Annotated in this window: 48 protein-coding genes and 1 pseudogene (1 of these 49 running past the window's edge); 29 read left to right on the top strand and 20 right to left on the bottom strand. The window is 64.9% G+C overall.

Annotated features, from left to right (window positions below):
- Together adh and NOV72_RS13810 are read left to right on the top strand one after the other, a co-directional pair.
- Positions 1-1,490, top strand: partial view of an aldehyde dehydrogenase gene (gene adh, locus NOV72_RS13815; protein WP_106855167.1) — the 3' portion only. It extends 31 nt beyond the left edge of the window; 1,490 of the gene's 1,521 nt are visible here — the last part of the coding sequence; its start codon lies beyond the left edge, outside the window; its stop codon occupies positions 1,488-1,490.
- 56 nt (positions 1,491-1,546) lie between these two features.
- Positions 1,547-1,936 carry a DUF779 domain-containing protein gene (locus NOV72_RS13810; RefSeq protein WP_106855166.1) on the top strand — a complete coding sequence of 130 codons (390 nt, stop codon included), beginning with the start codon at positions 1,547-1,549 and terminating at the stop codon, positions 1,934-1,936.
- On the opposite strand, the gene NOV72_RS13805 is transcribed toward NOV72_RS13810, so the two are convergent.
- The 5 genes from NOV72_RS13805 to NOV72_RS13780 form a co-directional block, all read right to left on the bottom strand.
- Entirely contained in the window at positions 1,933-2,721 is a 789-nt protein-coding gene (locus NOV72_RS13805) for an enoyl-CoA hydratase (protein WP_106855165.1), read from the bottom strand. The two genes, NOV72_RS13810 and NOV72_RS13805, sit on opposite strands and share 4 nt — an antisense overlap.
- A gap of 13 nt (positions 2,722-2,734) precedes the next feature.
- Positions 2,735-4,378 carry an acyl-CoA synthetase gene (locus NOV72_RS13800; RefSeq protein ID WP_106855333.1) on the bottom strand — a complete coding sequence of 548 codons (1,644 nt, stop codon included), beginning with the start codon at positions 4,376-4,378 and terminating at the stop codon, positions 2,735-2,737.
- A gap of 120 nt (positions 4,379-4,498) precedes the next feature.
- Positions 4,499-5,134 carry a glutathione S-transferase family protein gene (locus tag NOV72_RS13795; RefSeq protein WP_106855164.1) on the bottom strand — a complete coding sequence of 212 codons (636 nt, stop codon included), beginning with the start codon at positions 5,132-5,134 and terminating at the stop codon, positions 4,499-4,501.
- A 16-nt stretch (positions 5,135-5,150) separates the two neighbouring features.
- Entirely contained in the window at positions 5,151-5,777 is a 627-nt protein-coding gene (locus NOV72_RS13790; protein WP_106855163.1) for a glutathione S-transferase family protein, read from the bottom strand.
- Positions 5,778-6,758: 981 nt separating this feature from the next.
- Complete coding sequence (locus NOV72_RS13780; RefSeq protein WP_106855161.1) at positions 6,759-7,547, bottom strand: NAD(P)H-dependent oxidoreductase; 789 nt, start codon at positions 7,545-7,547, stop codon at positions 6,759-6,761.
- A 91-nt stretch (positions 7,548-7,638) separates the two neighbouring features.
- Here NOV72_RS13780 and NOV72_RS13775 point away from each other — a divergent pair, with 91 nt between their 5' ends.
- The 6 genes from NOV72_RS13775 to NOV72_RS13750 all read left to right on the top strand — a co-directional run bounded on the left by NOV72_RS13775 (position 7,639) and on the right by NOV72_RS13750 (position 14,677).
- A complete protein-coding gene (locus NOV72_RS13775; protein WP_106855160.1) occupies positions 7,639-8,535 on the top strand; it encodes a LysR family transcriptional regulator in 897 nt (298 codons plus the stop codon).
- 159 nt (positions 8,536-8,694) lie between these two features.
- The gene (locus tag NOV72_RS13770) at positions 8,695-9,960 is read left to right on the top strand and encodes an ABC transporter substrate-binding protein (RefSeq protein WP_106855332.1); all 1,266 of its coding nucleotides are present in this window, start codon (positions 8,695-8,697) and stop codon (positions 9,958-9,960) included.
- Between the two features lie 61 nt (positions 9,961-10,021).
- Positions 10,022-10,897, top strand: a complete 876-nt coding sequence (locus tag NOV72_RS13765) for a branched-chain amino acid ABC transporter permease (RefSeq protein ID WP_106855159.1) — start codon at positions 10,022-10,024, stop codon at positions 10,895-10,897.
- 2 nt (positions 10,898-10,899) lie between these two features.
- Positions 10,900-11,826, top strand: a complete 927-nt coding sequence (locus NOV72_RS13760) for a branched-chain amino acid ABC transporter permease (protein ID WP_106855158.1) — start codon at positions 10,900-10,902, stop codon at positions 11,824-11,826.
- Complete coding sequence (locus NOV72_RS13755) at positions 11,823-13,337, top strand: ATP-binding cassette domain-containing protein (protein WP_106855157.1); 1,515 nt, start codon at positions 11,823-11,825, stop codon at positions 13,335-13,337. The genes NOV72_RS13760 and NOV72_RS13755 overlap by 4 nt, the downstream gene beginning before the upstream one ends.
- Positions 13,338-13,540: 203 nt before the next feature.
- A complete protein-coding gene (locus NOV72_RS13750) occupies positions 13,541-14,677 on the top strand; it encodes a porin (RefSeq protein WP_106855156.1) in 1,137 nt (378 codons plus the stop codon).
- 7 nt (positions 14,678-14,684) lie between these two features.
- On the opposite strand, the gene NOV72_RS13745 is transcribed toward NOV72_RS13750, so the two are convergent.
- Positions 14,685-15,713, bottom strand: coding sequence for an aldose epimerase family protein (locus NOV72_RS13745; protein WP_245933033.1), 1,029 nt, complete (start codon positions 15,711-15,713; stop codon positions 14,685-14,687).
- 30 nt (positions 15,714-15,743) lie between these two features.
- The gene (locus NOV72_RS13740; protein WP_106855154.1) at positions 15,744-16,418 is read right to left on the bottom strand and encodes an HAD family hydrolase; all 675 of its coding nucleotides are present in this window, start codon (positions 16,416-16,418) and stop codon (positions 15,744-15,746) included.
- 168 nt (positions 16,419-16,586) lie between these two features.
- On the opposite strand from NOV72_RS13740, the gene NOV72_RS13735 reads away from it, so the two are divergent.
- Together NOV72_RS13735 and NOV72_RS13730 are read left to right on the top strand one after the other, a co-directional pair.
- Positions 16,587-17,705 (top strand): 3-deoxy-7-phosphoheptulonate synthase, encoded by a 1,119-nt coding sequence (locus tag NOV72_RS13735; protein WP_106855331.1) that lies wholly within the window; start codon positions 16,587-16,589, stop codon positions 17,703-17,705.
- A gap of 132 nt (positions 17,706-17,837) precedes the next feature.
- The gene (locus tag NOV72_RS13730; protein ID WP_106855153.1) at positions 17,838-19,640 is read left to right on the top strand and encodes a GGDEF domain-containing protein; all 1,803 of its coding nucleotides are present in this window, start codon (positions 17,838-17,840) and stop codon (positions 19,638-19,640) included.
- Between the two features lie 16 nt (positions 19,641-19,656).
- Here NOV72_RS13730 and NOV72_RS13725 read toward each other — a convergent pair whose 3' ends face one another.
- Positions 19,657-24,531 (bottom strand): response regulator, encoded by a 4,875-nt coding sequence (locus tag NOV72_RS13725; RefSeq protein ID WP_106855152.1) that lies wholly within the window; start codon positions 24,529-24,531, stop codon positions 19,657-19,659.
- Between the two features lie 287 nt (positions 24,532-24,818).
- Between NOV72_RS13725 and NOV72_RS13720 the strand changes: the two genes are divergently transcribed.
- Both NOV72_RS13720 and NOV72_RS13715 read left to right on the top strand, forming a co-directional pair.
- Entirely contained in the window at positions 24,819-25,073 is a 255-nt protein-coding gene (locus NOV72_RS13720) for a DUF6723 family protein (protein ID WP_106855151.1), read from the top strand.
- Between the two features lie 232 nt (positions 25,074-25,305).
- Positions 25,306-26,700, top strand: a complete 1,395-nt coding sequence (locus NOV72_RS13715; RefSeq protein ID WP_106855150.1) for an MFS transporter — start codon at positions 25,306-25,308, stop codon at positions 26,698-26,700.
- A gap of 34 nt (positions 26,701-26,734) precedes the next feature.
- On the opposite strand, the gene NOV72_RS13710 is transcribed toward NOV72_RS13715, so the two are convergent.
- From NOV72_RS13710 to NOV72_RS13690, 5 genes are all read right to left on the bottom strand, one after another.
- A complete protein-coding gene (locus NOV72_RS13710) occupies positions 26,735-27,688 on the bottom strand; it encodes an ABC transporter permease (protein ID WP_106855149.1) in 954 nt (317 codons plus the stop codon).
- Positions 27,689-27,693: 5 nt separating this feature from the next.
- On the bottom strand, positions 27,694-28,674 hold the full coding sequence (locus NOV72_RS13705) for an ABC transporter permease (protein WP_106855148.1): 981 nt from the start codon (positions 28,672-28,674) through the stop codon (positions 27,694-27,696).
- On the bottom strand, positions 28,664-30,226 hold the full coding sequence (locus NOV72_RS13700) for a sugar ABC transporter ATP-binding protein (RefSeq protein WP_106855147.1): 1,563 nt from the start codon (positions 30,224-30,226) through the stop codon (positions 28,664-28,666). The genes NOV72_RS13705 and NOV72_RS13700 overlap by 11 nt, the downstream gene beginning before the upstream one ends.
- 70 nt (positions 30,227-30,296) lie before the next feature.
- Complete coding sequence (locus NOV72_RS13695) at positions 30,297-31,304, bottom strand: ABC transporter substrate-binding protein (RefSeq protein WP_106855330.1); 1,008 nt, start codon at positions 31,302-31,304, stop codon at positions 30,297-30,299.
- A 128-nt stretch (positions 31,305-31,432) separates the two neighbouring features.
- Complete coding sequence (locus NOV72_RS13690) at positions 31,433-32,521, bottom strand: LacI family DNA-binding transcriptional regulator (protein WP_245933032.1); 1,089 nt, start codon at positions 32,519-32,521, stop codon at positions 31,433-31,435.
- Positions 32,522-32,732: 211 nt separating this feature from the next.
- Between NOV72_RS13690 and NOV72_RS13685 the strand changes: the two genes are divergently transcribed.
- Complete coding sequence (locus NOV72_RS13685) at positions 32,733-33,533, top strand: phytanoyl-CoA dioxygenase family protein (protein ID WP_106855146.1); 801 nt, start codon at positions 32,733-32,735, stop codon at positions 33,531-33,533.
- Complete coding sequence (locus NOV72_RS13680; protein WP_106855145.1) at positions 33,530-34,462, top strand: aldose 1-epimerase; 933 nt, start codon at positions 33,530-33,532, stop codon at positions 34,460-34,462. Before NOV72_RS13685 ends, NOV72_RS13680 begins: the two co-directional genes overlap by 4 nt.
- A gap of 12 nt (positions 34,463-34,474) precedes the next feature.
- On the opposite strand, the gene NOV72_RS13675 is transcribed toward NOV72_RS13680, so the two are convergent.
- The 3 genes from NOV72_RS13675 to NOV72_RS13665 form a co-directional block, all read right to left on the bottom strand.
- A complete protein-coding gene (locus tag NOV72_RS13675; protein ID WP_106855144.1) occupies positions 34,475-34,786 on the bottom strand; it encodes a hypothetical protein in 312 nt (103 codons plus the stop codon).
- A 214-nt stretch (positions 34,787-35,000) separates the two neighbouring features.
- Positions 35,001-35,288, bottom strand: coding sequence for a hypothetical protein (locus NOV72_RS13670; RefSeq protein ID WP_245933031.1), 288 nt, complete (start codon positions 35,286-35,288; stop codon positions 35,001-35,003).
- A 115-nt stretch (positions 35,289-35,403) separates the two neighbouring features.
- Positions 35,404-35,625 carry a hypothetical protein gene (locus tag NOV72_RS13665; protein ID WP_106855143.1) on the bottom strand — a complete coding sequence of 74 codons (222 nt, stop codon included), beginning with the start codon at positions 35,623-35,625 and terminating at the stop codon, positions 35,404-35,406.
- Between the two features lie 116 nt (positions 35,626-35,741).
- Here NOV72_RS13665 and NOV72_RS13660 point away from each other — a divergent pair, with 116 nt between their 5' ends.
- Both NOV72_RS13660 and NOV72_RS13655 read left to right on the top strand, forming a co-directional pair.
- Positions 35,742-36,953, top strand: a complete 1,212-nt coding sequence (locus tag NOV72_RS13660; RefSeq protein ID WP_106855142.1) for a putative DNA modification/repair radical SAM protein — start codon at positions 35,742-35,744, stop codon at positions 36,951-36,953.
- Positions 36,953-38,368 (top strand): UdgX family uracil-DNA binding protein, encoded by a 1,416-nt coding sequence (locus tag NOV72_RS13655; RefSeq protein WP_106855141.1) that lies wholly within the window; start codon positions 36,953-36,955, stop codon positions 38,366-38,368. Before NOV72_RS13660 ends, NOV72_RS13655 begins: the two co-directional genes overlap by 1 nt.
- Positions 38,369-38,370: 2 nt before the next feature.
- Here NOV72_RS13655 and NOV72_RS13650 read toward each other — a convergent pair whose 3' ends face one another.
- Positions 38,371-39,159, bottom strand: coding sequence for an SDR family NAD(P)-dependent oxidoreductase (locus NOV72_RS13650; protein ID WP_106855140.1), 789 nt, complete (start codon positions 39,157-39,159; stop codon positions 38,371-38,373).
- 403 nt (positions 39,160-39,562) lie between these two features.
- Between NOV72_RS13650 and NOV72_RS13645 the strand changes: the two genes are divergently transcribed.
- From NOV72_RS13645 to NOV72_RS13635, 3 genes are all read left to right on the top strand, one after another.
- A complete protein-coding gene (locus NOV72_RS13645; protein WP_106855139.1) occupies positions 39,563-40,360 on the top strand; it encodes a DUF4410 domain-containing protein in 798 nt (265 codons plus the stop codon).
- A gap of 87 nt (positions 40,361-40,447) precedes the next feature.
- Positions 40,448-41,719, top strand: a complete 1,272-nt coding sequence (gene cls / locus NOV72_RS13640) for a cardiolipin synthase (RefSeq protein WP_106855138.1) — start codon at positions 40,448-40,450, stop codon at positions 41,717-41,719.
- A 106-nt stretch (positions 41,720-41,825) separates the two neighbouring features.
- On the top strand, positions 41,826-43,895 hold the full coding sequence (locus NOV72_RS13635; protein ID WP_106855137.1) for a putative bifunctional diguanylate cyclase/phosphodiesterase: 2,070 nt from the start codon (positions 41,826-41,828) through the stop codon (positions 43,893-43,895).
- Between the two features lie 44 nt (positions 43,896-43,939).
- Here NOV72_RS13635 and NOV72_RS13630 read toward each other — a convergent pair whose 3' ends face one another.
- Complete coding sequence (locus NOV72_RS13630; protein WP_106855136.1) at positions 43,940-45,481, bottom strand: DHA2 family efflux MFS transporter permease subunit; 1,542 nt, start codon at positions 45,479-45,481, stop codon at positions 43,940-43,942.
- A 145-nt stretch (positions 45,482-45,626) separates the two neighbouring features.
- Between NOV72_RS13630 and NOV72_RS13625 the strand changes: the two genes are divergently transcribed.
- Entirely contained in the window at positions 45,627-46,070 is a 444-nt protein-coding gene (locus NOV72_RS13625; protein WP_106855135.1) for a MarR family winged helix-turn-helix transcriptional regulator, read from the top strand.
- A gap of 130 nt (positions 46,071-46,200) precedes the next feature.
- Entirely contained in the window at positions 46,201-46,488 is a 288-nt protein-coding gene (locus NOV72_RS13620; protein WP_106855134.1) for a DUF4148 domain-containing protein, read from the top strand.
- Between the two features lie 16 nt (positions 46,489-46,504).
- Here the strand turns inward: NOV72_RS13620 and NOV72_RS13615 are convergent, their stop codons facing one another.
- The gene (locus NOV72_RS13615) at positions 46,505-48,217 is read right to left on the bottom strand and encodes a ShlB/FhaC/HecB family hemolysin secretion/activation protein (protein WP_106855133.1); all 1,713 of its coding nucleotides are present in this window, start codon (positions 48,215-48,217) and stop codon (positions 46,505-46,507) included.
- A 120-nt stretch (positions 48,218-48,337) separates the two neighbouring features.
- The gene (locus NOV72_RS13610; protein ID WP_106855132.1) at positions 48,338-50,026 is read right to left on the bottom strand and encodes a collagen-like triple helix repeat-containing protein; all 1,689 of its coding nucleotides are present in this window, start codon (positions 50,024-50,026) and stop codon (positions 48,338-48,340) included.
- A gap of 565 nt (positions 50,027-50,591) precedes the next feature.
- Here NOV72_RS13610 and NOV72_RS13605 point away from each other — a divergent pair.
- The 8 genes and pseudogenes from NOV72_RS13605 to NOV72_RS32750 all read left to right on the top strand — a co-directional run.
- Entirely contained in the window at positions 50,592-50,768 is a 177-nt protein-coding gene (locus NOV72_RS13605; RefSeq protein WP_106855131.1) for a Flp family type IVb pilin, read from the top strand.
- A 151-nt stretch (positions 50,769-50,919) separates the two neighbouring features.
- Positions 50,920-51,414 carry an A24 family peptidase gene (locus tag NOV72_RS13600; RefSeq protein WP_106855130.1) on the top strand — a complete coding sequence of 165 codons (495 nt, stop codon included), beginning with the start codon at positions 50,920-50,922 and terminating at the stop codon, positions 51,412-51,414.
- A complete protein-coding gene (locus NOV72_RS13595) occupies positions 51,411-51,869 on the top strand; it encodes a TadE/TadG family type IV pilus assembly protein (RefSeq protein WP_106855129.1) in 459 nt (152 codons plus the stop codon). Before NOV72_RS13600 ends, NOV72_RS13595 begins: the two co-directional genes overlap by 4 nt.
- Positions 51,870-51,902: 33 nt before the next feature.
- Positions 51,903-52,826: a Flp pilus assembly protein CpaB gene (gene cpaB, locus NOV72_RS13590; protein ID WP_106855128.1), complete on the top strand. Its 924-nt coding sequence runs from the start codon at positions 51,903-51,905 to the stop codon at positions 52,824-52,826.
- A 24-nt stretch (positions 52,827-52,850) separates the two neighbouring features.
- The gene (locus NOV72_RS13585; RefSeq protein ID WP_106855127.1) at positions 52,851-54,209 is read left to right on the top strand and encodes a type II and III secretion system protein family protein; all 1,359 of its coding nucleotides are present in this window, start codon (positions 52,851-52,853) and stop codon (positions 54,207-54,209) included.
- The gene (locus NOV72_RS13580; protein ID WP_106855126.1) at positions 54,206-55,465 is read left to right on the top strand and encodes a nucleotide-binding protein; all 1,260 of its coding nucleotides are present in this window, start codon (positions 54,206-54,208) and stop codon (positions 55,463-55,465) included. The genes NOV72_RS13585 and NOV72_RS13580 overlap by 4 nt, the downstream gene beginning before the upstream one ends.
- 3 nt (positions 55,466-55,468) lie before the next feature.
- Positions 55,469-56,839 carry a TadA family conjugal transfer-associated ATPase gene (locus tag NOV72_RS13575; RefSeq protein ID WP_106855125.1) on the top strand — a complete coding sequence of 457 codons (1,371 nt, stop codon included), beginning with the start codon at positions 55,469-55,471 and terminating at the stop codon, positions 56,837-56,839.
- A pseudogene (locus NOV72_RS32750) lies at positions 56,832-57,044 on the top strand (type II secretion system F family protein); the annotation flags it as partial. The gene NOV72_RS13575 and the pseudogene NOV72_RS32750, both read left to right, overlap by 8 nt.

The following is a 57,044-nucleotide window of genomic DNA, read 5'->3' as shown; positions in this document are numbered from 1 at the left end:
CCGAATACCCGTACAAGAAGCAGTACGGCAACTTCATCGGCGGCAAGTGGGTGCCGCCCGTGGGCGGTGAGTATTTCGACAACATCTCGCCGATCACCGGCGAGCCCTTCACGTCGATCCCGCGTTCGCGCGAAGCGGATATCGAAGCCGCGCTCGATGCCGCGCACGCCGCGAAGACCGCGTGGGGCCGGACCTCCGTCACCGATCGCGCGAACCTGCTGCTGAAACTCGCGGATCGCATGGAGCAGAATCTGTCGCGTCTCGCGGTGGCCGAGTCCATCGACAACGGCAAGCCGCTACGCGAGACCATGGCCGCCGACATTCCGCTCGCGATCGATCACTTCCGCTATTTCGCGAGCGCGGCGCGTTCGCAGGAAGGCGGCATCTCCGAGATCGATCACGATACGGTCGCGTATCACTTCCATGAGCCGCTCGGCGTCGTCGGGCAGATCATTCCGTGGAACTTCCCGATTCTGATGGCCGTGTGGAAGCTCGCGCCCGCGCTCGCCGCCGGCAACTGCGTCGTGCTGAAGCCGGCCGAGCAGACGCCCGCGTCGATTCTCGTGCTGCTCGAAGTGATCGAAGACATTCTGCCGCCGGGCGTGCTCAACGTCGTGAACGGCTTCGGTCTCGAAGCGGGCAAGCCGCTCGCGTCGAACAAGCGCATCGCGAAGATTGCGTTCACCGGCGAGACCACGACGGGCCGCCTGATCATGCAGTACGCGAGCCAGAACCTGATTCCCGTGACGCTGGAACTGGGCGGCAAGAGCCCGAACATTTTCTTCGACGACGTGCTGAACGCCGACGACAGCTTCTTCGACAAGGCGCTCGAAGGCTTCACCATGTTCGCGCTGAATCAGGGCGAAGTGTGCACGTGCCCGTCGCGCGCGCTGGTGCAGGAATCGATCTACGAGCGCTTCATGGAACGCGCGCTGAAGCGCGTCGCGGCGATCGCGCAGGGCCATCCGCTCGACACGAAGACGATGATCGGCGCGCAGGCTTCGCAGGAGCAACTGGAGAAGATCCTGTCGTACATCGATCTCGGCAAGCAGGAGGGCGCGGAATGCCTTTCCGGCGGCGAGCGCGCCGCGTTCGACGGCGAGTTGAAGAACGGCTACTACATCAAGCCGACGGTCTTCAAAGGCCATAACAAGATGCGCATCTTCCAGGAGGAAATCTTCGGGCCGGTGCTGTCGGTGACGACCTTCAAGACCGAGGAAGAGGCGCTCGAACTCGCGAACGATACGCTCTACGGTCTCGGCGCGGGCGTGTGGACGCGCGACGGCACGCGGGCTTATCGCTTCGGCCGCGCGATTCAGGCGGGACGCGTGTGGACCAACTGCTATCACGCGTATCCGGCGCACGCGGCGTTCGGCGGCTACAAGCAGTCGGGCATCGGACGCGAGAATCACAAGATGATGCTCGATCACTATCAGCAGACGAAGAACATGCTCGTCAGCTATAGCGACAAGCCGCTCGGCTTCTTCTAAGGCCTGCAAGGCCGCCGCGTTTTCCGGCGGCGGCCGTTTCGAACGACGGGGACATCATGAGCGAACAGGAAGTGCAGCGCGTGACCGCGACGCCCGCCGCGATCGACTTGATCGAAAAGCTCAAGACCGAGCACGGCGAGGTGCTGTTCCATCAATCCGGCGGATGCTGCGACGGCAGCGCGCCGATGTGCTTTCCGGTCAACGAATTCATGGTCGGCGGCTCGGACGTGAAGCTCGGCGCAATCGGCGGCGTGCCGTTCTACATGACCGAATCGCAGTACGAGTACTGGCAGCACACGCAGCTCATCATCGATGCCGTGCCGGGCAATGGCGGCATGTTTTCGCTGGAACGTCCGTCGGGTTTGCGCTTTCTCACGCGCTCGCGTTTATACAGCGACGAAGAGAACGCGTGGCTGGACAAGCATCCGGTCGAGCACGTGAGTTAAGACGTTCGATTCCATTTCGGCGGACGCTTCTCGATGAACGCCTGCGTGCCTTCGAGCGTGACGTCCTGCATCATGTTGCAGGCCATCGTTTCCGATGCGAGTGCATATGCAGCTTCGATGCCGGTTTCGAGTTGACGATAGAACAAACCCTTGCCCGCCGCGACCGCTTCGCGCGGCTTGGCGGCGATGGCCGCGGCAAAGAGGCGCACGGCATCGTCGAGTTCGCCTGGCGATGCGACGCGATTCACGAGGCCGCGTTCGCGCGCGGTCGCCGCATCGATGAAATCGCCGGTGACGAGCATCTCGAACGCCGCCTTGCGCGAGACGTTGCGTGACAGCGGCACGGCCGGGGTCGCGCAGAAGAGCCCGAGATTCACGCCCGATACGGCGAAACGCGCTTCGCTCGACGCCACCGCGAGATCGCACATCGCGACCAGTTGACAGCCCGCCGCGGTCGCGATGCCATGCACGCGCGCGATCACCGGCTGCGGCATGCGCTGGATCGTCAGCATCATGCGCGAGCAGCGCGCAAAAAGCTCGCGATAAGTATCGAGCGCGGGTTCCGCGCGCATCTCCTTGAGATCGTGGCCCGCGCAAAAGGCGCGCCCCGCGCCCGCGAGCACGACGACGCGCGCATCCGATCCGGCGATGTCCTTCAGCGCGCCTTCGAGCGCGTCGAGCAGCGCTTCGGATAACGCGTTGAACGCATCGGGCCGGTTCAGCGTCAGCTTGACGGCGCCATCGACGCCGAAAGCATTGCGCTCGATCAGTACGAGTTCGCTCATGTCGATGCGCTCCTCAAACGTCGATCGCCGCGACCGAGTTCGCGATCTTGCGTAACTCGAATTTCTGGATCTTGCCGGTGGAGGTTTTCGGCAACTCGCAGAACTCGATTGCGCGCGGCACCTTGAAGCCCGCGAGCTGCGACCTGCAATGCGCGATCAGTTCTTCCGCGCTCGCTTGCGCGCCCGGCTTCAGTTCGACGAACGCGCACGGCGTTTCGCCCCAGCGCGCATCGGGCTTCGCGACGACGGCCACCGCGAGCACGGCGGGATGGCGATACAGCACGTCTTCCACTTCGATGCTCGATATGTTCTCGCCGCCCGAAATGATGATGTCCTTGCTGCGATCCTTGATGCGCACGTAGCCGTCCGGATAGGCGACGGCCAGATCGCCCGTATGGAACCAGCCGCCGCGAAACGCTTCTTCCGTCGCGGCCGGGTTCTTGAGATAGCCCTTCATCGCGATGTTGCCGCGAAACATGATCTCGCCGATGGTCTCGCCGTCCGTTGGCACGCATTCCATCGAAAGCGGATCGCGCACGCACACGGCATCCTGCAGGTGATAGCGCACGCCTTGCCGCGCATTGAGCCGCGCGCGTTCGTGGACGTCGAGCCCGCTCCATTCGTCCTGATGCGCGCAGACGGTGGCCGGTCCGTAGACTTCGGTCAGCCCGTACACGTGCGTGAGGTGAAAGCCCATGCGCTCCATGCCTTCGATCATCGTGGCGGGCGGCGCGGCGCCCGCGACCATCGCATAGACTTTCTGGCCGATGCCGGCCTTCATTTCATCGGGTGCGTTGATGAGCAGGTTCTGCACGATCGGCGCGCCGCAATAGTGCGTCACGCCTTCCTTGCGGATCAAATCGAAGACGGTCTTGGCGTCGATCTTGCGCAGGCACACGTTCACGCCCGCGCGCGCCGCGACGGTCCACGGGAAGCACCAGCCGTTGCAATGGAACATCGGCAGCGTCCACAGATACACGGCGTGCGTCGGCATGTCCCATTCGAGGATATTGCTGATCGCGTTCGTGTACGCGCCGCGATGGTGATACACGACGCCCTTCGGATTGCCCGTCGTTCCCGACGTGTAGTTCAGGCAGATCGCGTTCCATTCGTCCGACGGCGGCGACCATTCGTATGCGGGATCGCCGCTCTCGAGCAGCGCCTCGTATTCGATGGCGCCGATGCGTTCGCCCGCGCCCGCGTACTGCGGATCGTCCACATCGATCACGAGCACGTTTTGCGGCACGTCTTTCAGCGCCTTCTTCATCACCTCGGAGAACTCGCGGTCGACCAGCACCGCCTTCGCTTCGCCATGCGTGAGCATGTAGGCGAGCGTGCCGGCGTCGAGCCGCGTGTTGAGCGCGTTGAGCACGGCGCCCGTCATCGGCACGCCGAAGTGCGCTTCGACCATTTCCGGCGTGTTCGGCAGCATCGCGGCCACCGTATCGCCGGCGCCGATGCCGCGCGCGACGAGCGCGGACGCGAGCCGCCGCGTGCGCGCATAGGTTTCGGCCCAGTTGCGCCGCACGTCGCCATGCACGACAGCGGTGTGCGCCGGATAAACGGACGCCGCACGCTCGATGAATTTGAGCGGCGTCAGCGCCGCGAAGTTGGCGGCCGTCTTGGGAAGGCCTTCGTCGTACATGTTGGCGGTCATGGTCATCTCCTCACGCGCGCATCCATTGAATAGCGTCAGTGTCGTTCATGTTAATTAGAAGATCGTTATCACGCGCGCAACTTACGTTAGCCTGACGCTGCCGCTCATGGTTTGCCCTGATCAGGCGAGGTCGTCGAGTTTGACGTCGAAGCCGCGCCTGACGCCCGGACGCGCGAAAAGCGCTTCGTACCAGCGCTTGACGTTGGGGAAATCGTCGAGCGAAACCTGATGACGTTCGTGCCGCCACGCCCAGCCGAGAATCGCGAAATCGGCCACCGACAACGCGCCCGCCACGTATTCCACCTGCGCGAGGCGCCTGTCGAGCACGCCATAGAGACGCCGCGTTTCATCGGAATAACGCTTGAGTGCATAGCGCCGGTCGCATTCCGCCTCGACCATGCGGAAGTGATGCACTTGTCCCGGCATCGGGCCGAAGCCGCCCATCTGCCACATCAGCCATTCGAGCACGGGCACGCGCTCGCGCATGCTCGCGGGCAGGAACTCGCCGGTTTTCTCGCCGAGATAGAGCAGGATCGCGCCGGATTCGAAGATGCTGATCGGCTGGCCGCCGGGACCGTCCGGATCGACGATCGCCGGAATGCGGTTGTTCGGGCTGATGCGCAGAAAATCGGCTGCGTGCTGCTCGCCCTTCGTGATGTTCACGGTCTTCACGGTGTAGGGCAGTTGCATTTCCTCCAGCGCGACGCTGATCTTGCGTCCGTTGGGCGTGTTCCAGGTATGCAGTTCGATGGTCATGGCGAGGCGTTCCGCTTCAGGTCAGTGCAGGCGACACATAACGCTGAAAGCCCGGGCGCTGCGTGATGCTCGCGTACCAGCGTTCGAGTTCGGGCAGCGCCGGCCGCACGAGCTCGGCGATGCCGAACCAGCGGCGCGCATACGCGGCGATGACGAGATCGGCAAGCGTGAACGTGTTGCCTTCGAGATAGTCGCGGCCTTTCAGATGCGCATCGATGACGCGCCAGAGCTTCTCGACTTCGCTCGCGGCGGCGGCGAGCGGCTTGACGTCGCGATCCGCCGGGCTCGTGCGGATATAGCCCCAGAAGACCGGACGCTCGGCGGGTTGCAGTGTGGAAAGCGCCCAGTCGAGCCAGCGATCCGCGCTTGCGCGGACTTTCGGCTCGGCGGGGTAGAGCGTGCTGTTCGCGCCGTATTGCATCGCGAGATAGCGGATGATCGAGTTCGATTCCCACAGCACGAAATCGCCGTCGACGAGCGTGGGCACGCGGCCCATCGGGTTCATCTCGAGATAGCCGGGTTCGTTGTTGCGCCCGAACTGCAGGCCCGCGTCGATACGGTCGTACGCGAGCCCCAGTTCATCGCAGCACCACAGCGCTTTTTGCACATTGACCGAGTTGGCTCTGCCCCAGATCGTCAGCATTCGATGTATTCCTTTTGTTGTGTCGCGTTGCGGGTCGAAGAAGTCAATCTTAGAGGGAGTCGGGGAGTTTCGCTGCGCTTGGGCTTTTTTGTCCGCCGGATATTGGTTTATGGCGTTGCCCCTGGGCGGGGCGGCAGTTACGTTCTTTGCTGCTGCAAAGAAGGCAGCTTTTATCGCGGGCGGCGCGGGGGCTTTTTGAGGCTTCGAAGGTGTGAGTGAAACTTGCTTTCGCGTCGGTTTATTAGCGTTGCCCCTGTGCGGGGCGGCAGTCACTTTCTTTGCTGCTGCAAAGAAAGTAACCAAAGAAACAGCTATCCCCAGCCTAAGCACTTCATGCCGACCGCGGCACAGGCGATTGACCGAATGGCCCCCAGAGTAGCGAGTGCCCTCACAAAACTCACGGGGCTTGGCTCGCGCACGGTCTGAACCATCGCATCACATAACAAACTGGTTCAGCACCAAATAGCTCCGGCCCGCTTCGCGGCCGACCGGTCAATCGGGTCTGCGTGCGCTTCCGTCCGAACGCTGCCATCTCACTGCATTCGCTTTTCGTTGGTTTCCCATGTAGACCCGGCGGCAGCGCGAAGCGCTGTGCCGATGCTATTTCGTGCTGAACCAGCGCGCTAAAACATGTGGTGCGGCAGACCGTGCGCGAGCCAGGCCCGGTGATTGTGATGAGGGCACTCTTTAGGCGAGTGCCAACTTGAGGGAGAAAATTGGCCAAGTTGCGTGTGACCGCGGGCCTGAAAAGCTGCTTTCTTTGGTTACTTTCTTTGCAGCAGCAAAGAAAGTGACTGCCGCCCCGCACAGGGGCAACGCTAATAGACCGACGCGAATACGGGATCCGGCGAAAACCCTCGAAGCCTCAGAACGCCCCCGCGCCGCGCGCGATAAAAGCTGCCTTCTTTGCAGCAGCAAAGAAAGTGACTGCTGCCCCGCACAGGGGCAACGCCAATAAACCGACACGAAAGCAAGTTTCACTCAAACCCTCGAAGACTCGACGTGCGCAGCAAATCCCGTCCGTCCCACGGCGAGTTCATCGCGCAGCATGAGATGCGGAATCGCATAATCGCCATGATTTTGCTTGCGAAACGCGATGGGCGCGTCGTCCCAAAGGCGGTCGAGCCGCTGGCCGAGCGCATCGTAGGTGGCGTGCAGACGCGCTTCATCCATGCGATGCGTCTCGTAGAGCACGAAAGGCGGCAGCACGTCGAAGCCGGGATAGAACAGCACGCCGTGCTGGATCGGAAACAGGATGTCGTCGATCGGTCCGTTGATGCCGCGCGGACTGTAATGCGATTCCCAGCCGCCCGTCGTGACCACGATCATCGCGCGCTTGCCCGCCATCAGGCCTTCGCCGTAGCGGTCGCCCCAATGCGTGTCGGAGTGCTCGCCTACGCCATAGCCGAAACCATACGCATACACGCGCTCGACCCAGCCCTTCATGATCGCGGGCATCGAGAACCACCACATCGGGAATTGCAGGATCAGGGCGTCGGCCCAGCGCAGCTTGTCCTGCTCGATTTCGATATCGCGGCTTTGCAGGCCGTTCTCGTATGCGTGCTTCGAATCGAGGCTCGCGTGAAACGGCGCGTCGCTCCTGCGCTCGCGCACATCGTTCGCGTCGAGCGAGGTTTTCCAGTTCATCGCGTACAGGTCGGAGACCTGCACTTCGTGGCCGCCGGCGCGCAGGCGCTCGACGGTGAATGCGTTGATGGCGCCGTTCAGCGAGCGGCGTTCGGGATGGGCATACACAATCAGCACTTTCATCTGGCATCTCCAGTTCGATTCAGGAATGATGGCCAGCTTAAAGTCCGCGCGGGTATATTGGAAATAAATAACTGAAATTGCAGGCATTGCCATGAATAATATCTTGCGAAGGCTCGATCTCAATCTGCTCGTCACGCTCGACGTCCTGCTCGCCGAGCAGAACGTCACGCGCGCCGCCGAGCGTCTTCATTTCTCGCAGCCATCCGTGAGCGTGCATCTCGCCAAGCTGCGCGATATCTTCGGCGATCCCTTGTTGCTGCCGGGGCCGCGCGGCATGCGGCCGACCGCCCGCGCCGAGAGTCTGCGCGAGCCCTTGCGTGAAGCGCTGATGTCGCTGGAGCGCGCGGTGTCGCCGGAAGCCGCATTCGATCCCGCGACCGCGCACAACACATGGCGCATCGCCGCCACCGACTACACCGAATCGACCGTGCTGCTGCCCGCGTTGAGCGGCTTGCGCGCGGCCGCGCCGCATACGCGCATCGCGGTGCTGGAGATCATGCCGCCGCGGCTCGCGAAGCAGGCAGAGAACGGCGAGATCGATCTCGCGTTTCACATCACATCGCCCGAGACCGCGGGCTTTCATGAGCGCGTGCTCTTCACGGAAAGCTATGTGCTCGTGGGACGCAAGGATCATCCGCGATTGAAACGCCGGCCTACGCTCGCGCAGTTCTGCGCGCTCGATCACGTGATCGTGTCGCCCGATGGCGGCGGGTTTTCCGGACCCACCGACGCCGCGCTCGCAGCGCTCGGCATGAAGCGGCATGTGGCGCTGTCGGTGCCGCACTTCCTGTTCGTGCGCTCCGTGCTCGCGACGACCGATCTCGTCTCGATGCAACCGCTCAGGCTCGCGAAGCATTGGCCCGAAATGCGATGCGTGGCGCCGCCCGTCGAAGTGCCCGGCTACGAGATGTCGATGTACTGGCACGAACGCGTGCATCGCGATCCGGCGCATCGGTGGCTGCGTGACTTCATCGCGCAAGCTGTCTGAAAGCATTGCGAATCATTGATGATCTTTTCGCATGACCGTCTTTATCGTTAGTACCGATTTAGCGCATGAAACGCGAGTGCTACTGTTTGTCGGCAAATCCTTAAATGCTGCATGGCGTCGCTCCACGATCGATTAGCGATTACAAAGAGGAGACCGATGATGTCAAAGGACAAGTCGCGGCGGGACATGCGTTCCGTCGTAGCAACGGGCACGGTGCTGGCGGGGCTGGGTCTTTCAGGCGCGGCGCACGCAGCAGGGGAGCCGATCAAGATCGGCGTCATCAGCGAAGAGTCCGCCGTGGCCGGCGCTTCGATCAGCAAGGCCGCGCAGCTCGCCGCGGAAGAGATCAACGCGAAGGGCGGCGTCGATGGCCGGCAGATCCAGATCATCGCGTATGACGATCACTCGTCGGCCTCGGACGGCGTGCGCGCGTTTCAGCGGGCCGCGAGTCAGGACAAGGTGGTCGCGATCATCGGCAGCTATATCAGCGAAGTCGCGCTCGCGATGGAGCCCTGGTCCGCACGCCTGAAAATGCCGTTCATCACGCCGGGCGCGGCGAGCAACGAAATCTCGAAGCGCGTTCACGACGACTACGCCAACTACAAGTACACCTTCCACGGCTGGATGACCTCGGCGTTCATCGCGCAATCGATCTGCGATTTCTCGCATGACGTGCTCGTCGGCGAGTTCAAGATGAAGACGACCGTGGTGATGAGCGAAGACGCTGCGTGGACCAAGCCGCTCGACGAACGCTACCTCGAATGCCTGCCGAAAGCGGGCCTGAAAGTGCTGGATCACATCCGCTTCAATCCGGACACGTCGGACTTCACGCCGATCTTCAACCAGATCGAGGCGAAGCATCCGGACACGATCACCACGGGCATCAGCCATGTAGGCGTTCAGCCGACCGTGCAATGGCACGATCAGCAAGTGCCGATTCCGATGTCCGGCCAAAGCTCGCAAGCCACGACGACGAGCTTCTGGAAGGACACTAACGGCGCGACCGAAGGCGTCATCACGGCATCGGCGGCGGCGCCGGGCGTGGCGATGACGCCCAAGACCGTGCCCTTCGTCGAGTCGTATCAGAAGCATTTTGCCGGCGTCTCGCCCGCTTATGACGGCTTCACGAGCTATGACCTCGTGTACATCATCGCCGATGCGATTCATCGCAACCAGGGCTCGACCGATCCCGACAAGATGGTCGATGCACTGGAGAAGACCGACTATGTCGGCACGATCGGACGCTGGCAGTTCTATGGCAAGAACGATCAGTTCACGCATGCGTTGAAGTACGGCGAAGGCTATATCACCGGCATCAACCTGCAATGGCAGAACGGCAAGCAAGTGGCGATCTGGCCGAAATCGGTGGCGAACGGGAAGCTCAAGTTTCCGGCCTTCGTGAAGGTGCAGGCGGCGGCGAACTGAACGCATTCCGGCGCATGTTGCGGGGACCGTTTCCACGTAGCCATCGACATAAGAGGCCGCCATGTTGCCATTGCAGATACTCATCGACGGCTTCGCGATCAGTTCGCTCTATGCGCTCGGCGCGATCGGCTTCACGCTGATCTTCGGCGTCTCCGGCGTGCTCAATCTCGCGCACGGCGGCGTGATGCTGATCGCCGCGCTGCTCGGCTGGGCGCTCGCCGGCGAAGCGGGACTGGGCACGTACCTCGGCACGCCGCTCGGCGTGATCTGCGGAATGATCGCCGCATACATCACGTATTTCATGGTGGTGCGGCCCATTCAACGTTCCGCCGCGATTCCGCGTGAAGAGAAGGAAATCTTCGTGCTGACGGGCACGCTGCTCTGGGGCATCATGATCCAGCAGGGCATGGCCTGGCTCTTCTCCGACAACCCCATCACCATGCGCCCGTTGATACCCGGCGTGGCGAGCATCGCGGGCGTGCGCGTGCCGTACAACGAAATCATGATCGCCGTGGTGTGCTGGGTCGTGATCGGCTTGTTGTGGCTCTTCGTGAATCGCACGAAAGCGGGCAAGGCGCTGCTCGCGGCATCGATGAATCCGCGCGGACTCACGCTGCTCGGCTTCGAGTTGTCGCGCATCTATCTGCTCGCGTGGACGCTCTACGGCGTGCTCGCGGGCATCGCGGGCGTGCTGCTCGCGTCGTTCCTCGGCGTGAGCACGAACAACACGGGGCAGCTCACGGCGAGCGCGTTTTCCATCGTCGTGCTGGGCGGTCTCGGGAGCGTCTCGGGTTCGCTGATGGCCGCGTATGTCGTGGGCTACCTGGAAACCGTCACCGCGTACCTCATCGCGCCGACGCTGCGGCCGCTGCCCGCGCTGCTGCTGCTCGTGCTCGTCGTGTATGTGCGGCCGCAAGGCTTTCTCGGACGGCGCTGATCATGAAAGACATCGCTCGCTCGCGTCTGACGATCTCCGCGATCCTGCTCGCAATCATCGCCGCGACGCTGCCGTGGTGGCTCACGGGATATATCCTCGGCGTGCTGACCGTCGCGTATTACTTCGGCGTCTTCGCGATGTCGTGGGACCTGCTCTTCGGCTTCGCCGGCGAGGTCAACTTCGGGCCGACCTTCCTGATCGGTCTCGGCGCCTATTCCGCCGCGATACTGAACGCGCACGCCGCCGCGCCGATACCGGTATGCGTGATGGCGGGCGGCCTCGTCGCGCTCGTCGGCGGCTTGCTGCTCGCGGTGCCCGCGTTGCGATTGCGCGGACCGTACTTCGGTCTCGTCACGCTCGTCGCCGTCCTGCTGTTGCAGAACGCGATCGTGATCTTCGCGGGCGTCACGGGCGGCGAGATCGGCATGATGGTGCCCGATGTGATGTCCGTCGATGCAGGCAACAACTACTGGATCGCGCTCGCGTTCCTGATCGTCTGCGCGATCATCCTGTTCGGGTTGTCGCGCTCGGCGATCGGTCTCATTCTGCAGGCGAGCGGGCAGGACACGGTCGGCGCGCAGGCGCTCGGCTTCAACGTCGTGAAGCACAAGCTCGCGGCGTTCTGCATCAGCGCGGTGTTCTCCGGCGTCGCGGGCGCGATGCTCGTGTTCTATCAGGGCACGGCGTCGGTAAGCACGGTGGTCGATATCGGCATCGGCGTGCAGATCATCATCGCGGCCGTGCTCGGCGGACGGCGCACGATTCTCGGCGCGGTGCTCGGCTCGATCTTTCTCATCGTCGCGGGCGAGTTCCTTAGGCCGCTCGGGCAGATCAACACGTTCGTGGTCGCGGCCGTCGCGCTCGCGGTCATCCTGTTCTTCCCGGATGGATTGCTCGGCAACATCCTGCGCGTGAGGGAGCGCGAATGAACGACTCACCTCTGCTCTCCGTGCGCGGGCTGACGAAGCGTTTCGGCGGGCTCGTCGCGGTGAAGGACATCGGCTTCGATATCCGGCCCGGCGAGATACTCGGTCTGATCGGCCCGAACGGCTCGGGCAAGTCCACGGTGATGAAGCTCATCATGGGCATCGAGCGGCCCAATGCGGGATCGATCAAGGTCGATGGCGTCGAGATGGCCGGCTGGCTGCCGCATCGCATCGCGCGCGCGGGCGTGGGTATCGTGTTTCAGCATTCGCGGCCGTTGCATCGGCAAACGGTGCTGGAGCACATCAAGCTCGCGCTGCTGCCCGATTCGCTCGTGAAGCTCGCCGCCGATCCGCATGTCAATCGGCGCGCGCGGCAAATTGCGGATCGCGTGGGTCTCGGCAAGGTGATGCATCGTCATCCCGCGACCTTGCCCTTCGCCGATCTGCGCCGCATGGAAATGGCGAAGGCGATCGCGCGCGACCCGCGCGTCGTGCTCGTCGACGAGCCTTTCGCGGGACTCACGCAGGCCGAGTCGGAAACCTTCTCCGAACTGATTCGCGGCTTTCGCGCGGAAGGGCGCGCAGTGCTGCTCGTCGATCACAACGTGAAGAGCCTCGCCGCGCTCGCGGATCGCGTGCTCGCGATGTATCTCGGCGAGTACGTCGCAGAAGGCACCGCCGACGAGGTGATGCAAAACGAAACCGTGCGGCGCGTCTATCTCGGCGGCAAGATCGAGGCGCGCGAGCGCGGCGCGGAAGTGGCGAGCAGCAAGCCCGCGATTCTGCAAGTCGATGATGTCGGCGTGCTGTACGGCAAGGCGCGCGCGCTCGACGGCGTGAACCTGCATGTGCGCGAAGGCGAGTTCGTGTCGGTCGTGGGATTGAACGGCGCGGGCAAGACGACGCTCTTCAACGCGATCTCGGGACTCGTGCCCTACGAAGGGACCATTCGTTATGGCTCGAAGGATCTGAAGGGCATGAGCGGCGCGGCGATCGCGCGCGGGGGCATCGTGCAATGCCCGGAAACGCGCGAGCTTTTCGGCGACATGACCGTGCGCGAGAACCTCGATCTCGGCGGCTACCATCTCTCCGACAAGCAGCGCGCCGATCAGCTCAAGTGGCTCTTCGAACTCTTTCCGATTCTCGAATCGCGTGAGAAGCAGACGGCGCGCACGCTCTCGGGCGGCGAACAGCAGATGCTCGCCATCGCTCGCGCGCTGATGATGCAGCCGAAGCTCCTCATTCTCGACGAGCCGACGCTCGGCCTCGCGCCGGTGATTCTGGAGCAACTGTCGAAGGCGATGGAACTGATGCAGAAGACCACGCCGATCACCGTGCTGCTCGGCGAGCAGAACGTCACGTTCGCGCTGCCGCATGCGGACCGGGTCTATGTGCTGGAACATGCGCGCATCGTGTGGGAAGGCAGTCCGTCACGCTTCGAAAAGGAGATGGGACGCGGCTTTCTCGAAGCGGTGCCGTCCGAGCCCGCGGAGGGGCTGCGGGCGAGAGCATGAGGCGTGCCTCGCGCAACCAAACAGCGAGCGCTGTTGCGTAAAACACCACACGTATTGCACGAACCGCGCAACGCGGCAATTGATGTGTTAAAAAACGCGTGCCTTCCTGCGTCACGCCGATGCTGCTTCCATTGAGACAGCGAACTGAAAGGCGACGCATCGAAGTCCGAAAAATCGCTAATAAATAGACGTTCCAACACATCATGAAGACAATTACATCGCGCGCCATTGCAGGGATGGGTGCATCGGTCATCGCGCTCGCCTGTCAGTCCGCCTTCGCGCAAAGCTCGGTCACGCTCTATGGCGTCGCCGACGTCAGCGTGCGTTATCTCACGAACGCCAACGCCAATAACGACGGCAAGGTGTTCATGACCAACGGCGCGATCACCAACAGCCGTATCGGCTTCAAAGGCACGGAAGATCTCGGCGGCGGCCTGAAGGCGATCTTCCGGCTGGAAAGCGGCGTGGAACTGGAGAACGGCCAGTACGCCGACAGCGCGCGCGCATTCAACCGCGCAGCGTATGTCGGTTTGTCGAACCAGTTCGGCACGCTGACGCTCGGCCGCCAGAAGACACCGCTCTTCGACATGCTCGGCGACACCTACGATCCGCTCACGGTCGGCAACTACTTCGAGAACGCATGGCTGCCCGTTGCACTGGGCGCGGGTCTCTACGCGGATAACGCGGTGAAGTACAGCGGCACGTTCGCGGGCCTGACGCTCGGCGCGATGTACTCGTTCGGCACGAACTACACGTCGACCGGCGCGGGCGGTTTCTCGGGTCAGGTGCCGGGCCACATGGGCGCGGGCAACATGTACGGCTTCACGGCGTCGTATGCGATGGGTCCGTTGTCCATCGGCGGCGGCTATCAGCAGAACAGCGACAACGCGTCGAACAAGCAGAAGATCTGGAACGCGAACGCGGTCTATACCATCGGCGCGGTGAAGCTCTATGCCGGCTATCTGCATTCGACCGACGACACCGGTTTCGTCGACAGCATCCTGCAGCAGCGCGGCCTCGTGTCGGGCACGGATATCCTGAAGGGCTCGGGCCGCCGCGACGACGGTCCGTTCGCTGGCATCACGTATCAGGTCACGCCGGCGCTGTTGCTCACGGGCGCGTTCTACTACGACCACATGAAGAACGCGGCCATCGGCGGCGGCGCGACGGGCAGCGGCAATCGCTACACGGGCGTCGCGCTGGCGGAATATGCGCTGTCGAAGCGCACGGAAGTGTATGGCACCGTCGACTTCAACAAGGTGACGGGCGCAGCCGATGTCGAATTGCCGGGCCGCTCGAATCAGACGGGCGTGTCGGTGGGCTTGCGCAACCTCTTCTGATCGCGCGTCAGCGCACGCGCAACGTGTAGCGCGTGCGCTGACGATACACCGCGTCAGGACGCAGGACGGCGCGCTCGCCGCCGTCCATGTTGATCTCGTCGGGAAAGCCGCCTGCTTCGAGACACAGCCCCGCGTGCTTGCGATAGCGCGAGCCATTGCGCGCGCTCACGCCCTCCAGATAATTCCCCGAATAGAACTGCAAGCCGCGTGCATCGGTGGCGACGCTCAGTTCGCGTCCGCTCGATGGATCGAACAGCACGGCGGCCGTGCGCGGTTCGTTCGCGCTTTCGTGCAACGCATAGCAATGATCGAAGCCGCCCGCGAGCGCGAATTGCGGATGCGATGCATCCAGACGCGCACCGATCGATGCGGACTCGCGCAAATCGAACACGCTGTTCGCGACCGCTTCGCGTGCGACGGGAATCGACGTTGCGTCGATCGCGAAATAAGTATCCGACGCAATCGATATTTCGTGATCGCGAATGCTCGCGTCGTTGCCCAGATTGAAGTACGCGTGATTCGTCAGATTGACGGGCGTGGGCGCATCGGTGCGGGCTTCGTAGTCGATGGATAACGTGCCGGCGTCGTCGAGTGCATAGCGCACGGTCACGTCCAGATTGCCGGGAAAGCCCGCCGCGCCCGCGGGCGAATGCAGCGTCATGACGAGCGCGTCATCGGCTGCACGCACGTTCCACATCTGCCGATGAAAACCCGCCGAGCCGCCATGCAGATGATTCGCGCCTTCGTTGCGCTCGATCTGATGCGCGATGCCATCGAGCACGAAGCGCCCGTCGCGGATGCGATTGGCCCAGCGCCCGATGATCGCGCCCATGAACGCGCTGCCGTTCAGATAATCGGCGGGCGCGTCGTGGCCGAGCAGCACATCGGCGAAACGGCCTTCGCGGTCGGGCGCGAGCCATGAAACGAGCGTCGCGCCCAGATCGCTGATTTCGATGCGCATGCCCGATGCATTGCGCAACGTGTAGAGATGCGCGTCGCCCCAGGGACGAACGCCGATGGAAGTCGAGGAAGTCATGCGCGCGATCATCTCACGAGTCGGCATGCTTCAAGGGCGCGCCGCGACTTCGTCGAGATGCAGCAGCAGGTCCGCCGGATCTTCATACACGCGCAAGGCGCCCGAGCGCTCCAGCTCGTCGCTGCCATAGCCGCCCGACAGCAGGCCGACGCCGAGCGAACGGCATCGACGCGCGGCCAGCATGTCCCAGATGCTGTCGCCGACGACGACCGTATGCTCGATCGGCACATTCAGTTTCGCGGCCGCCGCGAGGAAGAGATCGGGATCGGGCTTCGCGTACTTGACCATGTCGCGCGTGATGACCACCTGCTTCGACGGATCGACCCCCAACGCTTCGAGATTGACCTGCGCGGTTTCCATGCGTCCGCTCGTCGCGATGGCCCATTTGGTGCCGGCTTGCGTCAGCGCGGCGAGCAACTCACGCGCGCCCGGCAGCGGGCAGACCTGCGCGCGCAGCCGCTTGTACGCTTCCGCATGCAACTGTCGCAGCCGCTCGACGCGATCCGCGCTGATTTCGCCATGCGTCTCGCGCAGCAACTGATTGGTGAAGAGGCCGCCGCTCATGCCGATCTTGCGATGGATGCGCCACACGGACAGTTCGATTCCTTCGGCGTCGAGCGCTTCCTTCCACGCGAGCACGTGCTGATACACGCTATCGACGAGCGTGCCGTCCAGGTCGAACAGGAATGACGTTTCGATGCGCATGTTCCGCTCCCTTTTGAGTGTGCCGAAGTGACTTCATCATACGCACGATCGGGCGAGCGGACCGCCTCAGGTGCGATAATGGATGTTTGCGCCGCGCACGGGATGTGTCGCGGAATCCACGCACAAAGTCCCTGAATTTTGCATCAATCACGCATGACGGAGCTTATCTTGACCCGCATCGACAATCCCTCCCGCGATCAGGAGGCTGGCGTGGCCGACTCCACGCAGGACACGACCCGCATCGACGATACGCGCATCGGCGCCGTGCGTCCGCTGATCTCGCCGGCATTGCTGCTCGACGAACTGCCCGTGACGCCCGCCGTGCAGACGCTGGTCGAAGATAGCCGCGCGGCCATCGCCAACATCTTGCATGGCCGCGATGACCGGCTCGTCGTGGTCGTCGGCCCGTGTTCCATCCACGATCACGATCAGGCGATGGAATACGCGCAGCGCCTGAAGAAAGTCGCGGACCGCTTGCGCGACGATCTCTTCGTCGTGATGCGCGTGTACTTCGAAAAGCCGCGCACCACGGTGGGCTGGAAAGGCTATATCAACGATCCGCGTCTCGACGGCAGCTTCCGCATCAACGAGGGCCTGCGCCGCGCGCGCGAGCTTCTGCTCGACATCAGCGGCATGGGCCTTCCGACCGCGACGGAATTTCTCGATCTTTTGAGCCCGCAATACATCGCCGATCTGATCGCGTGGGGCGCGATCGGCGCGCGCACGACGGAGAGCCAGAGCCATCGTCAGCTTGCCTCGGGTCTCTCGTGTCCGATCGGCTTCAAGAACGGCACCGATGGCGGCGTGCAGGTCGCGGCGGATGCGATCGTCGCGGCACGCGCGAGTCACGCGTTCATGGGCATGACGAAGATGGGCATGGCCGCGATCTTCGAAACGCGCGGCAACGACGATTGCCACGTCATCCTGCGCGGCGGCAAGAACGGGCCGAACTACGACGCGCAAAGCGTCGCGGCGGCGTGCGGCGCATTGGCCAAGCTCGGCCAGCGCGAGCAGGTGATGGTCGATTGCTCGCACGCCAATTCGAACAAGTCGCATCTGCGGCAAGTGGATGTCGCGCAGGACATCGCGCGGCAACTGGAAGCGGGCGAGCGGCGCATCACCGGTGTGATGATCGAAAGTCATCTGGAAGAGGGTCGCCAGGATTTGCAGCCGGGCGTGCCGCTCAAGCACGGCGTGTCGATCACCGACGCGTGCCTCGGCTGGACGCAGAGCGAGCCGGTGCTCGAACTGCTTGCGCAAGCGGTGAGAAAGCGTCGCGCGGGCTGACCGACGCGGCGTCGAAGCGAGGGGCGCGAGCGAAGCACCAGGAGAGTGCATCGCTTCACAAAAGCTTCATTCAAGTTGTCGCGGAGCGGGCCGTTAATGTGCCGATAGCCCGTTCAAGCGAATAAAAGGCCCATGTCCCTCAGCCTATGCGTCCCCGAGACTTGCAGCATCCGGCAGCTCATTGCAGCGAATGCGTTGACGGCGGTGTTTCAGCCTATCGTGCGTCTCGTGGATGGCGAGATCATCGGCTATGAAGGCCTGATTCGCGGGCCTGCCGGCACCGCGCTCGAATCGCCCGCGGCGCTCTTCGAGCAGGCCGCGCACGAGCGGCACAGCATCGCGCTCGAACAGGCGGCGGCGCGGGCCTGCATCGCCGCATTCGCGCGGCTCGCGCGCACCGGGCTTCTCTTCGTGAACTTCAGCGCGGCCGCGCTCGAATCGGGCATCGACGAATGCGAAGCGCCGGGCGATCTCGCGCGGGAAGGCGGGCTCGACGCGAAGCGGCTCGTCGTCGAGTTGACGGAGCAAAGCGTGATCGCCGATGCCGAGCGCTTCGGCGCGAGAGTGCGCGCGCTGCGTGCGTCCGGTCCGCAATTCGCGCTCGACGACTACGGCAGCGCAAATGCGTCGATGAATCTGTGGGTGCGGCTCGCTCCGCACTACGTGAAGATCGACCGCTTCTTCGTCGCCGATATCGCCCGCGATCCGCTCAAGTTCGAAGCCGTGAAGGCGATGGTCTCGTTCGCCGAGGCGAGCGGCGCGTTGCTGATCGCGGAGGGCATCGAGACCGAAGCGGATCTGGAAATCGTGCGCGATCTCGGCATTGCGTGCGCGCAGGGCTATCTGCTCGGCCGGCCCGCGGCCGATCCCGACGCGCGCCTGCCCGAAGCGGTCGCGAACGCGCTGCGCTCGGAGCAGATTTCGGTGTATCCGGCGCGCACGCGCACGAGCGCAACCGCCGACATGAACGCGGTGCTGCTCGAACGCATGCTCGTCGAAGCGCCGACGCTCTCGGTGAAGTCGCGCAACGACGATGTCGTGCGCCTCTTCAACGCGATGCCTTCGCTGCACGCGGTCGCGATCGTCGACGCGGGCAGGCCGGTCGCGCTCATCAATCGCCGCTCGTTCATGGATCAATACGCGCTGCCGTATCACCGCGAGGTGTTCGGCAAGCGGCCGTGCATGCAGTTCGCCAATCTGACGCCGCTCGTGGTCGAGCGCGGTTCGACGCTGGAGCAGATCGCGCGGCTGTTCGCCGATGACGATCGGCGCGATCTGTCGGATGGCTTCGTCGTCACGGATGGCGGCGTTTACGCGGGACTCGCGACGGGCGCGAGCATGGTGCGCGCGGTCACCGAAGTGCGCGTCGAAGCGGCGCGCTATGCGAATCCATTGACGTTTTTGCCGGGAAATGTCCCGCTCAATTCGCATATCGACAGGCTGATCGCGAATGGCTCCGCGTTCGTCGCGTGTTATTTCGATCTGGATCACTTCAAACCCTTCAACGATCGATACGGCTACTGGCAAGGCGATGAAGTGCTGAAGGCGACGGGCAATACGCTCGCCTCGGTTTGCGAACCGACACGCGATTTTCTGGGTCACGTCGGCGGGGATGATTTTCTGGTGCTCTTTCAGAGCGACGACTGGCGCGAGCGCGTCGAGCGGGCGATGGAAACGTTCAACGAACTCGTGAAGCGCTTTTATGCGCCGGTGGAGCGGATCGCGGGCGGCATCCACGGTGAAGACCGGCTGGCGCGTCCGACGTTCTATGGGTTCGTGAGGTTGTCGGCGGGGGCGGTGTGCATCGAGCCGGGCGCGGCGCGCGGCAGTGCGCATGTGAGCACCGTCGCCGCCGTGGCCAAGCGGTGGGCCAAGGAGCATGCGAGCGGGTTCGCGGTGCTCGAACTCGCGGAGTTCGATGCGGGCGTGATGTAACCGCCTCGACGGAACTCTACCGCGCCACCGCCGCATTCAACGCATTGACCAGCGCCAGCGGATCGAAAGGCTTGCGCACCTGAACGGCTTTCGGCAGGGCGCGGCGCTCGTCGTCGCTGAGCGCGAGATCGTAGCCGGTCACGAATACGACGCCCAGTTCCGGCATCTCGCGACAGGCGGCAATCGCCAGTTCCACGCCGGATTGCCCGGCGAGATCCACATCCGTCAGCAACAAGTCGAAGCGATGCTCGCGCAACAACGCGAGCGCTTCATCGACGCTGCCCGCGTCGGCCAGATCCAGCCCGAACGTGCGCAACAGTTCAGCGGTGCTGGTGCGCACGAGTTCGTCATCTTCGACGAATAACACGCGCATGCGCGTCAGCGCGTCGTCCTGGGCGACATGCGGCACGCTCGAATCGCCGTTCGCGGCAGCCGGCGCCGATACCTGCGCGGATTGCCCGAGCACATGCCGCACTCTGCGCGCCAGCGCCTCGTGCGTATAAGGCTTGCTCAACAGATCGATGCCTTCGTCGAGCCGTCCCGCATGCACGATCGCGTTATCCGTATAGCCGGACGTGAACAGCACCGCGATACCCGGCACGCGTTCGCGCGCCTTGCGCGCGAGTTCCGTGCTGCGCAGCGGCCCGGGCATCACGACGTCGGTGAAAAGCAGATCGATCGGCGCGCCGCTCTCGACGATCGCGAGCGCGCTCTGCGCATCCTTCGCCCGCAACACGCGATAACCGAGATCGGCAAGCAGTTCGACGACCGTCGCGCGCACTTCCTCATCGTCCTCCACGACGAGAATGGTTTCGCTGCCGCCTTTCGCCGGGCCGGCGTCGATATTGATTTCCAGGTCTTCTTCCTCACGCGCGCGCGGCAGATAGAGACGCACCGTCGTGCCGTGTCCTTCCTCGCTGTACACCTTCACGTGCCCGCCGGATTGCTTGACGAAGCCGTACACCATCGAGAGCCCGAGGCCCGTGCCCTGGCCCTCGCGCTTGGTCGTGAAAAACGGCTCGAACGCGCGTTCCTGCACTTCGGGCGACATGCCCGAGCCCGTGTCCGTCACGGCGACCATCACGTACTGGCCGGGCGAAACGTCGGCGTTGCGCATCGCGTAGGTTTCGTCGAGCGAGGCATTGCCCGCTTCGATCGTGAGCTTGCCGTGAGCGTTCATCGCATCGCGCGCGTTGATCGCGAGATTGAGCAGCGCGTTCTCGACCTGAAACGGATCGACGAGCGTATTCCACAAGCCGCCCGACACGATGGTCTCGATCTCGATGCCGTCGCCGAGCGCGCGGCGGAACATGTCGTCGAGGCCGCGCACGAAGCGGCCCAGATTCACGACTTTGGGCGCGAGCGGCTGACGTCTGCCGAACGCGAGCAATTGCGACGCGAGATTCGCGCCGCGCGCGACGCCCGCGAGCGCATTTTTTACGCGTTGTTCCGGCTTGTCCTTGCCGGCGACGTCCTTCGCGAGCAATTGCAGATTGCCGCCGATCACTTGCAACAGGTTATTGAAGTCGTGCGCGACGCCGCCCGTCAGCTTGCCGATCGCTTCCATTTTCTGCGCCATGCGCAACGCTTCTTCGGCGTGACGCAGCGCGTCGGCGGTTTCGCGGTCCGCCGTGACGTCGCGGCCCACGCCGTGAATGCGCCGCGTGCGCGGATCGAGCGATACCGTCCACGCGATCCAGCGCCAGCCGCCGTCCGAGCGGCGCAGCCGGCAGTCGAAGCGCACCGGCGCGCCGCTCGCGCGCAGCTTGCCGAGTTCGGCGGCGGCGGCGTGCGCATCGTCCGGATGCACGAGGTCCGTGACCGTGTGCGAATGCAGGCGCTGCGAATCGAAGCCGAGCAGCGTCGTCCATGAAGGACTCACGCGCAACAGCGCACCCTCGAAGCTCGCGACGAAAAACAGATCCTCGCTCAAATCCCACAGACGGTCGCGGTCCGCGACGGCATCCGCCACGCGGCGTTCCAGCGTCTCGTTCAGATCGTGCAGCGCGTCCTGCGCCTTCGTGCGTTCGGCGATTTCGTCTTGCGCCGCCTGAAAGAGCCGCGCATTGTCGATGGCGATCGCCGCCTGCGATGCAATGCCCGTAAGAATCCGCTCCGCTCGCTCCGTGAAGACGCCCGGCGCGGGATGGCCGAAGAAGAGCCCGCCGAGCACTTCGCCGTCGCGCGAGACGACCGGCGCGGCGAGATAGCTGCACACGGCGAGATGGCCCTTCGGCATGCCGTGATGCGGCGCGTTGTGCCCATAGCGCGGATCTTTTGTGATGTCGTCCGAGCGCACGATGCCTTCGCCGCCAAACGTCGGACCGAATACGGCGGTGTTGCGCGGCATCGGGAATTGGGCGAACGTGTCCTTCGGCACGCCCGACAGCGTGTAGAGCGTATAGTGCGCGCCCTTGTCGTCGACCACGTTGTAGAAGAACGCGCCGAAGGCCGCGCCCGTCAGCTCGGTCGCGGCATCGACGACGACCTGCACCGCGCGGCTCAGGTCCAGCTCGCCCGCGACCGCCGTGCCGACGCGGTTGAGAATCTCCAGCGTGCGCGATTCGTCGCGCAGCTTTTGTTCGGTCGCGTGACGCAGCCGCGCGAGGCGCAGATTGCTCGCCACGCGCGCGAGCAGTTCGCGGGCGGCGAAGGGCTTGGTCAGATAATCGTCCGCGCCCGCTTCGAGACCGCCGACGCGCGCTTCTTCGCCCGCGCGCGCGGACAGCAGCACGACCGGCGTCTCGCGCAGCGCTTCGTCCTCGCGCAAGGCGCGCAGGAGGCCGAAGCCGTCGAGGCGCGGCATCATCACATCGGAGACGATCACTTCGGGATGCACCGTCCGCGCGCTCGCGAGCGCGGCTTCGCCATCGGCGGCGACGCTCACGTCGTGGCCCGCCGCGGCCAGCATGCGGCGCATGTAGTCGCGCAGGTCCGCGTTGTCGTCGACCACGAGCACGCGGCCCGGCCGGGCGTCGGCGGGCGCCGGCTCGTCGGTGGCGTTCACGGAAAGCGGCGTGTCTTCCTCGCTTTCGACGACGTGCTGCTCGTGGGCGTCGGGCATCCAGCGCATGGCGGCATCGACATACGAGCGGGCGCGAATGCTTGCTTCGGCATGCGGCGCGTCATCTTCCGCGAGCGCGGAGTCGCGCAGCGCGGGCAACGTGACGACGAAGCACGCGCCGTCGCCGGGCGTGCTGTCCACGCGGATCGTGCCGCCGTGCAGCTTGACGAGCTCCTGCACCATCGCGAGACCGATGCCGCTGCCTTCCATCGACCGCCCCGCCGCGCCCGCGACGCGATGAAAGCGCTCGAACACGCGCACCAGTTCCGGCTCCGGAATGCCGATGCCGGTATCGCGCACGCACAACTCGATGCCGTGCTCCGCGTTCACGCGCAGCGATATGCCGATGACGCCGTCGAACGTGAACTTGAACGCGTTCGACAGCAGGTTCATCACGATCTTTTCCCACATGTCGCGGTCGATGTTCGCGATCACGGGCGCCGATCCGACGTCGATCTCGAAGCGCAGGCCGGCCGTTTCGATCGCCGAACGAAAGAGCGACGCGAGCTCGGCGGTGAACACGGCGATGTCCGTCGGCTGCCGGTGAATGTCGATGCGCCCGGCCTCGATGCGCGAGAAGTCGAGCAGCGCGTTGACGAGCTTCAGGAGCCGCAGGCCGTTGCGATGCATGATCTCGACGATCCGCATGTCCTCCGGACTCACGCGGCCGGGGCTCGCGAGCAGTTCTTCGAGCGGGCCGAGCATCAGCGTGAGCGGCGTTCTGAACTCGTGACTGATATTGGAGAAGAACGTGGTCTTCGCGCGGTCGATTTCGGCGAGCGCTTCGGCGCGGCGGCGCTCTTCGTCGTAGGCGTGCGCATAGCCGATCGCCGCGCCGATCTGGCCCGCGACCAGATTCACGAACGCGCGATACCCTTCGTCGAACAGGCGATAGGGATTGAGCGCGGCGATCAGCACGCTCGCGCGGCCGGTTTCTCCCGACGGCGCGATGGGCACGATCACGGCGCGCGACGGCGCGACGTTCCATGCGCCGGCGGGCAGCGGCGCGTCGATGAGACGATCCAGATTCGCGACGATGCGCGCCTCGTTGTCGCGCAGCGCATCCTGAAAGGGCCACGGGTTCGGGTGCGCCGCGTGCAGGATCGCGGGCGCGGCGCGATGCTCCGGCCCGATTCCGCACGCGCCGACGAGCGTCGCCGTGTCGCCGCCCGGCTCGACCATATAGAGCAGCGCGAAGGGCAAGTCGCGCGACGCGATCTCGAGCGCGCTCATCGAACGTTCGCACGCTTCGCGCCACGTGCGCGCGTCGGCGGTCGATGCCGCCAGTTCGCGCAGCGCGTTCAACTGGCGCTCGCCGAGCACGCGCTGCGTGTCGTCGCTGTTCGCGCAGATGATGCCGCCCGCGCCGCCGCGATCGTCGGGAATCGGGCTATACGAGAACGTGTAATACGTTTCTTCCGGGAAGCCGTTGCGCTCCATGACGAGGAGCTTCTGTTCGACATAGGTGCCTTCGACGCCCGCGAGCGCGGTGTCGAGCAACGGGCCGATCTCGTTCCAGATTTCGCGCCACACGACCGAAGTCGGCCGGCCGAGCGCCTGCGGATGCTTGCCGCCGATGATCGACTTGTACGCGTCGTTATAGAAGAAGAGGAGGTCGGGCCCCCAGCCGACCCAGATCGGCTGGCGCGACGTCAGCATGATGCGGATGGCCGTCTTGAGACTTTGCGGCCAGTGCGCGGGCGAGCCGAGCGCCGTTTGCGTCCAATCGACCTCGCGGATGAGCGCGCCCATTTCGCCGCCGCCCAGAAGGAAGCTCGGGTCGAGCCCGTGCATTCTCGTGTCCGCGATCAGATTGTCAGCTTTCATCGACGCTTGGTCTCCTCGCCCGTCTTTCGATTCGGCGACGTCCTGTGCCGGCAATGCCCGTATTGAGATTCGAATCGCTTGCGCGCCCGGGTTTTCACGGCGCGGACAATGTCGAATTCTCGCACGGAAAACGCTTTGGATCGTGTCGCCCGCAAAACGCGACGAGGCTTCCCTGGATCGTCAGACGGGACGTCGCGGGCGTTCGGAACGCATTTTGCTAAACCGATGCCAGCACAAGCACATTGCGTACTCACGCCGCCACGACGTTCGAGAACATGTCCAGACCGATGCCCAGAACCACACTCACTTCCGAAGCAGGAATCTACGAAGGCTTCGATATCTACGCGTCGTACGTGGTCAACGCGACGGGCATGCACATCGGCACGCTCAAGGTGGTCCGCAAGCGCGACAAGCGCGTGCTCTATCCGTTCGATGGCTGCGAGACGATCGGCCCGTTCGAATCCAGCGACGATGCGCGACATGCCGCCGAAGCGCTCGGCAGACGCATCGTCACGGCGGATATTGCCAATCCGGAGCCTTGATTGCGCGTCGGCATCGAATGTCCTATGACGCGTCGAGCCATGCGGTAAGAACGCTCGCGGTATCCGCTGTCGATCGGCAAGAATCGCTCGCGCTTCGGGGAAAACCCCAGCGGATTGATCGTCCTAGGACATGCGAGGCGTGCGGCATGCGTCTGTATCTTGATCTCAAGGCGGTGCGTGGCGCGCGAATTCGGGCGCAGCACCGGATCACCGACGCATCCGGACAACGACTATGAGTGACGTGCAAGCATTCACGAGGCAAGACGCGCAGTCGCGCGCGCCGATCAGACGCGCGATGGCGGCTTCGGCCATCGGCAACGCGACCGAGTGGTTCGACTACGGCATCTACAGTTACGGCCTGACCTATATTTCCGCCGCGCTCTTTCCGGGCAGCACCGCGCAGGCGACGCTCTTCGCGCTCGCGACGTTCGCGATCTCCTTTCTCGTGCGGCCGCTCGGCGGACTGTTCTGGGGACCGCTCGGCGACCGGCTCGGCCGCAAGCATGTGCTCGCGCTGACCATCCTCATCATGTCGATGGCGACGTTGCTCGTCGGCCTTCTGCCGTCGTATGCGAGCGTCGGCTTGTGGGCGCCCGCGTCGCTCGTTGCACTGCGGATGATCCAGGGCTTCTCGACGGGCGGCGAGTACGGCGGCGCGGCGACCTTCATGGCGGAGTACGCGCCCGATCACAAACGCGGTTTTTGCGGCAGCTTTCTGGAGTTCGGCACGCTGGCGGGCTTCTCGCTCGGCGCATTTCTGATGCTCGGCTGCTCGGTGCTTCTCGGCAACGACGCGATGCACGCGTGGGGCTGGCGCCTGCCGTTTCTCGTCGCGGCGCCGCTCGGTCTCATCGGTCTGTATCTGCGCTCGAAGATGGAGGACACGCCCGTGTTCCGCGAGTGCGCCGAAGCGTCGGAGCGCGAACATCATGCGGGCGTGCCGCTGCGCGAACTCTTCGCGAACTACTGGAGGCCGCTGCTGCAGTTGGGTGGGCTGGTCGTCGCGCTGAACGTCGTGAACTACGTGCTGCTCGCGTATATGCCCACGTTCATGAAGAAGGAACTCGGCATGAGCGACAACCTTTCGCTGCTGCTGCCCTTGATCGGCATGCTGTCGATGATGGTGCTGCTGCCGTTCGCGGGCGCGCTGTCGGATCGCATCGGACGCAAGAAGGTGTGGTGGCTTTCGCTCGCCGGCATCTTCGTCGCGGCAGTGCCGATGTTCACGCTGATGTCGCATGGCATCGCCGGCGCGCTGATCGGCCTCGGCGTGCTCGGGCTGCTCTACGTGCCGCAACTCGCGAGCATCTCGGCGATGTTCCCCGCCATGTTTCCGACGCAGGCGCGTTATGCCGGCATGGCGATCGCCTATAACGTTTCGACGTCGATTTTCGGCGGCACCGCGCCGATGGTTACCGACTGGCTTATCGGCCGCACAGGCAGCACGCTGGTGCCGGCGTATTACATGATGGGCGCTTGCGCGGTCGGCGCGATTGCGCTGGTGTTCGTTACGGAGACGGTCGGGTGTTCGTTGCGCGGAAGGGAGATTCCCGGGGCGAAGGCAAATTCAGCGACGCGTGCCGGGGAAGTCGCGCATGAAGGGTTGGCGGAGCATCGGCACGCTTGAGGGGGATTGTTCGCTCTTGTGAGGGTGGCGCATCTCAACGCGCCACCCTCATCGCCTTCTTCGCCCCCAAAACCCGCGCCTGCAACACGATCACGAGCAACAGAAACAACCCGCGAATCACCGATTGCCAATACGCCGACAGCGAGATATACCCCAGCCCGTTCTCGAAGTTCAGCAGATTGAACACGAGCCCGAGCAGCGCGACACCGGCGATCGTCATCGCGATTGAACCTTCGCCTCCCGTCAAACGCGTCCCGCCGAGCACCACCGCCGAGATCGCGAACAACTCCCAGCCGACGCCTTCGTTCGGCTGTCCGGCGCCGAACTGCGCGGCCAGAATCGCGCCGGCGATGCCCGCGAGCAAGCCCGAAACGGCATACACGAAGACGAGCGTGCGATCGACGTTCAGGCCCATCAGCCGCGAAGCCTCTTCGCTGCCGCCGATCGCGAGCGCATGGCGCCCGAAGCGCGAGCTGCGCAATGCGATCCACCCGATCACCGCCGCCGCCGCGCACACGATCCCCGGAATCGGCAGACCCAGAAAATCGCCTTGCCCGAAAGCGGCGAAGTTCATATCCGACGATATCGCCACCGCGTCGTTATGACCGAGCAGAAGCGCGAGCCCGTGCGCGCCGAGACTCGTCGCCAAGGTGACGATGAACGGCAAAATGCGCATGTGCGTGATGACGAGCCCGTTCAACACGCCGACCGCAAGCCCCGCGAACGCTCCCGCGAGCACGCCCGCCCACGCGCCGTACGGACTCGCCAGCGCCGATACGACGCTCGCGAGCGCAGCCACCGCACCGACCGACAGATCGATGCCGCCCGTGATGATGACGAACGCCATGCCGATCGATATCAACAGGAACATCGAGTTGTATCGCCAGAACGACGTCACGTTATACGCCGACAGAAAATGCTCGTAACGCGTCACGCCAAGCACGAGCAACGCGACGAGCGCGATCAGAATGGGCAGGTTCTTCTTCATGACAATCAGCCTCGCTTGCGTTGCACGTACACCGCGGCGATGATGATCGCGGCCTTGAGCACGAGCGCGGCGGCATCCGGAATGCCGTGCGCGAGCAGCGTGTAACGCAACAACTGAATGATGAGCGCGCCGATCAGCGTGCCCGTGATATAAGCCTTGCCGCCTGTCAGCGCCGTGCCGCCGACCGCGACGGCCGCGATCGCATCGAGTTCGACGCCGAGGCCCACCACGTTCGCATCCGACGACGAATTCACCGAAATCGATATGAGCCCCGCGAGTCCGGCGAGCGCCGCGCAGACGGTGTACGCGATCATCTTCACGCGCGCGGTCGGAATGCCGGAGAGATACGCGGCATCCTCGTTGCCGCCCGTCACGAGCAGGTATTTGCCGAAGAGCGTCTTGCGCACGATCCACGTGAACACGGCAACGAGCGCGAGCATCAACAGGATCTGGAAGGGCACGCCCGCGACCTTGCCGAGCGCGATCCACTGAAACGCGGGATTGTTGAACGCCTGCAGGCTGCCATCGGTGACGACCTGCGCGATGCCGCGTCCTGCTATGAAAAGCACCAGCGTCGCGACGATCGGCTGCACGTTCAGACGCGTCACGAGAAAGCCGTTGAAGATGCCGCATGCCGCCGCGGCGACGATCGGCAACGTGAACGCGAGCACGATGCCGAGCGGCCCGTCGATGTTCATGAAGAGCATCGGCGCGAGCGCACCGGCAATCGCCATCGACGCACCGACCGACAGATCGATGCCGCCCGTCGCGACGACCAGCGTCATGCCGATGCCGACGATCACGATCGTCACCACTTGCGTGAGATTCACGTTGAACGTCTGCAGCGAAAGGAAGTGCTGCGTGAAGATCAGATTGAAGACGATCATCGCGAGCAGCACGGCGACTTCGCGCTGAATCGCGATTGCGCGTTTCTTCTTCGCGGGTGCCTGCACGATCGGCGCGGCGCGTTGCGTGTCATCGATCATGTTTCGCTTCCTCCACCGCTTCGGCAAGCGTCGATTCCGCGCCCGCGCCGTAGGCGATCGCGTCCATGATCGATGCCTCGTTCATCTGCGCGCCGTCGAGTTGCGCGACCGTTTCGCCGTCGCGAATCACGACTGCGCGATCGGCCACGGCCGTGAGTTCTTCCAGTTCCGATGCGGACAGCAGCACCGCAAGACCCGCGTCGCGCAACTCGCGCACGATCTTCGCGACATCGGCCTTCGCACCGACATCGATGCCGCGCGTGGGTTCGTCGAGCAGCAAGAGGCGCGGGTGCGTCGCGAGCCAGCGCGCGAGCAGTACCTTCTGCTGATTGCCGCCGGAGAGTTCGCGTATCGGCTGATCCGGCGAGCGCAGCTTGATGCCGAGCGATTCGACGAAGCCATCGACGATTTCGCGCTGCTTCGCGATATCGATCACGCCGCTCTTCGTCAATGCAGGCAGGCACACGAGCGTGAGGTTGTCGCGCACGGATAGCTCCGGCACGATGCCTTCGGCCTTGCGATCTTCCGTCAGATAAGCGATGCCGCGCGCGATCGCGTCTTTCGGTGATTTGAACGCGGCGTTCTCGCCGCCGACGGCGAGCGCGCCCTTGGACGGGCGGTCCGCGCCGAAGAGAAGGCGCATCGTTTCCGTGCGTCCCGAGCCGAGCAGGCCCGCGAGACCGACGGCTTCGCCCGCATGCACGTCGAGCGAGACGTCCGTGACTTTCGCGCCCGCGGCGAGGCTCTGCGCGGAGAGTGCGACGGGCCCGCGCTTCGCGAGATTCGCTTCTTTCACCGCGCTGTCTTCGTGCACGACGGCGGCGAGCGTGCGGCCGAGCATCGTCGTGACGAGCTTCAGCTTGTCCATCTCCTGCATCGCATTTTCGGCGACGGTCTGGCCGTCGCGCATCACGGTGACGCGATCGCACAGCGCATACAGTTCGTCCAGCCGATGCGATACGAAGATCACCGCGCGTCCGTCGTCGCGCAAACGTCGCACGACGGTGAAGAGCAGTTCGACTTCGCGTTCGTCGAGCGAGGAGGTGGATTCGTCCATGATGACGAGCTTCGCATCCGACGACACCGCCCGCGCCAGCGCGACCATCTGCTGGATTGCGGTGGAGTATTCGCGCACCGGCTTTCTGACATCGATTCGCAATCCGAACGATTCGAGCAGATCCGCCGCGCGACGCTGCACCGTCTTCCAGTCGATAAGACCGAAACGGCGCGGCTCGCGTCCGAGAAAGATGTTCTCGGCGACCGAGCGGAACGGCACGAGATTGATCTCCTGATAGATCGTGCTGATGCCTGCTGCGCGCGCGTCTTTCGGCGTGCGGAAATCGACCTCGCGGCCATCGAAGCGAATCGTGCCCGCGCTCTTGCGATAAGCGCCCGTCAGAATCTTGATGAGCGTGGACTTGCCCGCGCCGTTCTGGCCGATGAGCGCATGCACTTCGCCCGCCGCGACCGAGAGGCGCGCGCGCTTCAGCGCAGCAACGCCGCCGAACGCGATGTCGATGTCCTGCATGTCGAGAAGGGGAGTCTGAGCCATGCCGTGCTGTCCTTCGAAAAGAAAAAGCGAGCGCCTTCGATCAGGCGCCCGCAAGGCACACACACTCCGCTCAGTACCCGTACTGCATGCTCGCGTCGACGTTGCTCTTGTCGTAGAACCGGTCCGAGACCTTGACCCACGGCGGAATCGTCTCGCCCTTCGCGTACTTCTGCGCGACATCGCATGCGAGCGGCCCGAAGAACGGGCTCGACTGCACGCTCGCGCCCAGCTCGCCTGCCTTGATCGCTTCGAGGCCGCCCTTGGTGCCGTCGATCGTCACGAGGACGATGTCCTTGCCCGGCTGCTTGCCCGCCGCCTTGATCGCGGCGATCGCGCCGAGCGCCATTTCGTCGTTGTGCGCATAGACGGCGGTGACATCCGGATGCGCCTGCAAGAGCGTCTCCATCACCTGACGGCCCTTGTCACGCGCGAAGTCGCCGCTTTGCGACGCGACGATCTTCATGCCCGCATTCTTCGCGATGACTTCGTCGAAGCCTTTCTTGCGATCGTTCGCGGCGGACGCGCCCGTCGAGCCTTCGAGTTCGATGATCGTCGCCTTGCCGTTGGTCGCCTTCACGAGCCAGTCGGCGGCGCGGTGGCCCTGATCGATGAAGTCCGAGCCGATGAACGTGATGTAGTCCTTGCCCGCCTTCGCCATCGACTGATCGATGTTGCGATCGACGAGAATCACCGGAATGCCCGCTTTCTTCGCCTGCATCACGACGGGCACGAGCGGCTTCTCTTCACGCGGCGGGAACACCAGCAGATCGACGTGCTGCGCGATCATGCTCTGGATGTCCGAGACCTGCTTGGCCGCCGAACTGTTGGCATCGGTCATGACCATCTGCCAGCCGCATTTCGCGGCGATGTCCTTGAAGCTCTTGGTTTCCGCGAGACGCCACGGGTTGTTGCTCTCCGTCTGCGCGAAGCCGACCTTCAACGGCTTCTTGTTCGGGATTTTCGGCAGTCCGTCATCGGCGGCGTGGGCGGCGGTGAAGCCGGCCGCGAGTGTCAGGGCGGTCAGTGCGGCGACGAGCGGGCGCAGGCCCATGCGCGATTTCTTCTCTAGCGACAGCATGTCTTCCTCCATAGGATGGTTTACCTTTTTTCTAGTAGTGCCGATGCTTGTGTTGCCCGGTCTTCCTCTGCGAGAGGGGTCATGCGTATTGCGACTTTGGCGATTGTTTCATCGCGTTTTATTAACGTTCAATCGCTAATATTATTAGCTGCGAGCTGTCTGACTTCGGTGATTTCCCTGACCGAGCCGCGCTCGATCAGCGGTCCGTCGAGTTTCACGGTACGGCGTCTTACTGGTGCCCCTGCCGCGCGGTTTTCCTCTTCCTGCAGCAGCGTTTCGACCGCCCATCGACCAAGCTCGTAGTTCGGCAACACGACCGTCGAAAGCGGCGGATGCGTATGCCGCGCGATCTCCTGATCGTCATAGCCGAGTACGGAGACATCGTCGGGCACGCGCAGGCCGAGCTGCTTCAGCGCCTCGATCGCGCCGAGCGCCATCAGGTCGTTCGCGCAGAAGATCGCGGTCGGCGGATTCGGCTCGCGCATCAGCGAGAGCGTTTGTTCGAAGCCGGTGTCCGGGCTCCAGTCGCCTTCGCGCACGAGTTCCGGCGCGAAGGGGAGATCGGCCGTCGCGAGCGCGGTTCTATAACCCTTGAGCCGATCGCGCGCCGCGTCCTGCCACGGCTCGCCGTTGATATAACCGACGCGCTTATGGCCCGCGGCCAGCAGATGATCCGTCGCGGTGTGACCGCCCGCGACTTCCGCGGGCACGACCGACGACACGCTCGCATCGCTCGTATAGCAGTTGAGCAGCACGGTCGGAACTTTGGCGAGCACGGCGGCCAACGTCACGCGGCGCGTGTAGACGGTCGCGTAGATCACACCGAGCACGTTCGGATTGCCAAGCGTCGCGTCGAGCACGCGCGCCTCGATTTCCGCGTTGCCGTGCGTCGAATAGACCGCGAGCATGCGGCCGTTGGCGAACGCGGCATCGCGCGCGCCGTCGATGCTGACGACCGGGTGCGGGCTCGTCGATATTTCGTCGGCGAGATAGACGATCAGATTGCGCTCGCCCTGACTCTCCAGTGCGGCGACCGGCTCGCGCTGCGTCATGCGATAGCCGAGTTCCTGCGCGGCTCGCAGCACCTTGTCGCGCGTGGTGTCGGAAAACTTCGCGCCGCTCGCGTTGTTCAGCACGAGCGAGACCGTCGATTGCGAGACTCCGGTGAGTTTCGCGATGTCGGTCATCGTCGGGCGGCGTTGCGTCGATTTCTTCATTGTGTGTAGCGCATGCGGCGTATGTTTCTTCCGCGGATCAAGTGGCGTGGGCCGGAGTAACTTGCCGTTAATATTAGTGATGAATGACGCGGAAAGCACGGGTTTATTGGGCATTTCTGATCAGGGTTTTCACCGGTTATTACTAATAATATTGACGAACGGATTACACGCGTGCGATTCTGCTCTCGCACTCGCAACGAGGAGATCGCGCATGGGCAAATACGACGAGAGCACGCGAAACGCGTTCGCCGAAGCGTTCGAACGGGACGGCTTCGTGCTGCTGCGCGACCATTTCCCGCGTGCCGTGCTCGAAGCGTGGCGCGATGCATTCGCGCCGCTTCTGCAACCGCATGTCGATGCCGCGCGCGACGCATCGGCGAGCGGCAATCGCGGAGCGGGCCGCTATTACGTCACGCTGCCGTTCGAAGGCGAATTCGCCGATCCGTCGATCTTTTGCGATGAAGACATCGTCGGCATTGTCGAGCGCGTGGCCGGGTGCGATCCGGTGATGTGTCAGCTCGCCACCGATACGCCCGTGGCCGGCTCCGGTTACCAGGACTGGCATCGCGATACGCCGCCGCTTTTCGACGACGCGCCCGAAACGCCTTCATTCCAGCTTGCGGTGAATTTCCCGCTCGTCGATGTCGATGAGCGCAACGGTCCGCTCGAAACAACGCGCGGCACGCATCGCATGTCGCGGGACGAAGCGCTCGCGGGTCTTGAGGCCGGGCGATTCGCCGCCGAGCAAGTGCCGATGAAAGTCGGCGACGTGATGATCCGCGATGTGCGCGGGCTGCATCGCGGTACGCCGAATCTGAGCGGCGAGCCGCGCCCGATGGTCGTGATCGGTTATAGCCGCGCGTGGTATTTCCGTCCCGAGGTGCATATCGACGTGCCGCGGGACGTGTTCGCCGACCTGCCCGCGCGCGCGCGGCGTCTGCTGCGCTTCAATCCGCTCGTCGAGAAAACGGCGCGCACCTTCGACGAAAGCTACCGGCAGTTCGCATATTGAGCGCCGCGCCTTCCGATACGCTCGTCGAGTTGCGTCACGGCGCCCGGCGCGTGCTGCTCGCGCCGCACGTGGGCGGCGCGATCGCGGCCTTCGACGAAATACGCGATGGCCGTTCCTTCGACTGGCTGCGTGCCGCGACGCCGTCCGCGCTCGCCGCGCGCGACCCGCTCGGCATGGCGAGCTTTCCGCTGCTGCCGTACTGCAACCGTATCCGGGATGCGCGCTTCGAATTCGACGGTGCGCTCGTCGATCTGTCCGGCGACGGCAATGCCTTCGCCCATGCGCTTCATGGAAACGCATGGCGCTTGCCGTGGCGAGTGGGCGACGTGTCGGCGTCGCGCGCGCGTTTGCATTTTTTGCACGAACCTTCGCGCGCGGCGGCGCATCACTGGCCGTTCGCGTACGAAGCGACGCAGGATTTCGCGCTCGATGCACACACGCTAACGGTCGCGATCTCCGCGCGCAACCTGTCCGATCGGCCGATGCCCTTCGGCATGGGACATCATCCATACTATCCGCGCACGCGAAACACACGCGTCCACGCGCGCGTCGCGGCGATGTGGCATAGCACGCCCGATCTGCTGCCGACGCATGCGGGACCGCATCCGTGCGTCGATGCGATGGCGTCGCAAGAAGGCATGTCCGCCGATGCCTTCGATCTCGACAACAACTTCGCCGGCTGGTCGCGCACGGCGACGATCGCCTGGCCCGACGAAGCGCGCGCGATCACGCTCGCCGCAGAAGCGCCGTTCGATCACATGGTGGTGTACGCGCCCGCGTCGCATCCCGATTTGCTCTGCGTGGAGCCGGTGAGCAACGTGGCGGACTGGGTCAATCTCGATACCGATCACGCGCTGAAGGGCGGCGCGGTGTTGGAACCGGGCGAATCGGTCACCGCGTCGTTCACGTGGACGACTCGCTTCGGGTAGGACTGTGTCGGCTTATTGACCGAAGAAGACGTCGCAGCGGGGCATGGCGCGGCAGCCGCTCTGAGCGCGGCCGCTCGCGGATGCGCTCACGCCGGCGGCCATGCCGCCGTATGCGGCATCGTCTGTTTGGGCGGCGGGCGTTGCGGCGGTCTGCTTCTGTTCGGGCGTGGCTTGCGACATGAACATCGGGCGCATCGTCTGAACGAGTTGCTGCGCGTCGGCGGGCATGCCTTGAGCGTGCGCCGCGCCGAGAGTGGCAACGTTGGCGACGAGCGCGCACGCGGCGACCATGGCGAAGCGTTTTGGACTGACTTTCGACTTCATGCTCCAGCTCCTTGAAACGAATGCACAAGCAGCCGGGAACACAATTCTCGGACTCCTTGCAGCTTTTCGATGGATGGGAATCGAGCGCAGTGAATAGCGCTCAACGATCACCTTACGGTGAAGCGGGAGTGTGAGAAATCCCTACTTCGTAGGGATGCGTTGGTGGGGGCGCGTTCGAACTCTTGAAACGCCCGAACGCGCGATGACACCAAACTTAGTACGACTTCGCGGCGCCGCCGCTCGACGTACCCGAGTTCGAACTGCTCTTCTTGTTCTTGTGCATCTTGCTGCTGCTCGACGAGCCCATGGTGTTTGCGCCCGAAGCGCCCGAGGTCGAGCCTGTCACGCCATTGCTATTCGGCGTGCCCATACCGGTGCCGCCTTGTCCCGCGCCGTTGCCTCCTGCCGTTCCGCCGCCCGCGCCGCCGCCTTGCGCGAACGCTGCGCCCGACAGACCCAGAATCATGGCCGAAACAAGCAGACTTCTCTTCGCGTTTTTCATGATGTCCTCCCGTTGATCGATGGTTTCGATGCCCGCGGGCTCGCACAATGCCGCGGCCTCGCCGCTAGACTTGCGCAATCGCCGTGCCGCTCGGGAGTACGCGGCAGCGCGATGACTACGCCAACGCCTCGTCACACCATTCGATGGCCCAGGCGCGCGCGCAATGAACGGCGTCCGATTCGCTCGTGAATGCGTCGAGTTCGCCGGATTCGAAAACTTCCACATGCGCCGTGTGTTCGTCCGGCGAATGCGTGATCTTCGCGCGGGCGTAGTAGCTTCCGTCCGGGTCGTGACGCGCGGTGCAATCGATGTGAAACGTCTTGTAGTCGAATCGCATAAAAAGGCTCCGGGATTGATGTCTCGCGGGCAGGCGCGAAGCGTGCGCAAACGCATTTGCGTTTGACTCCCCACCTCACCTGCAGTACTGTATATACATACAGTATCATACTCAAGATGGATCTCTCCGAAAAGCTCGAAATCCTCGCCGACGCCGCCAAATACGACGCGTCATGCGCGAGCGGCGGCGCGCCGAAACGCGAGTCGCGCGGCATCGACGGCCTCGGCGCCAGCACCGGCTCAGGCATCTGTCACAGCTTCACGCCGGACGGCCGCTGCGTCTCGCTGCTCAAGATCCTGTTGACGAACTTTTGTCTCTACGACTGCCGCTACTGCATCAACCGGCGTTCGAGCAACGTGCCGCGCGCGCGCTTCACGCCGGAAGAAGTCGTCGGACTGACGCTGGATTTTTATCGCCGCAATTACATCGACGGGCTTTTTCTCAGCTCCGGCGTGATTCGCTCGTCGAACTACACGATGGAGCAGCTCGTTCTCGTCGCGAGGACGCTGCGCGAGAAGCACCATTTTCGCGGTTATATCCATCTGAAGACGATTCCCGACGCCGACCCGGAACTCATCGCGCAAGCGGGACGCTACGCCGACCGCCTGAGCGTGAACATCGAGTTGCCGACGGAAATCAGTCTCGAACGTCTCGCGCCCGAAAAAAGCGGCCGCACGATCAAGCTGGCGATGGGCAATATCCGCGTCGCGCGCGAGGAGTCGGAAGCGGAGCCGCGCGCGCCGCGTTTCGCGCCGGCCGGGCAGAGCACGCAAATGATCGTCGGCGCCGACGAAACCGACGATCGCACGATCCTCGGCACCGCCGAAACGCTGTACGGCTCGTATCAGTTGAAGCGCGTGTATTACTCGGCGTTCAGTCCGATTCCCGACAGCCCGTCGGGCGTGCCGTCGAAAGCGCCGCCGCTGTTGCGCGAGCATCGGCTGTATCAGGCGGATTTTCTGATGCGAGGCTACGGATTCGCCGCCGCCGAACTGCTCGGCGATGCCGGCAATCTGCCGCTCGATGTCGATCCGAAGCTCGCGTGGGCGCTCGCGCATCGCGACCGCTTTCCCGTCGATCTGAACGCCGCGCCCGCGCGCGTGATCGCGCGTGTGCCGGGCATCGGAATGCGCAACGCGAAGCGCATCGTCGAACTGCGGCGCGCGCGGCGCGTGCGCTATCAGGATCTCGTGCAGTTGCGCTGCGGCATGGACAAGGTGAAGCCGTTCGTGGTCACGGCGGATTACCGGCCGCCGCTGGGCGAAACGCCGTCGGAAAATCTTCGGCGCGCGCTCGCCACCGGGCCTGTGCAGCTTTCGCTGATCTGATGCGCGTCATCATCATCGACGACGATTTCGACGCCTGGCGCGCCGCCGCGCTCGATGCCCTCGCGCAACAACTCACGCCCGAATCGATCGACTGGCGCACGGCGCAAGCGGAGCCGGCGTTGTTCGGCGAAGCGGCATCGCCGGCCGGCGCGGCGGACGCGCCGCACATCCGCGTCTCGCGAGAACTTGCATCGCTTCTGAAGGACGCCGCGCATTTCCGCGATCCGCGCCGCTGGAGCTTTCTCTATCGCGTGCTCTGGCGTTGGGCGCAGGGTGACCGTTCGGTTGCATCGCCCGCCGATGAAGACGGCGCGCGCCTCTACAAGATGGCCAAGGCGGTGCGCCGGGCACAGCACGACATGATTGCCTACGTGCGGTTCCGCCAGCGCGAGGCATCGCTCGGCGCGCCCGAATACGTGGCCTGGTACGAGCCGGGCCACGACGTGCTCGCCTGGGCCGCGGAGCATTTCGCGGCGCGCATGGGACGCTCGACGTGGCTCATCGCGACGCCCGACGCAGCCGCGATGTTCGACGGCGAGCGCCTGCAACTGGAACGCCGCCGCGCGCTGGCATCGGATCATGCGGTCGATACGCCCGACGCCGCCGAAGCGCTCTGGATGACCTACTACCGCAGCATTTTCAACCCCGCGCGCCTGAACGAATCCGCGCTCGAACAGCATATGCCGGTGCGTTTCTGGAAAGGGCTGCCGGAAGGCGCGCTGATTCCGCAGCTCGTGAGCGACGCGCGCGGCGGCGCACGGCGCGTCGCGCAGGCGCAAAGCGTGGGCGCGCTCGTCGGCAAGCCGGTGCAGGTAGAAGCGCAGGACGCGCAGCCCGAACGCGATGCGCCCACGTCGCTCGACAATTGCCGCCGCTGCGATCTGTGGCGCAACGCGACGCAGGCGGTGCCCGGCGCGGGTCCGTCCGGCGCGCGCATCATGCTGCTCGGCGAACAGCCCGGCGATCAGGAGGATTTGAAGGGCGAGCCGTTCGTCGGCCCGGCGGGACAACTGCTTCACGACGCGATGCAGCGCGCCGGCATGCCGCGCGAGCAGGTCTATCTGACCAACGCGGTGAAACATTTCAAGTGGGAGCCGCGCGGCAAGCGGCGTCTGCACAAGACGCCCGCGCAGCAGGAAGTGCAAGCGTGCTCGTACTGGCTCGAACAGGAATTGCACGACGTCGGCGCGCGCGTGATCGTGACGCTCGGCGCCACGGCGCTGGCGGCGCTGTTCGGACGACGCGCGACGCTGGCGGCGCATATCGGGCGCGTCGTACCGTATCGGGACAAGCTGGTCGTCGCGACGTATCACCCGTCGTATGCGCTGCGGCAGAACGACGAAGCCGCGCGCGAGCGAACCGTCGCGGCCATCGTCGAGGCGCTCGAAAGGGCGCGCGAACTCATCGGCTCATGAGATCAGAACGCCGCGCGAATCACGCCGCCGTCCGCGCGCAACGCCGCACCGTTCGTCGCCGACGACAGATCCGAGCACACATACGCCACCATGTTCGCGATTTCCTCGGGCGTGATGAACCGCTTGAGAATCGACGTCGGCCGCGCTTCTTCGAAGAACTGCGTCTCGAATTCGTGAAAGCTCTTGCCGCCTGACAGTTTTTCGACGAAATCGGTGACGCCTTCGGAACTCGTCGGCCCCGGCAGCACCGAATTGACCGTGACGCCCGTGCCCTCGCAGGTTTCCGCGAGGCCGCGCGCGAGCGAGATCTGCGCCGATTTCGTCATGCCGTAATGAATCATCTCGACGGGAATCTGGATGCCGCTTTCGCTGCTGATGAACACGACGCGGCCCCAGTTCTTCTCCTTCATCTTCGGCAGATACGCGCGCGACAGCCGCACGCCCGACATCACATTGGCGTTGAAGAAGCGCAGCCATTCCTCGTCGGGAATCTCCTCGAACGGCTTCGGATCGAAGATGCCCATGTTATTGACGAGAATATCGACGTGCGGAAAGCGCTTCACGAGTCCGTCGACCTGCGCGGCGTCCGAGACGTCGCCGGCGAAGCCTTCGGCCTGCGCGTTCGGCACGAGTTCGCGCAGCTTGGCGAGCGCCGCATCGACGGACGCCTGCGAACGGCCGTTGACGATCACGCGCGCGCCTTCACGCGCCAGCGCCACGGCAATGGCATGACCGATGCCTTTCGTCGATCCGGAAACCAGCGCGAGCCTGTCGGCGATCTTGAGATCCATCTCTGCTCCTTCGAACGAGGTTGAGGTTGCGTCGGCGCGCCTGCGCGACGGGTTCCGGGGATGGTAACCAGAAGCGGCGCGCTTTGCATGGTTCATGCACGTCATCGAAATTGCAGCGGCCAAATTTTGAGCAATCTAGTTAGGATGACGGATCAAAAAATCCGTGCTGCACAACGCGCCGAATGCGGCGGCTTCCCGTAGCGGAAAAACCCGCTGGAGCCTTGTCCCGCATGCCTTCGCGACCGGTGAAACCTCGCGACATAAATGCCCGATGGCTTCCCGCGTGGTCATCCTTCATAGTTGCGCCAGCGTGATCGGGAACGAACGCAGCAGCGAGAACCGAGAGACGTATCACGCATCCATCCATTCACGATTCCCGGCGCGGCCGGCACGGAGGTGCAACATGTCCAGCTCGATCAAATTCTCGTCGCTCAATGCGGTCTTCAAGAAAGTGCGCGGTGCGGCGCTCGCCGGTTTTGTCGTCGGCACGGCGCTGCTCGCCGGCTGCGCGAGCAATCCCGCACAGGCATCCGGCCAATGCGGCCAATACGTGCAGACCGTTGCGGCGTCGCCCGCCGTGCGTCCCGACAACATCTACGTCTACGCTTTCGCGAGCGATGCAAGCGACGTCAAGCTCGACAATCACGGGCTGATCTCGAAGATCGGCTCCGCGATGTCCGGCGATTCGCAGGCGCAAAAGCAGGCGCAGGACGCCGTCGCGGCGCGCGAGGAAGTGGCGAACGAGATCGTCGCGAAGCTACAGTCGATGGGCCTTCGCGCAATCCGCGCCGACGTGCCGCCGCCGCAAGACCAGAACGTGCTGGTCGTGGAAGGCCGCATCGATACGATCGACGCGGGCAATCGCCGCCGCCGCATGGTGATCGGCCTCGGCGCGGGCGAAAGCAAGGCCGGCGCGACAGTGCAACTCGTCTTCAAGCCCGCGAACGGCGCGCCGCAACTGCTCGAACAGTTCGACGCGAAGGCCGACAGCGGCCACGCGCCGGGCGTCGCGGAGATGGCGGGCATCGGCGCGGCGGCGGGGCATGTCGCGAGTTCGCTCGTGGTGTCGGGCGGGCTGCACGCCGTGTCGGAGACGAAGCACGCGGGCGTGTCGTCGGACGAGAAGCGTCTCGGCGACGCCATCGCGAAACAGATCGTCAAGCTCGGCCAGGCGCAGGGATGGATGCCCGCGAAGAGCTGATCGAAGCGCCGCTGACGCGAACCATGCGCGGCCCGGAACCTGCTTGCACTATGATTCCGGACGAATGTTCGCTTTGCGAGCCCCCGCATGCCGACGATTGCCCTGATTGTCCTGACCGTTGTGGTGACCCTCGTCATCGTGCTGCTGATCGCGAATCTGACGAGCGGCGAAAAGAAGATCGAGCACAAGATCGACCGGCTCTACGCGAGCGACGATCCGCAGTTCATCCGCTCGATGGGCCTGCTGCTTGGGCCGCCCGTCGTCGGCGGCAACCGCTTCGACGTGCTCGTGAACGGCGACGAGATTTTTCCGTCGATGCTGCAAGGCATTCGCGCGGCGCGAGAGACGATCACGTTCGAGACGTTCATCTACTGGTCGGGCGAGATCGGCGAGGAGATCGCCCGCGCGCTGTCCGACAAGGCGCGCTCGGGCATCGCGGTGCATGTGCTGCTCGACTGGGTCGGCTCGTCGAAAATGGACAAGCGCTATCTGCACATGCTGCGCGACGCGGGCGCGGAGGTCATTCAGTATCACAAGCCGCACTGGACGGGGCTCGGGCGCATGAACGACCGGACTCACCGCAAGCTGCTGGTGATCGACGGGCGCATCGGCTTCACGGGCGGCGTCGGCATCGCCGAGGAATGGACCGGGCACGCGCAGGACGAAAAGCACTGGCGCGACACGCATTTTCGCGTCGAGGGCGCGGCCGTCGGGCAGATGCAGGCCGTGTTCATGGACAACTGGATCAAGGCGACGGGCAATGTGCTGCACGGCCCGTCCTATTTTCCGGATATCGAGGCCGCGGGCGAAGGCTGCGCCCATATGTTCAGCAGTTCGCCGTCCGGCGGCAGCGACGACATGCAGTTGATGTACCTCATGGCCATTACCGCCGCGACGCACTCCATCCATCTGTCGAGCGCGTACTTCGTGCCGGACAAGCTGACCATCAACGCGATCGTCGAGGCGGCGAAGCGCGGCGTGCGGGTGCGCATCATCACGCCGGGCAAGCATATCGACACGCACACGGTGCGCGAGGCATCGCGCGCGTGCTGGGGCGACTTGCTCGCGGCGGGCGTCGAAATGTACGAATATCAGCCGACGATGTTCCACTGCAAGCTCATCGTCGTCGACGAATTTCTGGTGTCGGTCGGCTCGACCAACTTCGACAGCCGCTCGTTCAAGCTCAACGACGAGGCCAACCTGAATATCTACGATCGCGAATTCGCGCGCCGGCAGACGGCGATTTTCGACGACGACGTCGCCCACGCGAAACGCATCACGCTCGATGACTGGCGCCGCCGCCCGCTCGCCGAAAAGCTGGTGGAGCGCGCCGTCGCGCTGCTCGATTCGCAGCTTTGACGCTTGCGTGCAGCGCATTGCGAATATTTCTCATCCGGGTCTAAAGATCGCCGGGCGTAAGCCGATAAGACGCTCACGCAATCGAGTCTTCGGACTATTCGCAACTATGCACGGCACCTACAACCTCTGGCTGGTCGCGGCATCGCTCATGGTCGCGACGCTCGCCTCGTATACCGCGCTCGACATTTCGGGCCGCATCGCCTCGCTTTCGCAATCGCGCATGCGCAACGCCTGGCTCGCGGGCGGGGCGGCGTCGATGGGCATCGGCATCTGGTCGATGCATTTCATCGGCGTGCTCGCCTTCGAATTGCCGATTCCGCTCGGCTACGATCTGAAGATCACGGCCGGGTCGCTCGGCATCGCGGTGCTCGTGTCGTTCTTCGCGCTGCACGTCATCACGAGCAGGCGGCTGACGGCGCGGCGCCTCGTCGCGAGCAGCCTGCTGATGGGCGCGGGCATCGCGACGATGCACTATACCGGCGACGCCGCAATGCGCATGCAGCCGGCGATCGTCTACGACCCGGCACTTTTCGCGGCATCGATCGCGATCGCGGTGATCGCGTCGGGTGCGGCGCTGTGGATCGCGCACACGCTCTCGGACGCGAACCAGACGAACGTGCTCGCCAAGCGCGCGGGTTCGGCGCTGGTGATGGGCCTCGCGATCACCGGCATGCACTACACGGGCAACGCGGCGGCGGAGTTCCTGCCGGGCTCGATCTGCGGCGCGGCCAATGACGTCGACGTGCGCTGGCTCGCGACGACCATCGTGCTCTTCACGCTGGCGATCCTGATCATCACGCTCGTGCTGTCGCGCTTCGATGCGCGCACGGCGCTCCTGGCCGGCTCGGTGTCGCGGCTGAACGGCCAGATCGTGCGCATGGCGACTTTCGACACGCTCACGGACCTGCCGAACCGCCGCACGATGAACGAGCGCATCGACCGCGCGATCAAACACGCGAAGCATCACCGCAGCCATTTCGCGATTCTCTTCATGGACCTCGACGGCTTCAAGACCATCAACGATTCCCTCGGCCACACGGTCGGCGACGAGGTGCTGAAGGCGTTCGCGCGCCGCCTGCAGGAATGCGTGCGCGGCGGCGACACGGTGGCGCGTCTGGGCGGCGACGAGTTCGTCGTGATGCTGGAAAATCTGCATGCGCCGACCGATGCCGAGAAGATGGCGGAGCGCATTCTCGACGCGATGAAACAGGGCCTGCTCGTCAGCAATCATCCGTTGCAGGTGATGCCGAGCATCGGCATTGCGCTGTTTCCGCAGGACGGCGACAGCGTCGAATCGCTGCTCAAGCACGCGGACGTGGCGATGTACGAGGCGAAGCGCGGCGGGCGCGCCACGTATCGCTTCTTCGAGGCGAGCATGAACGAGGCGGCGGTGCGGACCCTGCAGATACAGCAGGCGCTGCACGAGGCGCTGAACGGCGGCCATTTCTATTTGCTGTTCCAGCCGAAGTTTCGCGGCAAGAGCGGCGAGCTGGCGGGCGCGGAGGCGCTGATCCGGCTGGATCACCCGGAGATCGGCACGCTGACGCCGCTCGAATTCATTCCGATCGCGGAGCGTTCCGGCCAGATCGTGCAGATCGGCTATTGGGTCGTGTGCGAGACCTGCCGGCATCTCGCGCGCTGGCGAGCGGAAGGGCGGCCGCCGGTGAAGGTGGCGATCAACCTGTCGCCGCGGCAATTGCACGAAGGGGATCTCGTCGCGAACATCATGAAGATCTTGCGCGACGAGGGCGTGGAAAGCGATCAGATCATGTTCGAGATCACCGAGACGGTGGCGATGCAGGACGCGCCGCGCACGATCGAGATGATCCGCGCGTTTCAGGACAACGGTTTCGAGATCGCCATCGACGATTTCGGGACCGGCTATTCGAGCCTTGCCTATTTGCAGCGTTTTCGCGCGAAGCAGTTGAAAATCGACCGTTTCTTCACGAACGGACTCGACGAGAACGGGCAGGAAGGACGCGCGATCGTGTCGGCGATCATCGCGCTGGCGCATTCGCTCGATATGGACGTGGTCGCGGAAGGCGTCGAGACGGGCTCGCAGCTCGACCGGCTGCAGGACATGATGTGCGACGAGATGCAGGGTTTCTTGCTGGCGATGCCGCTTTCCGCCGATGCGTTCGGGGTGATGCTGGAGAAGGCTGTGGTCGATGCCTGAGTGCTTTGGCCTGGCGTTTCAACGCGCCGCAAACACAAAAAACCTCAATCCATCGCCGCATGCGCGACCGTTTCCTCCCCGGAAGCCTGACGCGCCGGCCGGATCAGCAGCAACAGCGGCACCACCAGCAACGTCGCGACGAACATCAGCTTGAAATCGTTGAGATACGCGATCATCGACGCTTGCTGCGTGATGCTCTGATTGAGCATCGCCATGTCCTGCATGGAGCCGCCCGACAGGATCGGCTGCATCGCCGGATTGAACGGCGTCACCTGCGCGGCGAGGTCCGCGTGGGCGATCTGCGTGTTGCGCGTCATCAGCGTCTGCACGATCGAAATGCCGATACTGCTGCCGATATTGCGCATGAGGCTGTAGGTCGCGGTGCCGTCGGCGCGCAGCTCGGGCGTGAGCGTCGAGAACGTCAGCGCCGACAGCGGCACGAATACGAGCCCCAGCCCGAAGCCCTGAATCACGCCCGGCCACACGATATCCGACGCCGACAGCACGATCGTGTAATGCATCATCTGCCAGAGCGCCAGCGCCGAAATCAGAAAGCCCGACAGCAACAGCAGACGCGCATCGATGTGCTTCAGCAGCCGCCCCGCGACGAGCATGGCGATCATCGTGCCCGCGCCGCTCGGGGCCGTGACGAGTCCCGTCGTCGCGACGGGATAGTTCATCAGGTTCTGCAGCATCGGCGGCAATAAGGCGCGCGTCGCGTACATGACCGCGCCGATCACGAAGATGAAGCACGTGCCGGTCGCGAAGTTGCGATCCTTCAGCAACGGATATTTGAAGAACGAGCGCGCGCCGGCCGTCGCCGTGTGCGCGATAAAGAAGACGAAACTGAGCGCGGCGAGCAGCGCTTCGATGCGGATTTCCATCGACCCGAACCAGTCGAGCTGTTCGCCGCGATCGAGCATGGCCTGGAACGCGCCGATCGCGAGGCCGAGCGTCGCGAAGCCGAATGCGTCGAACTTCACCGCGCGGCGCGCGGCTTGCGCAGGCAGGAACGTCGACACGCCGAAGAGCGCGAACGCGCCGATCGGCACGTTGATGAAAAACACCCAGCGCCAGTTGTAGCTGTCGGTGAGCCAGCCGCCGAGCGTCGGACCGAGAATCGGCCCGACCATCACGCCCATGCCCCAGACGGCCATCGCCTGGCCCTGTTTCTCGCGCGGATTGATGTCGAGCAGGATCGACTGCGACAGCGGCACGAGCGACGCCCCGAACACGCCCTGCAACAGCCGCGACGCGACGATCTGCGCCAGCGTCTCCGACAGCCCGCAAAACGCCGACGCCACCGTGAAGCCCGCGATCGAAATGCACAGGAGCTTCTTCACGCTCAACTGGTCGGAGAGCCAGCCGGTGAGCGGCGTCGCGATCGCCGCCGCGACGATGTAGGACGTCAGCACCCACGTAATTTCATCCTGCGACGCCGACAGGCTGCCCTGCATATGCGGCAGCGCGACGTTCGCGATCGTGCTGTCGAGCGTCTGGATCAGCGTCGCGAGCATGATCGAGACGGTCAGCATGCCGCGATTGAGAGGCGCCGCGGCGCTTTCCGTGGAGACTTCGGAGGACATGAACGTGGCCGCGCGCCGGCGGCATCCATAAGTAGGGTGATAATAAGCAGGCTTATTATAAGGCGTGCGCGATGCGCCGCAATTCGGACGAATACCGGGCGCGCGCGACGTTCACGCGCGGAAATCTCTTACATATAATCGCGCGATGGAAACCCAACTCGACAAGCGCTTCGGCTTTCTCGTCGCGGACGTGGACCGCCTGTGCGGCAATCGTTTCGACGTGTTGGCCAAGTCATCGCTCAATCTCACGCGCGCGCAATGCCGCGTGCTCGCCTACCTTTCGCATTACGGCGAAGTGAATCAGGCGCGGCTCGCCGGACTGCTGGAAGTCGCGCCGATTTCCGCCGGACGCCTGCTCGACCGCATGGAAGAGGGCGGCTGGATCGAGCGGCGCCTGAATCCCGACGACCGCCGCGAACGCCAGGTCCGCATGACCGCGAAGGCGGAGAAGGCGCTCGACAAGGCGCGGCGCGTCGGCGACGAGATCACGTCGGAGGCGCTCGCGGGCTTCAGCAAGCAGGAAAGCGAGCAACTCATCGCGCTGCTGCAACGTGTGCGCGGGAATTTGAGCCGCATCGTCGATCGCTGACCGATGCGATAGCTTCGCTGCCGGTTTGCGCGCACCGTGCTAACGTGCCGCGCATGGATCGCGGATTGCTGACGGGATCCACGCAAGCGCCGTTGTCGACTGCCGCCCATCCACCCGGAGAAGATCGATCATGAACACACGCACCGCACCGCTGGCCGTCCTCGCCCTGTCGGTCGCCGCGCTCGTCGCGATGCCCGTCGCGCAGGCGCAGGACACGGCCGCATCCACGCCGAAGCAGATCAAGAAAGCCCAGAGCAAGGAGGCGCGCGCGAAGAAGAACGCCGAGCTGAAGCAACTGGAGCAGAACGGCTACAACCCGGCGGGCGAGCAGACGAACTATCCGCAGAATCTGCAGAACGCGCAGGCGAAGATCAACGCACAGAAGGCCGGGAAGCCGGCGCCCGCGTCGGCGCCGTGACCGGGCGGGCGCGTCGTCAATCGAGCTGATACGACAGCGTCGCGTTGATCCGCGGACTGCGCGACGCACTTTCGACCGGCGCGTCGCCCACGGCCTTCGCCACCGACAAATCGACGCTGTAGTGCTTCGCATCCGACACGCGAAAGCCGATTCCCACCGACGACATTCTGCGCGGATTCGCCGTGCCGCCGTGCAGGAACACGCGCGCGGCATCGACCATCACATAGGGCGAGAAGCTTTTGAGATACGTCGTGTCGATGGCGATCGGACGATTCACCTCGAACGACGCGCCCCAGCCCGAATCCCCCGACGCCTCGCCCGGCTGATAGCCCAGCGCGAATCGCTGCGCGCCGAACGAGATCTGCTCGGAAGTCGGCAGAGGATCGGGCGAATACTGGCCGGTCATCGAAACGACCGTACCGATTTTCCACGGCCATTCGTTGCTTTGCGTATAGGTCGCGCCGGTGCGCACGAACGTCAGCGAGACCGGATTGACCGGCGCGTAGCCCGCGATATTGGTCTGCACGCTCTTCGACGCACCGAGCACGTCGAACGCCTTCGCGACAGTGAAGCTCGCGCGCCGCATAACGCCCGCGCCGTTGCCGGTGTAATCGAGCTGAACTTGCGCGACGCGAATCTGCGAACGCTGCGACAGATACGGATTGCCCGCGGCGATCGTGTTCTTCAGGCGATCCTCGTCGTGCGACGCATACGCGGTCGCCGTGCCGACGAGACTGCGCGCATTGCTCAGCATGAACGGATACACGCCGGAGAACGCGAGCTTGTCGTTCACGACCGTGCGCTCGATATACGAAGGAAGCCCCGGATTGTCGACGGGATGGCCGTGGTAATGCGAGGCGTCGATCTTGGCGGCGAAGCCGTCGGTGCCGACGGGCAACAGGCCGTTCAGCGCGTAATACGTCTGATCGTCGCGGCCTTTGGGCAGCAACGCGGAAGCTGTCAGCGATTCGCCGAGCCCGAGCATGTCGTTTTCCGTCGCGCTGAAAATGCCCTGCACGCCCGGATGATTGAAGTCGATGCCCGTGCCGACATTGAACGGCTTGCGTTCGACATCGAGTTCGAGCGCGGTCGCGCCATCTGTATTCTGCGGCGGCGTGACGTTCGCCTTCGTCTTCACGCCGGGGATCATCCCGAGCACGTTGATGTAGCGCTCGAAGTTCGCCTGCGTGAGCGGCCGGTCCGCCTGCAGGCGCTCGGCGACCGCGCGAATGCGCTTTTGAGCCGCGCCCGCGTTCCCTTTCACGACGACCTTCGCGATATAGCCCTCGACGACGGTCACGCGCACGACGCCGTCCTGAAACGTCTGCGCCGGCACGAACGCGAACGAGAGCGCGTATCCGTGTTCCTTGTAGAGCGCGGTGACGCCGTTCGCCGCCTCGATCAACTGGCCGATGGTCACGTCCTTGCCGACGAAAGGCGTGAAGCGCGCCGCGATTTGCGCGAAAGGCAGCGCCTTCACGCCTTCGATCTCGATCTTCGTCGGCGTGAGATGACGCGCGAGCAGCGCATCGAGCGCGGGGGCGGGCGGCGCGACGTTCACCGCGACGGGCGCCTTGGGCGGCGCGTTGACCTGCGGGAGCGCTTCGAGCGGATTGCCGCCCGGATTCGCGCGCGGCGCGGGCGAAGTCTGAGCGTGCGCATGATGCGATGCGACGGGCGCCGCAAGCGCGGCGAGCATGAGCGCCCGTGTCCATTCACGGATCTTCATTGTGATGCCCTCGTAGGGTTGCGAGAACGTCGTCGCGTTCTTCGTCGTGTGTGCTGGCGATTTCGGTCAGATGCGGGGCGCGGGGCCGTTCATCGACCGCGCGCCCCGGCTAGCGTGTGTCTAGCGCCGCGTGCCTCCCAACACGCCGCCGACGAGCGAGCCCACCGCGCCCAGCAAACCGCTGTTGTTGCCGGTGGTCGTCGAGAGACCTGCGCCGGCGCCGGCTGTCGTCGTCGATCCTTGATTGGTCGCGACGGTTACGCCGACCGCGCCCGTGATCGACGTCACGGTGCCGAGCACGGAGCCCGCGCCGCCCGACGAGGCCGGCGAGCCCGGCGCGGTTGCGGGCGCGCCGGTCAATCCGCCGACGATCCCCGTGACCGGAGCGAGCAAGCCGCCTGCGCTCGTCGCCCCGGTCAATCCGCCGACGATGCCGGTAACCGGAGCGAGCACGCCGGTTGCGCCCGTCGCCCCGGTCAATCCGCCGACGACGCCGGTAACCGGAGCGAGCACGCCGGTTGCACCCGTCGCGCCGCTCAATCCGCCGACGACGCCGGTGACCGGCGCGAGCACGCCGGTTGCGCCCGTCGCGCCGCTCAATCCGCCGACGACGCCGGTGACCGGCGCGAGCACGCCGGTTGCGCCCGTTGCGCCGCTCAATCCGCCGACGACGCCGGTAACTGGAGCGAGCAAGCCGCCTGCACCCGTCGCCCCGGTCAATCCGCCGACGACGCCGGTGACCGGCGCGAGCACGCCGCCCGCGCCCGATCCACCAAGCACGCCGGTAAGCGGCGCAAGCGGGCTCGTTCCCGGTGCGCCGTGCAAGAGCCCGCCCGCCGATGCCACCGTCTGCCCCGTCGTCGATACGAGATTGCCGACGCCCGCCGTCACCGGATTGCCGCCCGTCGCGACGATGTTCTTGCCCGCGTTGTCGAGCGTGCCGCCGAGCGTCGTCAGCAGATTGTTGACGGGCGTGCCCAGTCCCGTCGCCGCACCGACGGTCTGCGTGGTCGAGCCGGCGAGTGCGGTGATCGGCGTGATCGCCTGGCTGACCGACTGCGTGAGCTGCTGCACGGGCGCGCTCGTGAGCGTCTGGCCGAGCACGCCGCCCGTCTGTGTGACGACGTTCCCCGCAATCCCGACGATGCCGCCGACCGGCGTCGTCACCGGCGCAAGCGGCGACAGCGCGCCGCCGCCGAGGCTCGACACGAGCGTGCCTGCGCTCGACACCGTCGCGCCCGTCTTTTCGACGACACCGCCAAGGCTCGCCGCCGTCGTGCCCACCGGATTCGCACTCGCGCCGATGGTGCCGAGCCCGGCCGAGACGCCATCGCCGAGCGTGGACACGACCCCGCCCAGGTTCGATACGACATCGCCGGCGGCTTTCGTGGTGCCCGCGCCGACGCCGGGCGCGGTCGTCGAGCCGATCGCCGTGCCGACGCCCGATACCGTGTCGCCGGCCGCGGACACCACGTTGCCGGTCTTGTCCGCGACGGCCGCAACGGGCTGGGCCGTCGTGCCGCTGCCCGTTCCGCCGCTTCCGCCGCCGGTCCCCCCGCCACCACCGGTGCTGCCCGTATTGGTCCCCGACCCGCCGCCGGAGCCCGTTCCCGATCCCGAACCGCTGCCGCCACCCGAACCCGAGCCGCCGCCGTCGCCGGTCGTGATCGCGCCCGATCCGCCGCCGGAGCCTGCCGACTTGCTCATCGTTCCCGACCCGCCGCATGCGCCGAGCGCGAGCAGGCTGGCGACCGCCGTCGCGACGATTGTTTTGCGCAGGACTTCGCGTCCGATATTCCTCGTATTCATTTGGCCCTCGATGTCTTCTATTGAACGAACCGCGGGCGATTAACTGCATTAGGTGTGCCACCGTACGGACAAAATCGCCGGCACTACCGTTTGGTTTCCTGCATCAAGGACTTACATGGATTGGCGCGAAAGGCGAAAACGGTCCAGACGCCTTGCGTAACGTGACGAACGGCGATTGGCGTTACGTCGCAACGCGTTACGCGACCGCGTCGTCTTGCCGACAGGCAGGAAATTAATGCTCTCCCGGAACACGCAAAACAGTTGCTTCTACTGATATTCGGGATACGGCTGGCATAAAGCAGCCTGCGGAGCGACGCCGCTAAATAATCGATCAGACAATAATTGATTTTGAGATAGGCTTGCGTTATAAATCCGTTACCGACGCCTCTTCTCGTAGCAAACGTTCGCGAGCGCGATCGAAAGAGACCAGGGCGACAAAAAAACAGAGTTGGAATGCTGATCCGGTGCGCTGCGCCGGGCGGGACGCTGCACGCGCCTGTCCGGCGCGCGGCGGAAAAGCATATGCGGCCAGAGAGAAGCGGCACCAAAAACCGAGGGCATAAGAATGAAAGCCAACATCCTGCAATTCATTCGCGATCGCCGGGGAATTACCGCCATCGAATACGGGCTGATTGCCGGTGTTCTCGCACTGGGCATCATGACGGCGGTCGGCGATGTCGCCACTCAACTGAAAAGCACTTTTCAGGCGATCAAGACGGAACTGTCGAAAACCGCGCCATAAGGCGATGAGCGGTATTCGCCGTCGGTCGCTTCTCCCCTGATCGGCGAATCCTCGTCATTCGCGCCGGTTTATTTCCGGCGCGAGGATTGATGTCGTCAAGCGTTTTTAATCGAGCTTCCGTATTAATCCGGATGAAGGGATTCGCTTTGCCATGTTTTCAATTAAATCCGCGATATTTATCGCCTGGGCGCTCGCGATCGTATTATTCGACTGGCGGCGCAGGCTGATTCCGAATGCGCTCATTATCGCGGGCGGCGCGTGCGCGCTCGCGTTCGCCGCCGCGCGGATCTCTCCTTTCGATACCTCCATCGGCATGGCGCTCTTCGGCCTCGGCGCGGGATTCGTCGCGCTCGTGCCGTTTCATGCGCTCGGCATGATGGGCGCCGCCGACGTCAAGGCGTTCGCCGCGCTCGGCGCGTGGTGCGGGCCGCGCGCGCTCGTCGGCATCTGGGTCGCGGCGAGTCTTGCGGCGTTCGTGCATGCGCTCGTGCTGCTCGCGCGCCGCCGCGCCGCGTTCGCATTGCGCGATCTTCCCGACACGGCGACGCTCGAAGAACGCCGACGCAACAGCACGCCGTACGGCGCGTTGCTGGCGGCCGCCGCGATCGGCCATCTCGCGCTCTTCGCGAGCGGAGCGCACGCATGACGCGCCGCCTTGGCCGTCGCGCCCAGCGCGGCAACATGGCGATCGAGTTCGCCATCGTGTTTCCGCTGTTCTTCGTCATCTTCTACGCGATCGTCACTTACAGCCTGATCTTCGTCGCGCAGCAGTCGCTGACGCTCGCGGCGGAAGAGGGCGCGCGCGCCGCGCTGCGCTTTCAGGCCAACGCGCAAAGCGTCGACGACGCCCTCGCGCGCCGTGGCGCCGCCGCGTGCGAGACCGCGAAAAGTTTGACGAACTGGCTCGCGGGCCTCGCGCAATGCACCGCCGCGCCCGCGCCGTGCGCGTACGACGCGACGCTGCGCTGCATCGAGGTCACGCTCGATTACGGCTACGCACAACGGCCGCTCGTGCCGACGCTGCCGCTCTTCGACCTTGCGCTGCCCGACGCGCTCGTCGCCCGCGCGATGGTTCAACTCGATCCGGACAACGTGCTATGAGCGCGCGCGTCCGCATCCACTTTTCCTGACGCCATGGCCCATCTCACTCGCACCCTCGCCATCCTGCTGTTCGGGCTCGCGCTCGTTCTGGGCGTCTTCGCGGTGATGCTCGCGCGCGAGCCCGCGCCCGCGCCGGAGCGTGATCGCGCGCCCGCGCATGCAGCGGCGATGGCGACGCCGCAGCGCCTCGTGCCGGTCGTCGTCGCGGCGCGCGATCTGCCTGCGGGCAAGCCGCTCGACGCCGACGCGCTCACCGTGCGCATGCAGGCCGAATCCACGCCGGGCGCGTTCGGCGACAGCGCCGCGCTCATCGGACGCGTGCCGCTGGCGGCGCTGCAAAAGGGCGCGCCATTGACCGCCGACGCCCTCTCGAGCGGCCTCGCCGATGTCGTCGCGGCGGGCGAGCGCGCGGTGGCCGTGCGCATCGACGAGACGAACGCGGTCGGCAATCACGTGCGTCCGGGCGATTTCGTCGACGTGTTCTTCACGCTGAAGCGCGAGGGCGGCGCGGCGAGCGGCGACGCCGAGATCGCGGCGTCGCAGGCGCGGCTGCTGTTGTCGAAGGTGCGGGTGCTGAGCATGGGCGATGCGTCGCTCGGATCGAACGAGAACAAGGGAAAAAGCGCGGCGCAGGCGAGCCCGCGCACGGCCGTGCTCGCGATCCGCACCGCCGACGTCGATGCGCTCACGCTCGCGGAAAGCGCGGGCCGGCTCGTGCTCGCGCTGCGCAATGCCGCCGACGACGAAGCTCCCGCGCCGCCCGCGTTCGCGCCGCTCCACGCGTCGGCGCGGCCCGGCAGCGCCGCCGATCGCGCGGTCGCAGGCATTTCGCTCGGCGCGCTTGCGGGCGCGCGCGCCGCGCCGCGTTCCGTCGACAAGACGCGTAGCGCCCGCCCGCCGGCGCACGACGAGATCGAAGTGATTCGCGGCGGCCGCGCGGAACGCGTCGCGTATTGAACGAACAGCAGGCCACCCATAACGATGACAAGAAACCGGCAACTCGATCGATGGAAAAGAGCGGCGCTCGCCGCGTGTGCGGCGGCAGCGCTCGCAGTCAATGTGTACGCCGCAACGTCCGAAGCACCGGATGCGGGTGTCATCGCGCTCACGGCCGGCGCGCAGAAACCGCTCGCGCGCGGCCGGACGATCACGCGCGTCGCGCTCGGCGATCCGTCGGTCGCGGATGTGAACGTGTTGAAGGGCGGCGGCGTGCTGCTCGTCGGCAAATCGGCCGGAACGACGAACCTGATGCTGTGGCAACGCGGCCGCGACGAGCCGCTGTCGTACACCGTGGAGGTCGCGGCGAACGTGAGCGCCGCGCTCGCCGACGCCGCCGCGCCGCAGGTGCGCGTGCTCGGCAAGACCGCCGTGCTCACCGGCACGACGCCGACGATGGCCACGCATCAGCGCGCGGTCGCGGCGGCGCGCGCGGCGGTGGGCAAGGATGGCGCGCTCGTCGATGCATCGGCGGTGGCGACGAAAAGCGTCGTTCAGGTCGATGTGAAAGTGGTCGAGTTCAGCAAGACCGTGCTCAAGGAAGCGGGCTTCAATCTGTTTTCGCAGAATCATGCGGGCTTCGCGTTCGGCACGTTCGCGCCGAGCGCGCTCACGAGCGTCACGGGCGGCGCGACCAGTCCGCTTGCCGTCACCGCGACGTCGCCGATCGGCTCCGCGTTCAACTTGCTGCTCAATTCGACGTCGCGCGGACTGTTCGCGAACCTGAGCCTGCTCGAAAGCAATAACCTCGCGCGCGTGCTGGCGCAGCCGACGCTCGTCGCGTTGTCGGGGCAGAGCGCGAGCTTTCTCGCGGGCGGCGAAATTCCGGTGCCGGTGCCGCAATCGCTCGGCACGACGACGATCGTCTACAAGCCCTACGGCATCGGGCTTTCGCTGACGCCGACGGTGCTCGGGCCGGAGCGCATCGCGCTCAAGGTCGCGCCCGAGGCGAGCCAGCTCGACTTCGCGCACGCGATCACCATCGACGGCGTGTCGGTGCCCGCGCTCACCACGCGCCGCGCGGAAACGGCCGTCGAACTCGGCGACGGCGAGAGCTTCGTGATCGGCGGCCTCGTCGATCGCGAGACGGCGTCCAACGTCAACAAGGTGCCGCTGCTCGGCGATCTGCCGATCATCGGCGCGTTCTTCAAAACCTTGCAGTACTCGCAGCAGGGCCGCGAGCTGGTGATCGTCGTGACGCCGCATCTCGTCGCGCCGATCGCGAAGAATGCCGCTTTGCCTTCGACGCCGGGCCAGCAATCCGAACAGCGCGACGGTCCGGTGTGGCGTTCATTCGTCGGCGGGGCGCTCTCGTCCGATGCCGCGCCGGGATTCTCGCGATGAGCGCCGCATCCGCGCCGCCGTCACGCTTTCTCTGCGCGAGCCCCGACGCCGCGCGCCACGACTGGCTGCAACGCACGCTGGCGGGCGCGGGCGCGGTCGAAGCGGCGCCGTGCGATGCGGCGGGACTCGTCGCGCGCATCGGTGAAAGCGCGCCGGCGATCGTGTTCGTCGATTTCAGCGCGGCCGCCAACGCGAGCACGCTCGCACACGCCGCCCGCGACGCCTTTCCTGACGTGCCGATCGTCGCGCTCGGCACGCTGGCGACGCCCGCTCCGGCGCTCGCGGCATTGCGCGCGGGCGTGCGCGATTTCGCCGACATCGACGGCCCGAGCGGCGACGTCCGCGCGATCGCGCAACGTCTCATCGACGAGCGTCCGCGCTCATGCGGCGAGCCGCGAAGCCGCGACGGCAAGCTGACGGTGCTGCTCGGCGCGCGCATCGGCGTGGGCGTGAGCACGCTCGCCGCGAATCTCGCGGTGAGCCTGCAACGGCGCGGCCTGCACGCGGGCCGCGCGACGGCGCTGCTCGATCTCGGCCTGCCCGCCGCCGACAGCGCGCTGTTGCTCGACATGCGTTGCGAGCTGCATTTCGTCGATGCCGTGCGCAACCTGCGCCGCTTCGACGACACCTTCGTGAACACCGCGTTCGCGCGTCACGCGAGCGGCCTCGCGCTCACGACGCTGCCCGCCGATCTCGCGGAAATGCGCGCGATCTCGTTCGCGTCGGCGGTGAGCCTGCTTAACCGGCTGCGCGCGTATTTTGATCATCAGATCGTCGATCTGGGCGGTTTCTCGAATGCGGAATTCGTCACGCAGACGTTGCAGGCCGCCGACGAAGCATGGCTCGTCTGCGATGCGAACGTCGCGTCGGCGGTATCGGCGATGTCGCTGCTCGACGCGCTGCGTCCCGCCGACGAAGACACGCCGCTCGCGAAGATCGGCCTCGTCGTGAACAAATTCGACGCCGCGCTGAACTTCGGCGCGGATCAGTTGGCGCAGCGTTTGAATCTGCCGCTCGTCGGCGTGTTGCCGGAGCGCGCGCAGGCGCTGGGCCGCGCGGTGAATCAGGGCCGGCTGCTCGCCGATTGCGCCGGGCGCGATCCCTACGTGCGCGCGCTCGCGCCGCTCGTCGCGCGTCTCGATGGCGAGCTTCCCGAAGAGGCCGCGCACGCGCCGGCAGTGCGTGCCGGGCGGCGCACAGCGCGCAAGGCGCTCGACGCCGCGCATCTTCTTCCCCACTTTCTCAGGCGTTCATAGACGATGGCTCAGGACTTCAGCAAGGACATCGCGTTCGCGAACGATCTGGCCGAAGACGCCGTCGCGTTCGCGCAGTCGCAGCAGTTTCAGGATGTGGCGACGGCGGCGCACGAGCATCTGCTCACGCGCATCGAGGAACTGGGCGCGGAGTTCGGCCGATGGTCGCGGCAGGCGATCCAGCAGTTCGTCGATCTGGAGATGGACAGCTTCGTGCGTCTGCGGCGCGTTCCGCTGAACGAGAGCGAAGTGCGGCTGGTCGCCGCCGCGCTGACGAAGGAACTCGCGGGCTTCGGTCCGCTGGAAGATCTGCTCGCCGATGCCGCCGTCGAAGACGTGCTCATCAACGGTTACAGCGACGTGTACGTGTCGCGCCACGGCATGCTCGAAAAAATCCCGGTGCGTTTCGCGGACAACGCGCATCTGCTGCGCATCGTGCGGCGCATTCTCGCGCCGATCGGACGCCGGCTCGACGAATCGAATCCGATGGTCGATGCCCGTCTGCCCGACGGCGGCCGCGTGAACGTGGTGATCGAACCGTTGTCGATCGACGGCCCCGTCGTGTCGATCCGCAAGTTCAGGCGCGATCCGCTGCGCCCCGACGATCTGCTCGCCAACGGCACGTTCAATCAGGACATCGCTGCGCTGCTGCAGGCGGCGGTGGACGCGCGCTGCAACGTGCTCGTGTCGGGCGGGACGAGTTCGGGCAAGACATCGCTGCTGAACGCGCTCGCGTTTTTCATCCCGAAGCACGAGCGCGTCGTGACGATCGAGGACACGGCCGAGTTGTCGCTGAATCATCCGCATGTCGTGCGGCTCGAAAGCAGGCCCGGCGGCTTCGACGGCGCGGGCGTCGTGTCGATCCGCGATCTGTTGCGCAACTCGCTGCGCATGCGGCCGGACCGGATCATCGTCGGCGAAGTGCGCGGCGGCGAAGTGCTCGAAATGCTTCAGGCGATGAACACCGGCCACGACGGTTCGATGGGCACCGTCCACGCAAGCTCGCCGCGCGAATGTCTTTACCGGCTCGAAATGCTCGCGGGATTCGCGGGTTTTCAGGGCACGGAGGCGAGCCTCAGACGGCAGATCGCCAACGCGATCGATTTCATCGTGCAGATCGGACGGCTCTCGAACGGGCGGCGGCGCATTCTCTCGGTGACCGAAGTGACCGGACTCTCCGACAACATCATCGCGATGCAGGAGTTGTATCGCTACGAACCTTCCGTCGATGCGAACGGCGAGGAAGAAGACCGCTGGACCTGGCTCGGCATCCATCCGAGTTCGCCGAAGCTCGCGAAGTTCCGGCAGGCGCTCGGCGTCGCGCTGTCGGAGGGCTTCGGTCATTCCGGCCGCTTCGGCGGAGGCTTCAATGTATAGAGCCGTCGCCTTAATCGCGATGCTCGCGCTGCTCTGCGCGGCGGCGGCGCTCATGCTGTGGCGGCGCGGCCTGCATACGCGCGAGCGCGCGCTGACCGAGCGCTTCGTCGAACGGCAGGTGCAGGCGCCCCGGCCGCAGCAGGCCCCGCGCGCAGTCGCGGGCGCGCGAGCCGCCGCCGCGCCGAAAGGCCTCGCGCCGGAGATC

Source organism: Caballeronia novacaledonica (assembly GCF_900258035.1).
GTDB classification, from domain to species: domain Bacteria; phylum Pseudomonadota; class Gammaproteobacteria; order Burkholderiales; family Burkholderiaceae; genus Caballeronia; species Caballeronia novacaledonica.
This window is presented reverse-complemented; position numbering and strand designations above follow the sequence as displayed.

What these genes read in the sequence shown, in the direction of transcription:
- NOV72_RS13615 (WP_106855133.1), bottom strand. Translation starts at nt 48,217, where the DNA reads ATGAAGATCCGTGAATGGACACGGGCGCTCATGCTCGCCGCGCTTGCG.
- NOV72_RS13685 (WP_106855146.1), top strand. Translation starts at nt 32,733, where the DNA reads ATGGGCAAATACGACGAGAGCACGCGAAACGCGTTCGCCGAAGCGTTC.
- NOV72_RS13760 (WP_106855158.1), top strand. Translation starts at nt 10,900, where the DNA reads ATGAAAGACATCGCTCGCTCGCGTCTGACGATCTCCGCGATCCTGCTC.
- NOV72_RS13725 (WP_106855152.1), bottom strand. Translation starts at nt 24,531, where the DNA reads ATGAAAGCTGACAATCTGATCGCGGACACGAGAATGCACGGGCTCGAC.
- NOV72_RS13650 (WP_106855140.1), bottom strand. Translation starts at nt 39,159, where the DNA reads ATGGATCTCAAGATCGCCGACAGGCTCGCGCTGGTTTCCGGATCGACG.
- NOV72_RS13810 (WP_106855166.1), top strand. Translation starts at nt 1,547, where the DNA reads ATGAGCGAACAGGAAGTGCAGCGCGTGACCGCGACGCCCGCCGCGATC.
- NOV72_RS13595 (WP_106855129.1), top strand. Translation starts at nt 51,411, where the DNA reads ATGACGCGCCGCCTTGGCCGTCGCGCCCAGCGCGGCAACATGGCGATC.
- NOV72_RS13625 (WP_106855135.1), top strand. Translation starts at nt 45,627, where the DNA reads ATGGAAACCCAACTCGACAAGCGCTTCGGCTTTCTCGTCGCGGACGTG.
- NOV72_RS13800 (WP_106855333.1), bottom strand. Translation starts at nt 4,378, where the DNA reads ATGACCGCCAACATGTACGACGAAGGCCTTCCCAAGACGGCCGCCAAC.
- NOV72_RS13765 (WP_106855159.1), top strand. Translation starts at nt 10,022, where the DNA reads ATGTTGCCATTGCAGATACTCATCGACGGCTTCGCGATCAGTTCGCTC.
- NOV72_RS13715 (WP_106855150.1), top strand. Translation starts at nt 25,306, where the DNA reads ATGAGTGACGTGCAAGCATTCACGAGGCAAGACGCGCAGTCGCGCGCG.
- cpaB (WP_106855128.1), top strand. Translation starts at nt 51,903, where the DNA reads ATGGCCCATCTCACTCGCACCCTCGCCATCCTGCTGTTCGGGCTCGCG.
- NOV72_RS13750 (WP_106855156.1), top strand. Translation starts at nt 13,541, where the DNA reads ATGAAGACAATTACATCGCGCGCCATTGCAGGGATGGGTGCATCGGTC.
- NOV72_RS13605 (WP_106855131.1), top strand. Translation starts at nt 50,592, where the DNA reads ATGAAAGCCAACATCCTGCAATTCATTCGCGATCGCCGGGGAATTACC.
- NOV72_RS13745 (WP_245933033.1), bottom strand. Translation starts at nt 15,713, where the DNA reads ATGACTTCCTCGACTTCCATCGGCGTTCGTCCCTGGGGCGACGCGCAT.
- NOV72_RS13645 (WP_106855139.1), top strand. Translation starts at nt 39,563, where the DNA reads ATGTCCAGCTCGATCAAATTCTCGTCGCTCAATGCGGTCTTCAAGAAA.
- NOV72_RS13655 (WP_106855141.1), top strand. Translation starts at nt 36,953, where the DNA reads ATGCGCGTCATCATCATCGACGACGATTTCGACGCCTGGCGCGCCGCC.
- NOV72_RS13755 (WP_106855157.1), top strand. Translation starts at nt 11,823, where the DNA reads ATGAACGACTCACCTCTGCTCTCCGTGCGCGGGCTGACGAAGCGTTTC.
- NOV72_RS13585 (WP_106855127.1), top strand. Translation starts at nt 52,851, where the DNA reads ATGACAAGAAACCGGCAACTCGATCGATGGAAAAGAGCGGCGCTCGCC.
- NOV72_RS13665 (WP_106855143.1), bottom strand. Translation starts at nt 35,625, where the DNA reads ATGCGATTCGACTACAAGACGTTTCACATCGATTGCACCGCGCGTCAC.
- NOV72_RS13660 (WP_106855142.1), top strand. Translation starts at nt 35,742, where the DNA reads ATGGATCTCTCCGAAAAGCTCGAAATCCTCGCCGACGCCGCCAAATAC.
- NOV72_RS13630 (WP_106855136.1), bottom strand. Translation starts at nt 45,481, where the DNA reads ATGTCCTCCGAAGTCTCCACGGAAAGCGCCGCGGCGCCTCTCAATCGC.
- NOV72_RS13780 (WP_106855161.1), bottom strand. Translation starts at nt 7,547, where the DNA reads ATGAAAGTGCTGATTGTGTATGCCCATCCCGAACGCCGCTCGCTGAAC.
- NOV72_RS13635 (WP_106855137.1), top strand. Translation starts at nt 41,826, where the DNA reads ATGCACGGCACCTACAACCTCTGGCTGGTCGCGGCATCGCTCATGGTC.
- NOV72_RS13770 (WP_106855332.1), top strand. Translation starts at nt 8,695, where the DNA reads ATGTCAAAGGACAAGTCGCGGCGGGACATGCGTTCCGTCGTAGCAACG.
- NOV72_RS13720 (WP_106855151.1), top strand. Translation starts at nt 24,819, where the DNA reads ATGCCCAGAACCACACTCACTTCCGAAGCAGGAATCTACGAAGGCTTC.
- NOV72_RS13795 (WP_106855164.1), bottom strand. Translation starts at nt 5,134, where the DNA reads ATGACCATCGAACTGCATACCTGGAACACGCCCAACGGACGCAAGATC.
- cls (WP_106855138.1), top strand. Translation starts at nt 40,448, where the DNA reads ATGCCGACGATTGCCCTGATTGTCCTGACCGTTGTGGTGACCCTCGTC.
- NOV72_RS13575 (WP_106855125.1), top strand. Translation starts at nt 55,469, where the DNA reads ATGGCTCAGGACTTCAGCAAGGACATCGCGTTCGCGAACGATCTGGCC.
- NOV72_RS13790 (WP_106855163.1), bottom strand. Translation starts at nt 5,777, where the DNA reads ATGCTGACGATCTGGGGCAGAGCCAACTCGGTCAATGTGCAAAAAGCG.
- NOV72_RS13710 (WP_106855149.1), bottom strand. Translation starts at nt 27,688, where the DNA reads ATGAAGAAGAACCTGCCCATTCTGATCGCGCTCGTCGCGTTGCTCGTG.
- NOV72_RS13805 (WP_106855165.1), bottom strand. Translation starts at nt 2,721, where the DNA reads ATGAGCGAACTCGTACTGATCGAGCGCAATGCTTTCGGCGTCGATGGC.
- NOV72_RS13690 (WP_245933032.1), bottom strand. Translation starts at nt 32,521, where the DNA reads ATGAAGAAATCGACGCAACGCCGCCCGACGATGACCGACATCGCGAAA.
- NOV72_RS13675 (WP_106855144.1), bottom strand. Translation starts at nt 34,786, where the DNA reads ATGAAGTCGAAAGTCAGTCCAAAACGCTTCGCCATGGTCGCCGCGTGC.
- NOV72_RS13620 (WP_106855134.1), top strand. Translation starts at nt 46,201, where the DNA reads ATGAACACACGCACCGCACCGCTGGCCGTCCTCGCCCTGTCGGTCGCC.
- NOV72_RS13730 (WP_106855153.1), top strand. Translation starts at nt 17,838, where the DNA reads ATGTCCCTCAGCCTATGCGTCCCCGAGACTTGCAGCATCCGGCAGCTC.
- NOV72_RS13700 (WP_106855147.1), bottom strand. Translation starts at nt 30,226, where the DNA reads ATGGCTCAGACTCCCCTTCTCGACATGCAGGACATCGACATCGCGTTC.
- NOV72_RS13705 (WP_106855148.1), bottom strand. Translation starts at nt 28,674, where the DNA reads ATGATCGATGACACGCAACGCGCCGCGCCGATCGTGCAGGCACCCGCG.
- NOV72_RS13775 (WP_106855160.1), top strand. Translation starts at nt 7,639, where the DNA reads ATGAATAATATCTTGCGAAGGCTCGATCTCAATCTGCTCGTCACGCTC.
- NOV72_RS13580 (WP_106855126.1), top strand. Translation starts at nt 54,206, where the DNA reads ATGAGCGCCGCATCCGCGCCGCCGTCACGCTTTCTCTGCGCGAGCCCC.
- NOV72_RS13600 (WP_106855130.1), top strand. Translation starts at nt 50,920, where the DNA reads ATGTTTTCAATTAAATCCGCGATATTTATCGCCTGGGCGCTCGCGATC.
- NOV72_RS13610 (WP_106855132.1), bottom strand. Translation starts at nt 50,026, where the DNA reads ATGAATACGAGGAATATCGGACGCGAAGTCCTGCGCAAAACAATCGTC.
- NOV72_RS13670 (WP_245933031.1), bottom strand. Translation starts at nt 35,288, where the DNA reads ATGAAAAACGCGAAGAGAAGTCTGCTTGTTTCGGCCATGATTCTGGGT.
- NOV72_RS13740 (WP_106855154.1), bottom strand. Translation starts at nt 16,418, where the DNA reads ATGCGCATCGAAACGTCATTCCTGTTCGACCTGGACGGCACGCTCGTC.
- NOV72_RS13695 (WP_106855330.1), bottom strand. Translation starts at nt 31,304, where the DNA reads ATGCTGTCGCTAGAGAAGAAATCGCGCATGGGCCTGCGCCCGCTCGTC.